Origin of the sequence: Aliiroseovarius crassostreae (assembly GCF_049803815.1) — a bacterium.
Classification (GTDB): Bacteria; Pseudomonadota; Alphaproteobacteria; order Rhodobacterales; family Rhodobacteraceae; genus Aliiroseovarius; species Aliiroseovarius crassostreae_A.
Map to the genome: position 1 here is coordinate 1 of NZ_JBNAGI010000005.1, position 55992 is coordinate 55992.

The window sequence follows — 55992 nt, forward strand, 5'->3', positions numbered from 1 at the left end:
AACCGGGGGTGCCGGGTTTTTTTCGAAATAAGGCGGGGGGCTGTCTGCCCCCCGCACCCCCCGAAGGTACTTTCAGCAAGAAAAAGCAGAGGCACGTATGGACCGCGCAGATATTGTGGATCGGGCGTTTCGCGACGCATTGGCAGATGGCCGGTTTCCCGAAGGAAAGCCCGCGGCCGGGCCGCTGAGGGACAGCGAGGCCGTGGAGATTTTCCGCGCGCAGGTGCTCAGCCGAAACCTCGACCGCCGGTCGCGCAAGATGCAGGCGGCGGGCGAAGGCTATTACACCATTGGCTCCTCGGGGCACGAAGGCATGGCGGCGGTGGCCGCGGCCCTGCGCCCCGATGACATGGCGTTCCTGCATTACCGCGACGGCGCGTTTCAAACGATGCGATCCGCGCAGGTGCCCGGCACCACGCCCGCCTGGGATATGTTGCTGAGTTTCGCCACATCGCGCGAGGATCCCTGTTCCGGCGGGCGGCATAAGGTGCTCGGGTCCAAGGCGTTGAATATCCCACCGCAAACCTCAACCATTGCCAGCCACCTGCCCAAGGCGGTGGGGGCGGCCTATTCGATTGGGCTGGGGCGGCGTCATAAATGTGAACACAAGGTGCTGGCGGATGACGCGATTGTCATGTGTTCCTTTGGCGATGCGTCGTCGAACCATTCCACCGCGCAGGGCGCGATCAACACCGCCTGCTGGACCTCGTACCAATCGGTGCCGCTGCCCTTGCTTTTTGTCTGCGAAGACAATGGGATCGGCATTTCCACCCGCACCCCGCGCGGTTGGGTGGGGGCGAATTTCAGCCAGAAACCGGGGCTGAAATATTTCCACGCGGACGGGTTGGACCTCTATGACACTTACCGCGTGGCGCGCGAGGCGGCGGACTATGTGCGCACCCGCAAGAAGCCCGCGTTTTTGCATCTGTCGCTGGTGCGGCTTTACGGCCATGCGGGGTCGGATTTGCAGCAGGCCTATCTAAAGAAAGACGTGTTTGAGGGGTGGGAGGCGGATGATCCGCTGTTGCATTCCGCACGGCTGCTTATTGAAAAGGGCGTCTTGTCGGCCGAGGAGGTTCTGGCGATTTATCAAGACAGCGAGGATCAATGTGCGCGGGTGGCCGACGCGGTGATCACGCGGCCGCGTCTGAAAACGGCTGACGATGTGATGGCCTCGCTGATCCCGCCGGCGCGGATTTGCGCCCCCACCAACGGGCCATCGCAAGAGGCGCGCGAGGCTGCATTTGGCAGCGATTTCAAAGCGCTGAATACGCCACAGCCGATGAACAAACTGCTCAACTGGGCGCTGACCGACCTGATGCTGGAGCATGGCGAGATTGTCATGATGGGCGAGGATGTGGGGCGCAAGGGCGGTGTCTATGGGGTGACGCAGAAATTGATCGATCGCTTTGGACCGGACCGGATGATTGACACGCTTCTGGACGAGCAAAGCATTCTGGGGCTGGCAATTGGCCTGGGCCATAACGGGTTTATCCCGATGCCCGAAATCCAGTTCCTGGCCTATCTGCACAATGCCGAGGACCAACTGCGCGGCGAGGCGGCGACGCTGCCGTTTTTCTCAAACGGGCAGTTCACCAATCCGATGGTGATGCGGATTGCCGGGCTGGGCTATCAGAAGGGCTTTGGCGGGCATTTCCACAATGACAATTCATTGGCCGTGTTGCGTGACATTCCCGGCGTGGTGATCGCCTGCCCGTCGCGCGGCGATGAGGCGGCGATGATGATGCGCGAATGTGTGCGGCTGGCGCGCGAAGAGGCGTGCGTGGTGGTGATGGTGGAACCGATTGCGCTGTACCCGATGCGGGATCTGATGGAACCGAAAGATGGCGGTTGGATGCGCCCCTACCCCGCGCCGGATCGGCGGATCGGGCTGGGGGAAGTGGGCGTACATGGCGACGGCCCGCTAGCGATCCTGACCTATGGCAATGGGCGGTATCTGTCGACGCAGGCGGCGGCGGATCTGGCGGCGGAGGGGATCGAGACGCGGATCATCGACCTGCGCTGGTTGGCGCCGTTGCCCACGGACGGGATCTTGCAAGCCCTTGAAGGTGCTCAGAAATGCCTGATTGTCGATGAGTGCCGCACCACCGGCAGCCAGTCCGAGGCGCTGATGGCGCTGCTGCACGAGAGGACCGATCTGCCGCACGCGCGCATCGCGGCAGACGACAGTTTCATCGCCACCGGCCCCGCCTATGCGGCCACCATGCCGTCGCGCGAGAGCATCGCGAACGCGGCGCGCAAATTGTGGAGCAACACATGACCCGCAAACAAACCGCCATTGTCGTCGCCCCCGGGCGCGGCACTTATAACCGGGACGAGCTCGGCTATTTTGCGCGTCATCACGCGGATAAATCCGATCTGATGGCCGGGTTCGATGCCTATCGGTTGAGCCAGGGACAAGAGGCCTTGTCGGCCCTTGATGGGGCCAAACGGTTTTCGGGGAGCGTTCATACGCGCGGCGACAATGCGTCTGGTCTGATCCATGCCTGTGCGGTGGCCGATTTCATGTCCATCAACCGCGAGAGGTTCGACATTCTGGGCGTGACCGGCAATTCGATGGGCTGGTATGTGGCGCTGGCCTGCGCGGGAGCGCTGGATGCGATCGGCGGGCTGGAGGTGGTGAACACCATGGGCACCTTGATGCAGGAGCACATGATCGGCGGGCAGCTGATTTATCCTTTCATGGATGAGACCTGGGTGGAAATTCCCGGTGAACGCGCGCGGATCGAGGCCAAATTGGCCGAGATTGACGCGCGGGCGGGGCATATTTTGGCTCTGTCGATTGATCTGGGCGGGATGCTTGTGATCGCGGGAAATGCCGAGGGGCTGGCCGCGTTTGAAGCGGAGATGCCGGTGGTGCAGACCCGGTTTCCGATGCGTCTGCCGGGGCACGCGGGGTTTCACACGACGATGCAGGAACCGGTTGCCGCCGAGGGGCGTGCGCGGTTGCGGGCCGAGCTGTTCGCCCAGCCCAGACTGCCCCTGATCGATGGGCGTGGCGGGATCTGGCGGCCCAAATCCTCGGACCTGGCGGCGTTGCGGGCCTATACGTTGGGGCATCAGGTGGTGGAACCCTATGATTTCACGGCCGCCATCCGGGTGGCGGCACGCGAATTCATGCCGGACGTGTTCATCGTGTTGGGGCCGGGCAATACGCTGGGCGGGGCGGTGGCGCAAAGCCTGATCCGCGCGGGTTGGGGCGCGTTCGCGGACAAACCCGCGTTTAAGGCGCAGCAGGCCCAGCGCCCGGTGATCCTGTCGATGGGACAGGAAGACCAGCGGCGGTTGGTCACCGGGTAAGCCCCTGCCCGTTTTCGGATCTAAGCGCGAAGCCGCGCCGATTGCCGGATCATGTCCGCCGCCTTTTCGGCGATCATGATGGTGGGCGCATTGGTGTTGCCCGAAGTGATGCGCGGCATGATGGACGCGTCGACCACGCGCAGCCCGTCAACCCCGCGCACGCGCAGGGTTTCGTCCACCACCGCCCCGTCATCTGTGCCCATGCGCGCGGTGCAGGTGGGGTGGAAAATGGTCGAGGCAATCTGCCCGGCCCCCTCCACAAGTTCGGCATCCGTCTGGTATTGCGACCCGGGTTTGAACTCTTCCGGTGCAAATTGCGCCAGCGGCGATTGTTCCATGATTTTGCGGGTGAGCCGGATCGCGCGGGCCGCCACCTGCCGGTCGCCTTCGGTGGAGAGGTAATTGGGCTGGATTTCCGGATGCGCCATCGGGTCGGGTGAGGTGATCTGCACATGACCCCGGCTTTCCGGGCGCAAATGGCAGACGCTGGCGGTAATGGCCGGGAAATCATGCGGCGCCTGCCCGAAAGCCTCCAGCGAGACAGGTTGCACGTGATATTCCAAATCCGGGCTGGCCACATCCGGCGAGGAATAGGCGAAGGCCCCCAATTGGCTGGGCGCCATCGACATTGGCCCCGACCGGGTCAGCGCATATTCCAGCGCGATCTTGGCCTGTCCCCACAGGCTGTTGGCCATGGTGTTCAAGGTCTTGACCCCATGCACCTTATAGGCGCAGCGGATCTGCAGATGGTCTTGCAGGTTGCTGCCCACATCCGCACGATCCACCCGCACGTCAATGCCGTGGTTTTGCAAAAGCGCGCCGGGGCCAATGCCGGAAAGTTGCAGGATCTGCGGTGACCCGATCGCGCCTGCAGAGAGGATCACCTCGCGTCGGGCCGTGGCGCGGGCGGGCTGGCCTTTGATGCGCAGGCTGAGGCCAGAGGCGCGGGGGCCATCAAATTCCAGCTTTTCGGCCTGGGCATGGGTCACAACCGTCAGGTTCGCACGCGAACGCGCCGGGCGCAGAAAGGCCTTGGCGGCGCTCCACCGCCAGCCTTTCTTCTGGTTCACCTTGAAATACCCCACCCCGTGATTGTCACCGCGGTTGAAATCATCCGTTTCCGGCAGGCCCGCCGCCACGGCGGCCTCTTTCCAGGCGTCCAGAATGTCCCAATGCAGGCGCTGTTCCTCAACCCGAAATTCACCGCCCACCCCATGATCTGCGTCTTCGCCGCCATAGTAATCTTCGGATTTTCGGAAATAGGGCAGCACATCATCCCACCCCCAACCGGTCAGCCCCATCTGCCGCCAGCCGTCATAATCCGCTGCCTGTCCGCGCAGATACAGCATCCCGTTGATCGAAGAACACCCGCCGATGACCCGACCGCGCGGGTAAAGAAGCGACCGGCCGTTCACCCCGTCACAGGGGGTGGTCTTGAACCCCCAGTCGGTGCGCGGATTGCCGATGCAATAGAGATAGCCAACCGGGATGTGGATCCAGTGGTAATTGTCGCTGCCCCCTGCTTCGAGCAGCAGCACCCGGGTGTCCGGATCTTCGCTGAGGCGGTTGGCCAGAACACAGCCGGCGCTGCCCGCGCCCACAATCACATAATCAAAGGCTCCTAGATCCCGCATCACGTCCCCTGCCCCGTTTGTCCCGTTGGTGGTGATAAAAGTCATGGCAAGTCTGGGCTGGTGCTGTGGTTCGATAAAGTCACAAAAACGCACAGTGATTGATTGTTTTCGTTCAACCGGATCTGCTCTATGGTTCGGATTAAAGGGGATCTGATGGCACAGAAACTGGATTGGAATGACCTGCGGTTCTTTCTGGAAGTGGCCCGTGTCGGGCGGCTCAGCCGGGCCGCGCGCCGGCTTGGGGTCAGCCACACCACGGTCGCGCGCCATATCACGCGGCTGGAAGATCTGCTGCGCAATCGGTTGTTTGAAACCGGCGAGGATGGGTTGATTCCAACCGAAGCGGGGGCGGCGCTGATCCCCCTGGCTGAGGGGATGGAACATCGCGCGCAGGAAGCCATGGATCGATTGCAATTGCCGGGGACCCTGACGGGCCGTGTGCGGATCGGGGCGCCCGACGGGTTTGGCAACGCAGTTTTGTCACGCTGGTTGCCTGACATTTTGAAACTTGAACCGCAGCTGGAGATCGAACTGGTTCCCGTTCCCTCAGCCCACAAGCTGTGGAACCGGGATGTAGATATTGCGATCAGCCTGGACCGGCCGCAATCCGGCCGTCTGGTGGTGCGCAAATTGATCGACTATGACCTGCGCCTGTATGCGGTGCCCGGGTTTTTCGACAGTGCGGGGATCCCGGCGACCCCGTCCGACCTGGCCGGAACACAGGCCGTGGGGTATATTGACGAGCTGCTCTACGCCGATGCATTGGATTTTGAGCGACAAATCCATCCTGATCTGCGCACCCGCTATCGCGCGGCCACCGTTCAGGCGCAGTTGGATGCGATACGGGCCGGGGCGGGTGTGGGGGTTTTGCCCTGCTACATGGCGCGTGCGACCGATTTGCAACCGATCTTGCCAGATCAGATCCGCTTCAAGCGCGCCTATTGGCTGCTTTATGGCGAGGATAGCCGCAACCTGACCCGCATCCGTCGGGTGGCTGATTTCCTGTATCAAGTGACGCGCAAACATGCGGATCAGTTTGCTTTCGATCCCCCGTCCGGCCTGGTGTCGTGAACGCCTGGAGCTTTGGGAAACCTTGCCCGGCCAGCCGCGACCGATCCCATTGCATCAATACTGCGTTTCGAGACAACTAAGAAACACATGTTTATCCCTAAACGCTTTCAGTACGCGGCGGGGAACCTACGGCATTGGTGGATCTGCCACCTTAGGGCGCGGGTCTATCCTTGGGGATCTCTCCCCAGTTCGTACCCAACCCGTTTGTCTCCCCCCCCTGTTCCTGCAGACCAGATCCTTGGTCGCCCGCCTGTTGATCAACATCAATCCAGACACGATCCTCGGCCGCTTCATCCATCACGAACCGCCCCATGGCCGTGGTCAGGCGCGAGGCGTCTCCGGCAAGGTTTTGGCACGCGGCAGTGGTTTCTTCGAACATTGCGGCGTTTTTCTGGGTCACGAGATCGAGCTGGGCAATGGCGCTGCTGATTTCGCTGATCCCGGTGGATTGGGACTTGGCAGAACATGCGATGTCCGAAACATGGTCGGCAATTTTTTCCACTTCCGAGATGAATTGGTTCAATTCCTGTCCGGCCCGATCAACCAGGTCAACCCCGCGATTGACCTGCTCTGTCGAGTTGGCAATCAAGCCGGAAATCTGCTGCGCGGCATCGGATGATCGTTGCGCCAGTGCGCGCACTTCGGAGGCCACAACGGCAAATCCACGACCTGTTTCCCCGGCCCGCGCGGCTTCGACCCCGGCATTGAGCGCCAGAAGATTGGTTTGGAAGGATATGTCATCAATGACCGAGGTGATATTTGAAATCTGCCGAGAGCTTTCCTCGATCTCTTCCATCGCGGCGACCGCTTGCCGTACCACGGCGCCGCTGCGTTCTGCAGTGTTGCGGGTCGAGGCAACCAGCCCATCCACCCGCGACGCCCCATCAGCCGCCGATTGCACCGATGAGGTCAGATCCGTCAGCGTGGCCGAGGTCTGGCCCAAAGAGGCGGCTGACATTTCACTGCGTTTTGACAAGTCGAGCGATGCGTCGCTGATGTCACCAGAGTTATTGTCGATGCTTTGCGCCGTCTGTGAAATGGACTGCATCATGTCAGACAGGTTTGTCACCGCCCGATTAAAGTCTGTCCGCAGATCCTCGTACCGATCGGCAAAAGGTTCGTGAATGCGCACCAGAAGATTGCCATCCGCAAGCAATTGCAGGCTTTTCGCAAGAATTGACACCACCTGATCCTGCTGTTCGGTCAGGGCCTGGCGTTCCGCTTCTGCGGCCTGCCGGATGGTATCACGTTGTTTTCGCTCCGCTTCTTGACGCGCCCGCTCCTGTGCCTGGTGCTTGGCCTCCTGATTTCTGATCGCCGCCTCGCGCGCGCGTTCTTTGCGACGCGCTCTTTCATCCGCCTGCTGCCTGGCGTGCGCCGCGTCGGCCTGTTCTTGCTCCATCCGGATCTTATCCACCAGATTGGTTCGGAACACGGTCAGGGCCCGTGTCAGTTGCCCCAGTTCACTGCGTTGATGGGACAACCCGATCAGTTCGCGCACGTCCCCTTGTGCCAGTCGCACAGTGGCGTCCGTGGCTTTTCGCAAGGGCCGCACGATGATGAAGTAAGTCAACGACAAAGCGGCCAGAAACAACGCAATGCTGGCCCCGCCGATCGATTTCATCAAGGCGCTGGCCGACACGACATTGCGGTTCAGATGCGCCGCAGCCTCGGAAATGCGCTTCATTGCACCACGCCCCAACTCGGTGGCTTTTGCAGAAATGGCCAGCACCTGCTTGGTGGCGGCCGCAGAGTTGGCACCAACATCCTTTCGCGCCGCCAAGAAGCTGATCCGCGCCGACACCATCCCCGTCTCGGGATCCGCGATCCCCATCAGCCCGTCGACCAATTCGGTGAGTTGCCCCCCTTTGTCGCTGGCTTTCAGTTGCAAATCCAACATCTGCATCGCCAGGTCATCGCGCAGGGTTTGGGCGCGTGTGACATCCGGCGTGGCCGCCCCTTGCAGCCCGGTGATGAAGAAGTTTTGCAGCGCCACATCCATTTGATTTAATTCGACCAGCTCAACCAGCTGCCATTCGATCAAAAGCCTGATGGCCGAGGCATTGGTGCTGCCGGCCTGTTCGGCCCGCGTGGTCAATCCCGCAACGGCATTGACGATCATGTCATCCCATATCTCTTGCGCGCGGATGCTGGTCGACACCAGTTCATTGCGCTGTGGGAGGGTCATGGTTGATGGGGTTTGCTCGGTCCGGTCATATATCGTAAGCAGGTCTTGCAACGCCGCCCTGTGATCATCAGCTTGATCCTCAGCCCCCGTCTGCAGCGCCATGTCGGGCAGCAATGACGCCAGCCCCTGCCGCGCGGCCTGCCCCTTTGAGCGCAACTGCCGTATCAACGCGGCATCCTGCGTTTGTGCAAGCGCCAGCGCCACACCGGACAGATCATTGACCTGTGATTGCACCGTCAACGCGTGTTCCAGCGCGGCCACATCACGCTCAACGAGTTCCCGCAGGGTTTCATCCACTTTTCCAACCGTGTCGCGCCCGGCCTCAACCAACTGGCCGCGGGCCTCTTCGGTCAGCTGGGCCAGAAGCGCAGCCACCTCTGCGCCTTTTTTGCTCATCTCCTTGCGGGCATCTTCAATAGACAACTGGGCTGACAGCTCTGCTACCCGGGTTTCGATCAGCGCGTCCAGCGCGGATTTCGTGGCGTCCAGCATTGGTGCGAGTTCGGCCTGAGTGGCCGTATCCAACTGCGCGATGCTGTCATTGGCCGCCGCCACCGCCGCCGCCACGGCCTTGCCTTTTTTGCGCAGCAGGCGTTTGGCGGATTTCTTGGGGGGCACCAGCAGAATGGCTGACAATTCGTCGCGCAAGACACCGGTCAGCGAGACAAGTTCCTCGACCCGCGCGAGATCCGGCAAATGGGTTTCCGTCAGCGGGGCGGTTTCCTTTGCAATGTCGTCAAACACCGTGTTGCCCACATATACCGCCGCACCGGTCATGCCCCCCATGGCCAGGAACACAATCAGGAACCGGCCGGTCACCCCCGTCAGGATCTGAAGAAACGCATTCATATAAACTCTCGCAACCTGTGTCTGCACGTCTTGCAAACGGGCATGGTTGGCGGATCCGTCAGAACGGATATCCGCCTGTGTCTGGGTTTTGACGAGTATTGCTACAAATTCCCTAAAGATGTGTTTCTTGCGAAAAGCAGGTAAATGCCGCAGCGGAAGCAAGCCGGCAAAAGTCGGCTATGGCATTGAGAAATTGAGGACTTCTCTCACATCAGAACGCGGTTGAGCTCCGCTTTTCTCTGGCACTGGCCGTTCAGAGCCGCCTCAGACGGTCTTAATCGCGCGCCAGAAGGGTCAGGATTTCAGAGCAATTTTCCACATGCCCGCCACAGCAATCGGACAGCATGAACACCACAAGATCATTCATCCGTTCCAAATTGGCGGCATAGTGAATTTCACGCGATTTACGCGTTGCGATCAGCAATCCGGCCCGTTTCAGAATGGCCAGATGCCCGGAGAGGGTGGACGGCACAATCTCCAACCGGCGCGCGATGTCGCTGGCGATCAACCCATCGGGCCCGATAGTCACCAACAGTCGGTAAATCGACAGGCGGGAAGGCTGGGCAAGGGCGGCAAAGGTGTCTACGGCGTCATCCTGGGTCATATTTCGGCAATAGCCGAAGGATCAAATCTTGACAAGACCGGGGCGCTTTCCGTAATGAGCCCTTACTTCGGTAATTGCCGAAGTATCACCCAGTGCCCCGTAAATTCGCCCCGCAAAATCGCCCTGAAAAACCGCCCTAAAAAACCGAGTATCTGCCATGACCGAGATTTCCGCCGACGACAACAGCATGGGGGTCTTTGAACGCTACCTGACGGTCTGGATCGCGCTCGCCATGATTGCGGGCATTTCCATCGGGTCTTTTGCGCCGGGGCTGGTTCAAGCGGTGGCGGCGGCTGAGGTCGCGTCGATCAACCTGGTGGTGGCGGTGCTGATCTGGGCGATGGTTTATCCGATGATGGTCGGGGTCGATTTCGGGGCCGTGGCCGGGGTGGCGCGCCAACCCAAAGGGTTGATTGTCACGCTGGTGGTGAACTGGCTGATCAAACCGTTCACCATGGCGCTGATGGCGGTGCTGTTCTTTGACTATGTGTTCGCGCCGTGGATATCCCCCGAGGACGCCATGCAATATACTGCGGGCCTGATCCTGCTGGGCGCCGCCCCCTGCACGGCGATGGTGTTTGTCTGGTCACAGCTGACGCGGGGCGACGCGACCTATACGCTGGTGCAGGTTTCGGTGAATGACCTGATCATGGTGGTGGCCTTTGCGCCGATTGTGGCCTTCCTTCTGGGCGTGACCGAGATTGCCGTGCCGTGGGAAACGCTGGTCTTGGCGACCGTGCTTTACGTGGTGCTGCCGCTGGTGGCCGGGCTGATCACGCGGCGGGTGCTTGGGTCGCAACAGGCGATCGACGCCTTCACCGCGCGGGTGAAACCCTGGTCGGTGATCGGATTGATTGCCACCGTGGTGATCCTGTTCGGGTTGCAGGGCGAGGTCATCCTTGATCGCCCATTGGTGATCGCGCTGATTGCCGTGCCGATCCTGATCCAGAGCTATGGGATCTTCGCCCTGGCTTACGGCGCGGCCTATGCGTTGAAAGTGCCTCATAAAATCGCCGCCCCCTGCGCGATGATCGGCACGTCAAACTTCTTTGAACTGGCCGTGGCGGTGGCGATCAGCCTGTTTGGCCTGCAATCCGGCGCTGCGCTTGCCACTGTGGTGGGCGTGCTGGTGGAGGTGCCGGTGATGCTGTCGCTGGTGGGGTTTGCCAACCGAACCCGCGCCCATTTTGACGCGCCCTGACGGCCGGGCGCGCGCGCCTGCCGATCCTGCCGTTTCTGCCGTTTCTGCCTGCCTCAGCTGGCAAAAATCACAAACATCACGGCAAGAACCGCAAGGGCCAGCGCACCGAAACTAATATGTCTCCCGCTGATGCGCGGCCGGGCAGAGGTGCCTCTTTTGAACCGGGGATCCAGCAATCTTGTGTCCGCCAGAAACGCGCCGATGCCCTGGTCTTTCCCAAGCTCCAGTAGCTTCAGCCCACGCCCTGAGGACGGGTTGAGCGCATCTTCAAAACACTGAAGGCGGAGCTGATTTGGCGACAAACCTGGCAAACCAGAAGACATGCGGAGGCTGCTTTGTTCCAGTACCTCAATGGATTTTACAATCCACGCAGGAAGCATTCAGCACTGGGATACAAAAGCCCCTTGGCATTCGAAAGAAAGGCCGCGTAAATGAGCACAAGGATCGGAACTCAAACGTGGCAAGTCCAGATGGGTGGGAGTGTCCCATTGGGCTATCAGCCAGATGGTCGAACATTGAAAATCGACGAGACTGAAGCCGAGACGATCAGGACGCTTTACGACCTCTATCAGAAACTTGGCACCCTGCGGGACGTAAAAGAACGGGCAGAGGAACTTGATCTCAGATCCCGGCTTCGCGAACGTACCGGTGGCCGGATCTCAGGTGGTACTCACATCGACCAAGGTCACCTTCAGCACATTCTGAGCAACCCGGTCTATGCTGGGCGAATCCGACACAAGAAACAGGTCTACTAGGGAAAGCATCCAGCCATCATTGAGCCGGCGGTTTGGGACATGGTTCAGGGCATGCTTCAGGCTGGCGCAGCGGTTGCTCGTGGCTCCAGACAAAAGGCAACCAGATCCCCTCTGGAGGGTAAGCTCTTTGATGAAACCGGCGATCGCCTGACGCCCAGCCACAGCCGAAAGAACGGTAAAAGACTTCGCTACTATATCTCCCGCAGACTGATCAAAGATCGCAGCCGGAAACATTCGGATGCCTGGCGGTTGCCTGCAGAGCAGGTGGAGAGCTTGCTCGCTGAACTGGTGGGATGGCAAACTCTCAGCGTCTGAAAACAGGAAAGTGGTTGGCTGTGCGGACAGTTTCCAGCTATCCAGTCTCCCTCCAATTTCCCTGAAAACAGGGAAATTTACAGGGAATACGCACCGCTTTGGTGGTTTTGGGCATCTGAGGCTCCGAAATAGATAGTTAGGTCAATGCCTTGCGGGAGAATTCCCTAAATCAACTAACAGGGAAAACCTAATGACCTTTCAGTGAAAATCCAATGGCTTTCAGGGAATGGCAATTTCGCTCAGGTTTCTGTCCCGATGATTTCGTCAGCCGTTGTCAGCATTCGAACAAGTGCGGTCCGGAGACATGTAAGATCCAAAGAAATAGCAACTTCGCTTCGGCCACATAGGGCCAGGACTGTTTCGGCGACTTCATCCGAATGCCGCATGAGTTCGATCAGGTGTTCACCTGCGGGTCCGTGCGCGCCGGCCAGCCAGTTTTTCGCAGTTCGTTCGGAGACTCCTGTCCAGTTCATGGAAGCCTTTATGGCCTGATGGGATCCTCCAAATTCTCGCCTCAGCGCAGCCGCAATTTCCAGTCGGTAGTCTAATTTGTTCATGTGCCATTGTCCTGAATTGGAAAAATGTTGCCCATCTTCGGAAACACTTTTCCGAAAGCCGGCGTTTAAGCTTTGACACACAGGAATCACGGCCATTCCCAAAGATGTCGAATTCAACGGATGGAGGTGCTTAGCACTTGAGCTGGCGCGACGATCATGACGGGAGCCCAGATGCTCCAAAATCCCGTCGCGCTATCCGCGGGGCGCAATACGTGCGCATGTCGACCGAGCATCAGCGTTATTCGACTGAGAACCAGTCTGATGCCATAGCGCAATATGCGAAACAGCGAGGCATCAACATTGTGCGGACCTACTCTGATGAAGGTAAAAGTGGCCTGCGCATTCAGGGGCGCGATGGCCTGAAACAGCTTATCGACGATATTCAGTCCGGACGTGCCGATTTCGAAATTGTGCTCGTCTACGACATCAGTCGGTGGGGCCGGTTTCAGGATGCCGACGAGAGCGCTTATTACGAATACATCTGCAAGCGCGCCGGAATTTCAGTTGTCTATTGCGCCGAGCAATTCGAAAACGACGGCAGCCCGGTCTCGACAATTGTCAAAGGCGTCAAGCGCGCCATGGCCGGCGAGTACAGTCGAGAGCTGTCCCAAAAGGTCTTCACCGGGCAATGTCGCCTGATCGAGCGCGGATACCGACAGGGCGGGCCACCCGGGTTCGGCCTGAGGCGCATGCTGATCGACGAACAGGGTCACCCCAAAGGCATTCTTGAGCGGGGGCAACACAAGAGCATTCAAACCGACAGGGTTACGCTGGTCCCTGGCCCTGATGAAGAAATTGCCATAATCCTCGAGATATTCCGTACTTTCGTTGAGGATCGAAAATCGGAAGCGGACATTGCTGCAAACCTGAATTCCCGTGGAGTTCTGACTGATCTGGGGCGTGCCTGGACCCGCGGCACCGTGCATCAGATCCTCATCAACGAGAAATACATCGGGAACAATGTCTGGAACCGAAGTTCCTTCAAGCTGAAGAAACACCGAGTACAAAACGATCCGGATATCTGGGTCAGAGCTGAAGGTGCGTTCGAGGCGATTGTCGATCCCGAGCTCTTTGGCGCAGCCGGCGCCATCATAGGCGCGAGGTCAGCAAGGCTGACCGACGATGAGATGCTGGCGGCCCTCAGGGATATTCTCCAAGCCCAGGGATATCTGTCAGGCCTGATCATTGATGAAGCAGATGCGCTTCCTTCGAGCGGCTCTTATCGCACGCGTTTCGGGAGCCTGCTTCGCGCGTATCAGCTTGTTGGCTTCAAACCGGATCGCGATTACAGGTATGTCGAAATCAACCGGCGTTTGCGGGACCTGCACCCGGATATTGTGGATCAAACAATCGACGGGATTGCGGCCGCTGGCGGAAGTGTGGAACGGGACCCGAATACGGATCTTCTGACAATCAACAATGAGTTTTCTGCCTCTCTCGTGATTGTTCGATGTCATGAAACCAGCGCCGGCTCCCTCCGCTGGAATATCCGTTTCGACACGAGTCTGAATCCAGATATCACTGTTGCCGTCCGGATGGATCGCCCCAATCGGAAACCGCTCGATTACTACCTGCTCCCAGGCATCGATATGACTCTGCCACGCCTCCGGCTCGCCGAAAGTAACGGCTTGTCACTCGACGCCTACCGTTTCGATACTCTGTCCCCGCTTTTTGAAATGGCCATTCAGGTATCAATTCCGGAGGTCGCCTGATGACTGATCAATCTTCCCAAATTGCTGAAATGATCCCCATTGATCTGATTACTGTCATCAATCCCCGCATTCGAAACCGCAAAGCGTTTGATGCAATGGTCGACAGCATTGCTGAACTGGGTCTGAAGCGCCCAATTACGGTGGCAAAAAGGAAAGGCGGGGATGGCCCCTGCTATGACCTGGTTTGCGGCCAGGGACGGCTCGAGGCCTTTCGGGAACTGGGGCAGACCGAAATCCCCGCCATCGTGATCTCGGCGAGCAGCGAAGATTGCCTCGTCATGAGCCTTGTTGAGAACCTGGCTCGTCGCCAGCACAGGGCCCTGGATCTGCTGCGCGACATCAAGGGTTTGAAAGACAGAGGATACTCTGAGACGCAAATCGCGCGGAAAACCAACCTGTCGATGAAATATGTGCGTGGTGTTCTTCGGCTTCTCGAGAGTGGTGAACACCGGCTGCTCAGGGCGGTCGAAAGCGGGAGAATTCCGGTGAGTGTTGCCGTCGATATCGCCGATGCCGAAGATGCGAAAGTCCAGGATGTCCTGCGCCAGGCTTACGAGAACAATCTTCTGAGGGGTGGCAAGCTTCTGGCCGCGAAGCGCCTGGTAGAGGCTCGGCAGAAACACGGCAAAGGGCAACTTGGGTCTGACAAAAAGCAAAAACGGACGCTGTCTGTCGAAAGCCTGCTGCGCACCTATCAGAATGACGTTGAAAGGAAGCAGATATTGCTTCGAAAGGCGACTGCAACCCGTAAAGAGTTGATGTTCATCACGGAAGCTCTCCGGTCATTGCTGAATGACGAAAATTTCGTGACGCTGCTGCGGGCGGAATGCCTTGCGACAATACCGAAAAACCTGATGGACAGGCTTTCATCGAGGGCGGGAGAGGTGAAATGACGAGAAAGAAGCGTTCGAAATCGGTTGACCTTGCTTTCAAACGGGAACTTGTCCGCGTTGCGCTGGAATGCATCTGTCCGCTCTATGCGGTCCAGAAAGATACAAAAGAGACCGTCAAATACGCACAGGTTGCTGCTTCCGTTAGGGAAGTTGGTCTGGTCGAGCCTTTGGTCGTTACGCCGGACAAATCCGATCCTGACAATTACATGCTGCTCGATGGACATCTACGCCACGCAATCCTGCTGGACATGGGGGAGAAAGTTGCCCTTTGTCAGATTTCCACTGATGACGAAGCCTTCACCTACAACAAGCGCATCAGTCGTCTTGCAACCATCCAGGAACACAAAATGATCCTGATGGCTTTGAAGCGCGGCGTTCCGGAAGAGCGATTGGCACGTGCTCTGAACATCAACATCAAGACACTTCAGGAAAAGAGGCGATTGCTGGACGGTATCTGCTCTGAGGCGGCTGAGTTGCTTAAGGACAAGCAGGTCACTCTGACAAGTTTTCGAATTCTTCGGAAGATGAAGCCGTTGCGCCAGATCGAAGCTGCAGAACTGATGGTCACTATGAACAAATACACGGTGAACTACGCGCGGTCACTCTTGGCAGCCACGCCCGAAAGCCAGCTTGTTAATCCAGAGAAACCTAAGGCTGCAAAGGGTGTTTCCCGCCACCAACTGGAACTGATGGAGCGCGAGTCCGCCAATCTGGAGCGGGAGCTACGGCTGGTCGAAGACACCTACGGCACCAATCATCTCGATCTGGTTTTGGCACGTGGATACGTTTCAAAACTCATCAGCAATGCACGGATCACGCGATACATAGAGATGCATCACGCTGAGTTTCTGCCTGAGTTCGAAAAGATAACGGAGACGGAGGCTCTGACTTCCTGATCTGATTGGTTCCGGTCAATTAGGACCGGATCACAACCGGGGACCCGGACCCATAGAAGCGCGGGGACCGCAGGAGACGCCGCTCGGTGGGGCGGATCAAGTGTGGGGTGGGGATGGCGGCGACCCCGCACGGGGCCCACCAAGCCGGGATTATCCACCCGGCTGAATTGTGAGTATTGCTCACGACAAGGCAGCGCGACGTTTTTTTTCCGCCGCGCCGCGTAAGCGCCATTATGTTAAATGTGGTTCGGGTCCCCCGGGAAGCCCGGACGAGTGAGCAGTTCTTTCAAACTGCAGTCAGGCTATTCTGCTTTGGGATAGTGTTTCGAGTTCTTCGGCCAAAAGGTTCCACGGTTTCCTGCGGCGGATACTTCCCAGAAATAGACCTGATAGTGCTTTTTCTTCGGGCTCTCCGGGAATGGTGCCGTGCGCCGGGTGACAACCTTCTCTGGAAATTCAAAGTCCTGCATCGTGGCAAAAATCCTTCTCAGAACCGGTATTCTGGATTGCACCGTCGGAACCAGAGGTGTGGAATGAATAACATTGTTATCTGTTCGCAACAAAGGCTTGCGGTGAGCTGCAGAGTTCGCATCTGAGAACTCTTTCCGTTCAAAGACCGTTTCGAGGCGTTCCCGTTTTCCGGCAAGAAGGAAAAAGCAGCGTGCGTTTTCCTCATGCGCGATTAGCTCGAGCCGGATAAGATCCCATAGGATGTCCTGGGTTTTGGGAAGTGTACGCCCGGCCCACTTGGTTTCAACAGCGATCAGAAGTTTGTCGTTTTGGTCGGTTACTACGAAATCGACCTCCGGGCGTCTTCCCCGACCTTCCTTTTTTTCAGCCAAAGTTGGATGCCGCCATTCCGAAATCGTACGATTTCCACTGCGCGCACTCAGTATCTGACCAACCGGGGCTGTCAGGTATTTCTCATTGAACAAACCACTTCGATCACAGGCAGATTCGTAGTTGAGCCAGCTGCCAACGCCGTAGGACAGGATCTTTGCTATGTCCAATACCAATCCCCTTTGTGTCTGCCTGAAAGAACCCTGCAGACAGGTTTCTACTATGAGGACTACGCTGGAATGGCGTCAGCGCATCTCTTCATGAAGTCATCAGTTTCGGCGTCTGTCATCGCTTCAAAAACCACGCCGCCTCCAAGCATGTTAAGAGCCTTCATGAAGCCCCTGAAGCTCGTTTCTGTCGCAAGAACGCGAGGGTCAGAATCCATTATCCGGAAAACCCCCGATGCCAGTTTTCGCCGGCCAGAGAGCCAGATACGCTCTACCATATTGCTTCTGACGTCGGCACTGGTGTGCAGGAGTTCGAGAGCTCTGTCCGGGTTATCCGGATAGCAGTGTCTCGCGATGAAACCGTTCCACCAGAGGCGGGAAATCGCATGATCATCTCTGATGCCCGTCTGTGTTCTGGCGAAGAAGTGGATCCCCGTGAGCTTTGTTGCTTTTTCCGAATCGTCGGTTCGTTTCAGCCAGCGATCTCTGGAGTAGGTGAATGCTTCAATGTGAGACAAACGGGCCCAGATGCGCTCTTCATTGGCGAGTGTCGGAGAGAGATTCCCCAATGCCCGCAAAACAACCCTCGAGTTCTTCAGATCGGTCTCCGAGCGATTGTCCGGACCATCGAGCTCTTCAAGAACTTCAAGGTCTACGTCTGCCTCAAGCTCGATTGCCCATCCGGGTTCAGGTTTCAGATCAGCGAAGCCATCCCCCAGATACCGGTCAAGATTGTCCGGAATGTCATCACGCAGTTGTTCAAGGAGGTTTTCAGAAAGGTGCAAAAGCCTAGCCATCAGTCAAACATCCTTTCTTTTTCTTCATCGATACGGGCAAAGGGGATGTTCAGAAGTCGCTGTGCATCCTGAAGCGGGGCGCTGTCAGAGGGGTCAATTCCCAAGGACGCACATTTGGCTTCAAAGATCCTGAACCATGCTTTGTGCTCATATCGGTGAAGACCAGGCGGGCGAAGGACGGCCTGACATCCGTCCCGGAAATCTGGAATCGCGGACTGTGATCGCTGTACAGCGGCGACAATCTGCAAGGGATCACCGCTCCGTTCTGATCGAGCAGTTCGATAGTGCAACCAGCGGGATCGATGGACGGTGCAGGTCGCCAGACCAGCACATCGACCCTGACCTCAAATTGGCCGGGGGCTTGCTCTGCCAGCTCTTCCAGCGGCAAATCGTCATCGAGTTCAGGTTCGTCGATTTCTGCGGGCTCGATCGTGTGCTCTTCATCCAGAATTCCGGCTAGATCGAGGGCCTGGATGATAGTGTCCGGCGGCAGTCGTCGATATAGGCAGACCTCTTCGTTCTCACCAACATAGTTTTCTCGACCGAGTGCGGCGAGCGTGCAGTTGGCGCTGCCAAGCAGAACGTGATCGGCATTTTGGGTTTGTGCGATGATGGTTTTCGCGTGGATGAAGCGTCCTTCCCGAAACCCGTTGCGGCGGTACAACTTCATGTTGGGTAGTGCACTTGCGGCGTCCTGCGGGAACTGAACAACCGCAGGGTCGATCACCACAGAAACTTCTTCCGGTGATAACCGCTCGTTCAGATATGACAGTGCCGCAAGGCCCATGTCCCAATACGGACTCACGACAATCAGCCGTGTGACCGGCCCGTCGATCAGATCGGCGAAGCGCTGGCCAATGCCGGTCTCTTCTCCTGTTGTCAGAAATGCGGCTTCGGTCTGGTCCGCGAGGCCCATCTTCTCGGACGAGGCGACCGCGTGCCGAAGCCATGGCGCCCTTGCCAGCATCCAGTCTTGCTGGCCGCGCAGTGCTTCCTGATCATAACTGACAAAGCGTGTCAGATACTGCCATGCCGCCGCGACAATGCGCTGTTCCGCGGAATCTTCTTCACCGCAGCTGATTGTGCCGACCAGTTCGAGATTGCCCGCAAGGCCTGACGAAGTGATGTTCGCGGAGCCGACGATGATGCGACCGCCCTTGCGTCCGATTTGCAGGAATAGTTTCGGGTGAAACACCCGGCGGGCGGTCGCACCCGTGACCGTGTAGAGCTTGCCCGCATGGTCCGGCAGCGTCGATGCACCGGTGAGGGCGTGGGTCAGCATTCTGGCGTCGGGAATGACGATGTTGTTGCGACAGCCCGCACCGCGCAGGCGCGGCAGTACGATGTTCTCGTAGGCGTCGAAATCGATCCCGAATGTCGTCAGGATGCTGGTGTGATAGCCCTTATCGGCAAAGCGCTCGTAGAGTTTCATGCGGCACCTGCCGCTTCTGCGCCGAGATCGGTCAGACCCTGACCTCCGACCAGATGGATGTCTTTGAGGAAGGTGATCGCGGGGCCGAGACGCGGGTTCGTGAAGACCGGCCCGTCCTTTTCGCGCAGCCTGATGCGTCCTTCATCCATCTCGATGAGAAAGGTATAATCCCGCTGGTAGCGGAATTTGCGCAGCGCTACCCACATGTGGCGGCGTATGACCCGTTCCTCGATGATGTTTGCAATGATATCGGCAAACGGCTCCTTCAGGTTTCGGTCGAGGAAACGGGTTTCGCTCAGCAGCGAGCGGAAAGCGTCAGGATTGAAGTGGCCGAGCTCGGCAGCAATGTCGCGCTCGCCTAACTGACTGCGCTTGTGGATGATCGCCAGCAGTTTGACGGCCTTCCACGCAAGTTCGGGTGAGCAGAATTTCTCGTCATTGCGCCCCGCTCCGCGCACGATGTCGCGCGAGAGCAACCACTCGGAATGCGGATCGTCCGCAGCGTAGGCATTGGCGGCAGGACTCAGTTCTTCGAGGAAACTTTCCCAGTCTTCTGGCCACGCGTCGGCAGCATCACGGATTTGATCGACGCAAAGGCCGATGAGGCGTTCCAGCGTGATTCCTGCGGGAAAATTACCCAGCTGATCGAGCGCGAATTTGAGCAGTGTCTCCATCGCGATGTGGCAAAGGTCGTTGGCATGATAGACCCACCAGCGCTGACGCTGCGCTTCCAAAGAAGGGGATGCCAGATCGAGTGGGCGGCCTTCGCTTTCGTATCCCGCGTATAGAATCCATCTGATTTCATCCGGCTTGGGTTCACGGCCCAAAAGCCCCGCGACCTTCAGAATGAGCAGCACGCTCAGCCGTCGTGATAGTGCGGAGGCATCTTCTCTTTCGGGCTCTTTGAGCAAAATGTCCTGATAGCGTGCGCGTTCCTCGCTTGCTGGATCGATCTCGGAGGGTGCGAGCGCGGAAAAGCCATCGAGCTCGGATATGCTAACAGAGCCGCGCTGGATAACTTCGAAGAAGCGGCTGGCGAGCGGTCCCATCGCATCATCGAACACAGCCGCAAGCGGCTCGCCGATCTCTTCGGTGAGCACCGGTATGGGATGTCCTACGGTGGTGAGGATACCAATCTCGGAAACCTGACTGCCATAGACAGCGCCATAGGCCCCCCACGCTTGCTGGAGATAATGTGTTTCGCTGCCGGGTTCGGCGTCCTGCGCGAATTCGATGGTATCGCTGGTCGCGTTGTTCAGTTTCTTCGTGGCCCAGTCGATTCCGGCAACACCGGTTTCGCCGCCATGCCGGTAGGCGACCAGGGCGTAGAGCGCTTCGGTGCGGCGAATGTAGCGCTTCCATGTCTCGGGATTGGTGTCGCCGATATTCTGGCCGTAGGCCCAGTTGAGCCATGCGTAGAGGCCGTAATAACGCATGCGCAGCGTCACGTTGCTGATGCCGGGCAGGAACGTCTGATAGAGATTGATGCTGCTATTCTGCATGCCAAGCGGATCGAGCCCGTTCTTGTTCTGGTACTCTGTCCACTCGGGGAAATTCACGTGCTCGTTTTCTGCGCCATCCATAGACTTGTACTCTTAGTAATCGACTGATGAGAAATCATACTCGGTGAGCACGAACCCAAAATTAAACTGCTTTTGCGCAGCCCGCAAAACCCGAAGCCCCTCTGGAACTATCTCTTAGCCAATGCCATCGCCCCGGGATAGTTGCGATTTTCCAACGGTTTTGGAACACTTCGGTGACCCATTGAAGTATGCGTGGCTCAGACAATTTCGCACACCGTACCTATTCGAACGCAAGGAAAGACTGTCTGTTTGTTGGCTATCGATTCTGCGGCCCAATCCGGACCTTCAACCGATCTCCTGAATGCTGCGGTGCGGCCCGTCAGAACGGCCATTCATTGCAAGTGCACGACTAGGAATGAAGCGAACTCACAAATCGCGGACAAAACGGTCATTCAGAGGTCATTTCTCAATGTCCGCTTTCCCTTTCGTTTGCGAGCGATGGGCGAAGCGTTTCTGCGTAGGCAATTGAGAGGGGATGGGACGCGTCCTGGGTGAAGCGGTTCATCGGGATGTCCTCGACGATCCGAGCCTTATCCAGCACCGTGATCCGGTCGGCCAGGTGGCACAGCGGGGCGAGGTCGTGGCTGACGATTAGCATGGTAAGGTCACGTTCTGCATGGACTCGGCGCAACAGGCGAATGGTGTGGACTTGGGTCGCCAGATCAAGCGAGGACAGGGGTTCATCGAGGATCAGCACCTTGGGTTCGGCGGCCAGGGCCCGGGCGAGCGCCACGCGCTGGTTTTGTCCGCCAGACAGCGCATGTGGGCGGCGTTCGTGCATTGACTGGGGAATGCCAAGCGCGGTCAGAAGATCCGTGGCTTGGGTATCTCTTGCCTGTGCAGCCCCTACACCAAACCCCGTTAAGGTTTCCAACACCGCGCCCTTGGCGGTGAGGTAGGGGCTGAGTGATTGGGGCGGGTCTTGCCACAGATACTGGATGTGCTGACGCGCTGATCCCTTACCGGGTGCGATCCGCGCGCCGTTTAATTCGACATCTCCCCGCTCGGCCCGTTCCAGCCCCACAAGACAGCGCGCGAGGGTTGATTTTCCTGCGCCGGAATGGCCGATCAATCCGACAACCTCTCCTGCCTGTATCGTCAGGTTGATGTCGCGCAGCACGTCCCGCCCATGGAACTGTTTTGAGAGACCGCGAACCGTCAGCATGCGGCTTGCAACGCGTCGGCTGCCTCTGCAAGTTTGCGCGCGGCGGGTGCCGTGGACTGCGCCAGCGTGGCGATCGGGGCATCCTCGACGAGCTGCCCGTTTTCCATGACAAGCGTGCGGCTGGCCACCTCGGCCACTGCGCGCAGATCGTGGCTGATGAACAGAAGGGCAGCGCCAGTTTCATCCGCCATGGTGTTAAGGGCCGCAAGGACGTCACGCTCGGTCAGGACATCAAGCCCGGTCGTCGGTTCGTCCGCGATCAGGATGCGTGGGCGCAGGATCAGCGCCATGGCGATCAGCACCCGTTGTTTCATGCCACCGGACAATTGATAGGGGAACAACCCGGCCACATGCGGGGCGAGCGACACGGTTTCGAGTGCACGCGCCACGGCGATGTCCGAAGCAGTACCAGCGATCTTTGCCGCCTCAGCAAGTTGTGCCCCAATGCGACGTGTCGGGGTTAGTGCGGTTCCAGGGCTTTGAAAAATCTGGAAGATGCCGCGCCCGCGCAGCGCGCGCCATATGCGTGGGGAGGCATTGCCCACGTCTTGGCCGTCGATCCGGATCGTGCCGCCCGTCCGCATAAGAGGGGGGCGCAACAGCCCGGTAAGCGTCGCAGCCGTCAGGGACTTGCCGCAGCCGCTTGGCCCAACAAGACCAACACGTTCCCCTGTGCGGATCGAGAACTCCACCCCGTTCAGCAGTGGCGCGGAACCGGGGATGGAAACCGCAAGGCCGCTGACCTGCAACGCATCTACCATCGGTATGGCTCCCTTTTATCAAGCAGTGATTGCAGGCCTTCTCCGACCAGATTGAAGGCCAGAACGGCGAGGGTCACCGCCAGCCCCGGCGCAATCAGCATATGTGGTGCCTGAGCGAAGAAAGGGCGCGCTTCGTTCAGCATTGCACCCCATTCAGGAGTCGGGGGCTGGGCCCCAATGCCCAGAAAGCTAAGTGATGACAGGGCCAGCAGCACGGATGCAGTTTCGAGCGAGATGATCACGGCCAGCGGCGGAAGGATTTGGGGCAGAACATGGCGCAGCACCACACGCAGCCGCGAGGCACCGGACAGATAAGCCGCCCGAACGAAATCTCGGTGGCTTGCGGACAGGACCAGCGCCCGCACCAGACGCGCATTCGACGGCCACCAGGCCGCGGCCACCCCAAGGATCGAGGCCTCAAGCGACGCGCCCATGAAGCCGATGATGGCCAGCGCCAGAACCAGCATAGGAAAGGCCATGATGATGTCGGCAAGACGCATCATGACCGCATCGGTCCGCCCACCCGCCAAGGCGGCAATGACTCCCCACGGCAGAGAAATCGCCAAGATTGCCGCCATGGCAGACAGCGCTGCCCCAAGCGACACAGGCACCGCGCCAATCAGACGGGCAAGCACGTCCCGCCCCAAATGATCCGTACCCAATGGATGGGCGGTAGAGGGGCCGGACAGTCGGGCCAGCAGGTCCATATGCTCGGGCGATGGCAGATCCAGCATCGCGGGCAACAGCCCGAGTAAGGCGAAGCCCACAAGTAAGATGATCCCAAGGGTAAGGCCGATCGGATGGCGGCCAGTCCGGTTCAACCACGTCAGTCGCGGCAATATCCGCAAGGCCGGGATGCGTAAGGTTTGGTCACTCATCCGAGAACCTTCTACGCAGCTGCGGGTCCGACAGGATCACAGCAAGATCGGCGATCAGGCTGGTGACAAAAAAGATCAGCCCCATGAAGACAAGGTAGGCTTGGATCACTGGGAAATCCCGTTGTGCAATGGCCTCGAGTATGAGTTGCCCCAATCCGGGCCAGCCGAAAATGCTTTCAACAATGACCGTTCCGCCCAAAAGGCCACCAAACGCGTTGGCCCATGCTGTCGACAGAGGTCCCGCGATGCGCGGTGCAATATGGCCGATCAGGATCTGCATCGGGCCAAGGCCTTTGGCGATGGCAAGCCGGACATAGTCTTCGCTCATCTCGGACCGAATGCGTTCATAGACCATGCGCCCAAGCGCAGCGCCCACCGCGAGGCTCAGGGTCACGGCTGGTAAGATGAGATCGGACAGGGAGCCGTCCCCAACCAGCCGTGCCCAGCCAAGCCTAAGTACGAAGATGTAGATCAGCAGCAGGGCAAGCCAGAACGATGGCACCGAGACGAGCAAGACCGTCACCCCGCGCAGCCCGGCACCTGCGAACGGTCCGGCCATTGCAGCAAAGCTGCCCAGTGTCAGCGAAATGACGATGGCGCCCAGAAGCGCGCTGATCGCAAGCGCCAGCGTTGCGGGCAGGTGGATCATGATCTCGGCCATCACGGTGCGGCCAGTGGCAACCGAGGTGCCAAAGTCGAACCGAACCGCGCGACCAAGCCAGTCGACATAGCGGGCGAAAAAGGGCTTATCGAGCCCATATTCCGCCTGAATCGCAGCGATGTCTTCCGGCTTGGGCACGATGCCCATGGCGCGCAGTTCCATCATCACCGGATCCCCCGGCGCGAGGGCCACGATGGCGAAGGCCACGAAGGACATACCCAGCAAAGTGGGCAATGCAGCGGTAAGGCGGACTATGATGAAACGCAGCATAAGAGCATCCGAGTAGCAGAGCCCCAAGGGGCCCTGCCTTTCTCAATAGACCAGCTTAGTTGGTGAAGGTCGTGTGACCATATTCGATCCAGTCCGCGTATTCCGACATCTTCACGTCGATACCGGGACGCGACAGGACGAAATTGGGCACGGTCAGAACCGGGATGGTCGAGACATGCTCGTCGATCACTGCGCGATAGGCCTGACGCACAAGCTCGATCACTTCGTCGCGGCTTTTCGCAACGCGCGAGGCGGCGGCCAGCTCATCGACATTTCCGCCCGGCGATGTCACCGCATAGCCCCACGGGCTCATCGTGGTGAACACGTTGTACAGCAAATAGGTCGGGTCGGTGTTGTTGTTCGACGCGTATTCCAGATAGATGTCCGCTTCACCGGTCTTGAAGTAGTTGTCGTAGTAGACGCCGCTATCTTCGATCTCGATATTTTCGATGTCGACGCCAATGGCCGCGAACATCTGGTCGAGCATCTCCGGCATCGGTTTCACGGTCGAGACATTCGGATAGGCCGACACCATGCGCAGCGCCAGTTTGCGCCCATCTCTTTCGCGCACACCATCTGCACCCATGGTCCAGCCAGCCTCGTCCAGAAGCGCATTGGCATGCGAAAGGTCGTACGAGAACCCTTCGGCATGGTCGTCCCCCATATTGAACATCCAGCCGGGTAGAATGGTCTTGGCAGGCTTTCCGCGTCCATCCCACAGCACTTGGGCCAGGGTTGCTCGGTCAATAGCATGGGCGAGTGCCTTGCGGACCCGCACGTCGCTGGCGATGTCGAATGGCGCCTTGCCCTGCATGTTGAACATCAAAGCCGCATAGCGGATCGGGCGGCTTTCGTGCAGTACGACCGAGCCATCCTTGGGCATCGACAGCATCATCTGTGGGGTCACCTCACCGATCACGTCGACCTCGCCGTTTTGCAGCGCCAGCATGCGCACATTATCGTCGCCGATAAAGCGGAAGGTCATGCGGTCCACATTGGGCGCCTCGCCCCAGTAATCCGGGTTGCGCACCACGGTGATCTGCTGCTTGGGCTCATAACTTTCCAGCAGATACGGGCCGGTGCCGATCGGGTTTTCTGCCATATCCTCGCTTGGCAGGAACAGCGATGTGCCACGGTGGGTCATGTTTTCGATCACCAAGGCCGAGTCCACTTCGGACCGGAACGATATCTGGTGGTCACCCAGCTTGGTGAAGCTTTCCTGATCAAGCTGCAGGAATTCCGACTTGTTCTTGTCATACTGTTTGAACGACGCAATAGCAGTATCAGCATTCCAAGGGGTGCCATCCGAGAAGGTCACACCATCTTGCAGGGTGACGGTATAGACGCCCTCGGCGTAGTCCCAGTCGCTGAACAAAAGCGGGCTTGGGTTGAAGTCTGCATCGGGGCGCACTGCGGGTTCTGCGATCTGTGCAGCCGGGCGGCGGGTGGTGAAGGTGAACTTGTCCGATTTCACGCTATAGCGGTCGGATTTCACGGCGATGGTCAGCGACGTTTCAGCAAAGGCCGGGGCGAAAGCCAGCGGCATGGCAAGCGAAGCGGCCAGGGTAAACCGTGCGGCCTTGGTCAGGAGTTTCATGAACGTAGTCCTTGTGAGTTGAATTCGTATTGGGGCGAAGTCAGCTCAGGACCGGAGGGGCACGTGGTGTGTTGGAGGTTTTGGTGGTCTGCGCGATGTGCAGATGGATCGCCGATATGGACACAAGGCGGGTGACCTCGGCGTCCGTGGGGGCAATGGTGGGGGCGCCAGACAGAAGCGCACCGATTTGTGCCGCAAAGAAATCACACCCAAGATCGACTTCATGCTGCGTCTCGCCGTCAAGCGCGATGGTCACGGTGTCCATTTCACCGCCGGTACAGATCGTGTAGGTGATCGTATCGCCGTCCATCACCAGCATCGTGCCGGGTGGTCGCAGGAACACACTGACGAGAATCGTCAGAGCCAGCACAGCTCGTATGACATTCCTGCGGTTCATGGGTTCCCCTACAACGCTTGGCGGATAATAGCTTCCGACAATCTGCGCTACCATGACCATTGTGTCGCAGGTTTCAAGCAATAACTATGGCCAGCATGAAGAATGCGCTGCCCCACCCGATCTATCGCCATTTGCTATACACGCAAATACTCTTGGCCCCTGGGTCCGGACTGACCAAAATCGCGCTTGGGTTATGGCACCCATTCAATGCGGAGAACCAAAGTCACGCAGATCTACAAGAAGACAGGCAACCTGCGCACTGTTCAGCTCCTTCTCGGTCACACCAAGATGGACAGTACGGTCAGATACCTCGGCGTCGAACTTGAGGATGCCCTTGCCATCGCCGAAGCAATTGAAATCTAGCAACTTCGGGTCGTTTTCACGGGCGGCCCTAAGCCGTCATCCGACTACTAACCCAGATACTGCGGTGCGGCCCGACAAACCTTACATTCGCTGCGCAAGAAAAAAGCAATACAAGCGAAATCCCGCTACGTTGACAACGCCACAAGACATGAGACTATCGCAACATAGTGAACGTCCCAACTTCATTTGGACATATTACTAAGCTAAATCTTTTAAGGGAATTTCTGATGACTTCTGAAGCAATTGACCTAAATGTCGCAACCAAAGTGAAACTATGGGCGACACGCTACTATCTCTACGAAGCTCAATCTGCATTCGGTGCGGGATCAGTCGCCATTAAGGACATGCAAGGCAACGTGATTGGGCCAAGCCTAAAGTCGAAAGATTGGTGCCTGGCAACAATTGAAGGATCAGTTCGTGTTGATGGCAGGACTTTCAACTATGCAGGAACCACAGGCTTGCCCCAAGCAAGATGCTCCGCAAAGAAAGCGAACGCAAGGATGCGTTGGCAGGAAACCGAACATGAATACGGGCTTGGGAATAAAAGCAATCCGCTGATTCCCTTTAAGACCATCGCGTGTGACCAAGGTACAGTTGCCAACTCAAGACCTTGGTTGAACGGTGGCTTTGCCAGATTTGGTCAACGCTTCTTTATCCCTGCAGCAAAGGGAACAAAGTTACCCGACGGTTCATTGCATGACGGTATTTTCGTCTGCGGTGACGTTGGTAGCGCGATCACTGGTAACCATATCGATGTCTTTATCGGAGGAGCTAAAGGTTGGAGAGACGCCGCCAAAAAGGATCCATTCAGCTTTATCCGAAGCAACGCCAGTGCCAGCTTTGTTGCCTACGCACTGCCGTAAATCTCCTGAGCGGCAAACTTGGGAGTTCACCTAAATGGAAATTCCGACTACATGATACTTTTTGAACTTGAACCATCTGATATTTCAGACCTCAACGACGCTGATTTGCGCGAATTGGTAGGACGGTTGTGTGAGGCAGAGGCTGTCGCGCAGGGTCTGCCCACTTCAAAAGTGAACTGGGGTGGTGCACAGGAAGCACCAGATGGTGGGCTTGACGTGTCCGTGTTTGAACTTGGAAAGTTGTCATCTCCCAATTTCTTACCGCATCCAGACACAGGCTTTCAGGTCAAAAAACACTCGATGAGTCGTGCCAATTGCAAGAAAGAGATGCTTGAGAAAGGGAGCGTGCGCCCAATCATTCAAGAACTCGCAAAGCGAGGCGGCAGCTATATCATTGTTAGTGGCAAAGATGATTGCTCAAAGGACATGCTTGACCGCCGCATTGCCGGAATGAACGAAGCCGTTTCATCCTTGAAGAACCGCAAAAAGTTACATCTCGATTTCTACGGTAGAGACCGTCTTGCGGCATGGTTACGCCGGCACCCTGGCGTTTCTCTATGGACGCGGAATAAGCTTGGAAAACCTCTTTCAGGTTGGACGACATTTGGTAGATGGGCGGCCACACCGGAAGCTTTAGAAGATGACTATCTGGCTGATGACCATCCATGTGTTCAATTTTCATCTGGGTCCAACCGCGAACTAATACCCCTCATTGAGGCATTCAATGAGACGAGGAAGCGGGTCCAGCCTTTTGGTAGCGCGACGAGAATTACGGGCCTCTCAGGCGTCGGCAAAACTCGATTTGTTCAAGCACTTTTCGAGGAAGCCGTCGGCGAAGATGCTCTTCCTTCTACTGCGACCATCTATGCAGACTTGGGAGAAGAGCTAGAGCCAACCGCCACAGGACTTGTCAGCTCATTGATTGCCAATGATGTCGCAGCCATCAGCGTCTGATGCAGGCTGTGGACGAAAAACGCATCGATCAGATTGTGGTCTACAAGATCGACAGGTTGACGCGTTCGCTGGCCGACTTTGCCAAGCTGGTTGACCGGCTGGACGCGGCGGAAACCTCCTTCGTATCGGTCACCCAAAGCTTTAATACCGCCACCAGCATGGGGCGCCTGACTTTGAACATGCTACTCAGCTTTGCCCAGTTCGAACGTGAGGTCACCGCCGAGCGTATCCGGGACAAGATCGCTGCTTCCAAACGGAAGGGCATGTGGATGGGTGGGAGTGTCCCATTGGGCTTTCAGCCAGATGGGCGAACACTGAAGATAGATGAGGCTGAAGCTGAAACGATCAGGACGCTCTATGACCTCTATCTGGAACATCGCACCTTGCGGGATGTGAAAGAACAAGCGGAGAATCTCGACCTCAGGTCCCGGTGCCGGGAACGAGCGGGCGGTCGGATGTCAGGTGGCACTCACTTCGACCGGGGCCACGTTCAGCATATTCTGAGCAACCCGGTCTATGCGGGCCGAATCCGGCACAAGAAACAGGTCTATGAGGGGCAGCATCCAGCCATCATTGATCCGGCGATATGGGAAAAAGTTCAGGACATGCTGCAGAGTGGCGCGGCGGTTGCTCGCGGTTCCAGACAAAAAGCGACCAGATCCCCTCTGGAGGGCAAGCTCTTTGATGAAACCGGCGATCGCCTGACGCCCAGCCACAGCCGAAAGGACGGCAAACGACTTCGCTATTACATCTCCCGCAGGTTGGTCAAAGATCGCAGCCGGAAGCATCCGGATGCCTGGCGGCTGCCTGCAGATCAGGTGGAGGGCTTGCTGGCTGAGCTGATTGGGCAGCATCTAGTCAGACCCGGCGTGGCGGTCGCAATGACCGAAGGTTTGACGGCGGCCGAACTTACAGATGTATCGAAAAGGTTTCAGGAACAGGGCAACGTGATAGAACGCCTAGCCTTGATAGAACGGGTTGATCTGCAACCGGGTTCCCTGACAGTACGGCTGGACAAGGCAGTGCTTGCTGACCGTCTTGGCTGCATACCGGAGCAGATCAATCCAGAGGAATTGACGGTCGAAGCTCCATTTCAGATGCGCCGGCGTGGCGTGGAACTGAAACTGCATCTGGGCGCGGCACCGGCAGAGATCGACAGAACGCTGGTGCAGAACATCATGAAGGGACGCAACTGGCTGGCAACGGTAATCGCGGGCAAAACCTTCTCCGAAATTGCCGACACCGAAGGTGTTTCGAAACGCCGTGTGCAGGACGTGACCAACCTGGCATTGCTCGCGCCGGACGTTCTTGACCGCATCACCACGGGTGAACAGCCGGACGGCCTTACCACAGACTATCTGATCAAGACCCGCTTCTCGGCTGTCTGGTCAGAGCAGCGCGAACAGTTCGCAAGACTCTGAGACACAACACCCTGAAATCTGCAAACTAGTACCGCCGGAATCGCAAACAGAGACTACGGCGTGAAATCGGCCCGGATCTTGCTCTGGATTGCGTCTCTGCCGAAACCCCAGTCTGCCAAGCACCCGAAAACACGCGACATTCGCGCGGTAAACTCTCAGCGTCTGAAAACAGGAAAGTTGCTGGCTGGGGTGGTAGGATTCGAACCTACGGTACACTGTACCAAAAACAGTTGCCTTACCACTTGGCTACACCCCAGCAGTGGGCGTGTAACTAACCAATGCTCGATTGTGGTGCAACCCCAAAAATCACGAAATTCTGCGAAAAAGAGGGTTCTTTTTATAGTCGGTTATTTGGCATCGCCCCTCACCGTCAGACGCGGCCTGCCGATCTTTAACCACCTGAAATCATAAAGGCATTTTGCCACAGGGGCAAATTCACCTCGACTTTGCGGGGGTCCGTTCAGAAACTGTCTTTCGACGCGATTTCCGCCAAGCGGCGCGTTTGTGAGATGACCGTCACGTGATCACGTTTATCTGACTTGGGATTCGCCAAACCCCGCGGGCGCGGGCGTCATGGTCGCAGCGGCTGCGCCTTCGCCAATTTGTCAAACGCCGCCAGAGAACTGATCAGCGCAGGCATGTCCTCCAGCGCAATCATGTTGGGACCATCAGACGGGGCAGTGTCCGGGTCAGGATGGGTTTCAATGAACACGCCCGCAATGCCCAAGGCCACGGCCGCACGGGCCAGCACCGGGGCAAATTCTCGTTGTCCGCCGCTGGCCTCCCCCTGCCCGCCCGGCATCTGCACCGCATGGGTGGCATCCATGATCACCGGCCATCCACTGCGCGCCATGGTGGGCAGGCTGCGCATATCAGCCACCAGGGTGTTATAACCAAATGAGGTGCCCCGCTCGGTCAGCAAGATCTTGTCGCCCCCGGCGCCTGTCAGCTTGGCCACCACATGTTCCATGTCCCAAGGCGCCAGGAACTGGCCTTTCTTCACATTCACCGCGCGGCCGGTTTGCGCCGCGGCGACAAGAAGATCGGTCTGGCGGCAGAGAAAGGCGGGAATTTGCAAGATATCCGCCACCTCGGCCACCGCGCCACATTGTGCGGGGTCATGCACATCAGTCAGGATCGGAACACCCAGGCGCGCCTTCACCTGGGCCAGGATGTCCAACCCTGCTGCCAGGCCTGGCCCGCGCGGACCAGACAGCGAGGTGCGATTGGCTTTGTCGAACGAGGCTTTGAACACATATCCGAGACCATGTTCGGCACAGGCCGCCGCCATCGCCTCTGCAATTCCCAGCGCGTGTTCCAGCCCCTCCAACTGGCAAGGCCCCGCGATCACGGTCAGCGGCAGGTCGTTGCCGATGGCCACCGACCCCGCCGTGATCACGCGCGCACGCGCGGCCATATCAGGCCGAGACCTGTTCACGCAGCACCGACGCCGTCAGCGACAACACCAGGTAGATCCCGGCAAAAACCAGGAAAGACAACAGCGTGTTTTCAAACTTGCGCGGATAGGTGGGTTCGTCCGGGGCAACAGGTTGCACGCCAAGCTCCAGATAGCGGGTTTGCTTGTTCGCTTCGATCCGGGCGGTCTCCAATTGTTGCAAGGATTGCTGCATCAGCATGATCCGGGTTTCCAGATTTGTCTGGGCGGTCTGGAACTGCGCATTCACCGACGCCAATGACCCATGCGCCCCGCTTTCGGTCAGCCGCCCGCGCAGATCTGCAATCAGTGCCTCGAGCCGTTTGATATCGCCGCGCGCGCCCTCTACACGGGCTTTATTGGGGCGCGGGTTATCCAGAAGCTGTTGCAACGTCAGGGTTTTTTCTTGCAGCTGGGTTTCGAACCCGGATATCTGCCCCATCAGGGCGGTGGCATCCGAGGTGGCGTCAAACACGCCCAGTTCCTGTTGCAGACGCAACACTTCTTCCTGGGCGGCCAGCATGTCCCGTTCCGCCTCTTCATAGGTCTCGCGTGCGCCTTTCATCTGGTCATTGCGCAGGCGTTGTGACAGGTTATCGACCCGTTCTTCCGCATAGTCGATCAGCGCCTGGGAATACTGCTGGCTCAGCTCGGAAGACGGGGCAATCACCTCCATCTTCACAATCCCTTCGGAGGGGTCATAGCCGATTTTCACGTTCTTCTTATAGATTTTATAGGCGTCTTCATTGCTGGCATCCGGGGCCAGGCGTTGGATTGCATCCAGATCTTCGGCGCTGAAGGCGGATTTGAACCCGATATCCTGATCCAGGCGCAACATGGCGTCGCGTGAGGTCAGATAGCTTTGTACGGTGACCGAATCCTGCGAGGTCGCAAAACCGGACCCGGCGAACAATCCGCCCAGCCCCCCGCTGCCCGCCCCTTCGGCCTGCTGGATCACAAATTCGGTCTTGGTGGCATACATCGGGCTGGCGATTTTGTAGAAATAGAACCCGGCCAGAAGCGTTGGCAGGAAAACAAAAAACGCCAGACGCGTGATCAGCATCACCAGCTTGCGACGGCGGCGGCGGGCAATGTCCATCTGGATGTCCATGATCGCCTTGGCGCGATCCGCCGCATCCAGAATTTGCGGTCCGGGCAGTTTGGGCTTGTCCACGGTTTGCGGAAGGTTGGTCGGTTTGTCCCCTTCCGGCGACACCAGGTCCAGCATTGCGGCGCGTTGGAACGGGTCGATCCCCGCCTTGCGCAACTGGCGAACCGCATCGAAATCGGACACGGCATTGATGCCATGTTTCTGTGCCACGCGGCGCGCCATGCGCAATTGGCGCCCGGTCAGCCCCTCTTCCCGGATCCGGGCAATTTCGGCCTCGGCCGCCAGATCGGTTGCGCTGTCCACCTCGCCATTCACCGCATCTCCCTTGGCGGTGGCAAACTTGCGATCGGGAAACCCGTCTTCCTGATCGCCCAAGGCCGCCTCTTCCATCGGGTTCAGCTTGCGTGGTGTCACGGGACGTGCCGCCCCGGTGGGCGCAGCAGCGGGGCGCGTCTGCGCGTCATCCTGTTCCAAACGAGCCGCGGTGGCCGCGCTGCGGCGGATGCGAAACTTCTTAGCCTTGGGTTTCGTAGTCATAAAGTTGCTTCGCCTCTTCCAAGGTATCAAACATGTAGAACTGCCCATCCCGCAGGACCGCAGCCGAACGGCAGAATTTCTCGATCGTTTTGGCCTGGTGCGACACCACGATCACGGTTGAGTTTTGCAGCCGCTCATGCAGCACATCGCCAGCCTTGCGGTTAAACTCGGCGTCGGTGGTTTGCGGCATGCCTTCATCAATCAGGTAGATGTCGAAATCCAGTGCCAAAAGCAGCGAGAAGGTGAACCGCGACCGCATCCCCTGGCTGTAGGTGCCCAGCGGGAAATCGTAATATTCCTCCAGTCCGCAGAGCCAACGGGTGAAGGCTTCGATATAGTCGGGGTCCAGCCCGTAAAGCTGCGCCACATAGCGCGCGTTTTCCTTGGCTGACAGCTTGCCAATCACACCGCCCATGAACCCCAGCGGGAAGGACACGCGGCAATTGCGCCGCACCTCGCCTTCATCGGGTTTTTCCAGCCCGGCCATCATATTGATCAGGGTGGTTTTGCCGGTGCCGTTTTTTGCAAGGATGCCCAGGGAATTGCCAAGCTCGACCTGAAAAGACGCATTGTCTAAGATGACCTTGCGCCTTTCGCCCGTCCAGAAGGACTTGCTGACATTCACGAACTCGAGCATGCACACGCTCCGACACTGCTGCTTTGCCTCTGGTCCGGATCACCAAATGGTCCCGACCGGCCTTTTCACGCTTATAGCACATGCGTGGTTAACGAGGCTTTTAGCCCCCCAATTGGGCAACATTATGTCGGATCACCCTATGAAAACACAATGCCCAAAGCGGAACCCAAACCTGAATTGCACCAGGTTTGGGCTGATTTTCTCAAAAACGTGCGCGATATTCCCTGTGGATCTGGAAACAATCAGTGTGAATCCACCACTCCGTCGCCATTTTGTTTCTGAACGCGCAACACTTTTCCGGCGATGAAAGATAAGAACACGGCCGAGAAACTAAAGAGCGCGCCCATTTTGGCAGCATCCTGCACCGCCCCGGACGGGAAGGCCACGGACGCCACGAAAAGCGAGACGGTAAAGCCGATCGCCGCCACAAATCCGATCACGATCAGATCCAGCGTGCGCATCCCAGCCGGCAGGCCCAGTTTCATCGGATAGGCGGCGAACCAGCCAAAGAGCAGGATGCCGATGGGTTTGCCAATGATCAGCCCTGCCAGCACCAGCCACGTGGCGGCAGAGATCGCATTGAACTCGACCCCGGCATTCAACAGCCCGAAGAAGAACAGTGTGATTTCCACCGGCATCGCCAGCGCGTGTTCCATCTGATTGAGCGTGTCCTTGAGGTATTTTTCCGCCTCGGAGAAGATCCCGAATGCGCGGTCGGCATGGGGGATGGCCGGGATCACCGGCAGCAGGCCAAGCGCCGGGTGAATGCCCGCCTGCGCAAAGCCATACCAACTGAGGCACCCGGCCAGGGCATAGGGCGTCCACCCCAGTTTTTTGCGCACAAAGGTCGAACGGCGGCGCAGCTGATCCCCCATATCCATCTTGCGCGGCAGCCAGTTGAACAGAGCAAAGGCCCCGAAAGACGCAAAGACCGACAGAAGCAACCATTCCGGGGCCAGCGCCTTGGAGGGATAGAAGATCGCCAGGATGATCAGACCCGCAGCGTCATCGGCAATCGCCAAAAGCAGCAAAAACCGCACCGCCGGGTGGCCTGCCCCAAAGACAAGCCGGCCAACCAGGTAGGAAAAGGCAATGTCGGTGGCGGTGGGAATGGCCCAACCACGCGCCACCGCATCAAAAGTGGACGAGCCCAGAAGCGCGGCAATCCCGAGGTAAACCGCAATCGGCCCAAACATCCCACCCGCCGTGGCAAACAACGGTGTGGCGGCTTTCTTGCCGCGCAGTGACCCGTTTTTCAAGATCACCGCCTCCCACACCTCTTTGCCCGCAATGGCAAAGAACAGCGCCATCAGCATGTCGTTGATCAGGTAGTGGAAGGTCAGCACCTTCTCAATATCGCCATATTCGAAGTGATGGGACGCCTCGCCATAGGCCTTTTCCCAATAGCCGATGTCGATGCCGATCCAGCTGTTGAACCACAGCGGGTATTCGACCACATGGTGATAGGAATGCGCGTCGATATTGGCCCAGATCAACGCAATAACGGCACCGCTGATCAGCAGCACCGAGTAGGTGGTGATGAAATTCCACACACGATACATGATTTACCCCGTTCTTATTGGAACAGACCGGCCCCCGTTTGCCGGGTGACCAGTCTGCCTATTATCTTCCTTGTCTTCCGAAATAGTACACCGGGGCGCGTTCGACAATGGCATCGACCCTTGCGTCACCTTGAGGTCGATGGCGGGGCCGACAGCTTGGTCAGATCGGCGCCACCATGCTCCAGCCAATTCCGGCCAGAACTGCGCCGACCACGGCCAGGCCCAGATAGGCGCCAAAGACGCGGGGTTTCACCAAGGCCCAGACCGCCACCGCCGCAGGGATACAGCTGACGCCGCCTGCGATGACAAAGGACATGGCAGCGCCCTGGCTCATGCCCTGGGCCAAAAGCGCCTCGACCATGGGCACGGCGGCAAACCCGTTCAGATAGGCCGGCGCACCGACAATGGCCCCCAAGAAGATGGGCTGAAGACCCTCTCCGCCCAGCACCTGCGCCACCCACTCCGCCGGAATATATTCCAGCATCAGGGCTTCGATCAAATAGGCCAGCAGCAGCCATTTCCCGAGAAAAACTGCGTTCTCCCAAGCGGTTGCGCGGAAGGTTTCGCGCCGTTCTGCCTCTTGCCAGAAACGCCAGTTCACCTGACCAGACATCGGCGAGACCTCATCCCCTGTTCCGCAGCTGGACGAACAACAGCTTTTCACCGGGGCGTTTTTCAAAGGATCCGCAAACAGGGCCGATGAGGCCAGCGCCTTCACCACAAATCCGCCGAAAAGCCCGATGGAAATCGCCGCAATCCCTTTGGCCAAGGCAAAATCCACGCCCAGCGTGCCTGCGGTGATGGCAAACATCGCCGGATCCATCAGGGGCGAGGCCAGCCAGAACGCCATGACCGCCGACAAGGGCGCGCCCACGGCCAGCATGGCGGCGATAAAGGGGATCACTTCACATGAACAGAACGGCGACAAACCGCCAAACAGGGCGGCCAGCACAATCATCCGCACCTCTCGCCCCTCAAACGCCTTTGCCAACAGGCTCTCGGCATTGGTGGCCTTCAGATAGCCCACCGCGAGGATCGCAAACAGGATAAAAGGCGCGGTGTTCGCCAGCGCGGTCAGGGCGAAGGTGATCGTTGGCCAGACTTGCTCGGGCGCAAAGATCGCAAGGATCACAGGGATCAGCGCGGACGCCACCCAGGCCCCGTCCAGTTTGAATTTTCGCCGCGTGGGCGCAGTGATATCGGTCATGGGTCAGTCTTTCTTATGTGCCGTGTGGGCCTTATGGGCGCAATCCGCGCTGTCGGCGCAACATTCAGACAGCAGGAAATTGGACAGGGCGTGCATCACGTCATAATCCGCCGCAGCGCAAATGATCGATCGGCCCTGCTTTTCCTGGGTCACCAGCCCGGCCGCGGCGAGGATCTTCATATGATGGGTCAGGGTGGAGCCGGTCACGCCAGAGCGTTCCCCCAGCGCCCCGATGGTCAGCCCCTCTTCCCCGGCGCGCACAAGGACACGCAAAACAGCCAGACGCTGTTCTGATCCAAGGGCGGCGAATTGCGATGCGGCGACCGAGGTTTCAAGTGGCGCATCAAGGACGGTCGGGGGGTGGGGCGAATCTATTTTCATATTTCTAGAATTGTCGAAATATAGCGGTGGATCAAGCGATATTTCTAGAAATATGAAAATAATTCACGCCGGGGTTATCCCTCACATCTTGGTGTTGGCCCGAAAGCCCCTTACGCTGTGCCCATGACTTCTGCTCCCAAGACGCCACTGACAGACGAAATCCGCGCCTGCCGGATCTGCGCCGACCGTTTCGCCGCCACCCATACGGGTCATGCACCGCGCCCGGTGGCCTGGTTCAGGCCCGGTGTGAAAATCCGCATCATCGGACAGGCGCCGGGGATGCGGGTGCACCAATCCGGCGTGCCGTTTGACGACCCGTCCGGCGACCGGCTGCGCGACTGGATGGGGTTTGACCGAGAGATGTTCTATGACCAGACCCGCGTCGCAATCACCCCCATGGGGTTCTGCTTTCCCGGCTACAACGCAAATGGATCTGACCTGCCGCCCCCGCCGATCTGCGCCAAGATCTGGGCCGACAAGGTGGATCAGGACCTGGGGGATGTGCCGCTGACCCTGCTGGTCGGTGGCTATGCGCAGAAATGGCATCTGAGGGTGAAAACCGGCGTGACCGACACCGTCGCAGACTGGCGCGCCCATGCGCCGCGCCTCTTTCCCTTGCCACATCCGTCCTGGCGCAATACGGGTTGGCTGAAGAAACATCCATGGTTCGAGGCCGAGCTTCTGCCCGCCCTGCGCGCCCGGATCACCGACGTAATGACCGACACCTGACAGGCTGCCCTGATGACCGAACCCAATTTGCCCCTCGAAACCCCGCTCGACCACGCCCATGCCGCCATGCAGGCGGATCTGGAAAACGACGCGGCCCGTCTGCGGTTTTATGAACGGCTGGCTGATGGCGAGATGTTCCTGCTGTTGGCCAAGGAGGCGACGGGGCAGGATGAAGAGATCGAGCCGGAGCTGTTTGAGGTTGACAATGACAAGTATTTACTCGTGTTTGACAAGGAAGAGCGGCTGAGCGGTTTTGTCGGTCACCCCGCCCCCTACGCCGCCCTGCCCGGGCGGGTGATCGCGGGTATGCTCGCAGGGCAAGGCATCGGGCTGGGCGTGAACCTGTCGGTGGCCCCGTCTTCGATCCTGATCCCGGCGGAAGCGATGGAATGGCTGTCTGCGACGTTGGACACCGGCCCGGAAGAGGTTGAGGCCCGGGTGGCGGAAATCCACCCCCCCTCTGCCCCCGATGCGCTGATCACGGCGCTGGACGCCAAACTGGCCTCAGCCGGTGGATTGGCGGCTGCAGCCTGTCTGGCCGCGGTGACTTATTCTGACGGGCGCAAGGGCCATGTGCTGGGCTTCATTGACGCCGTCAAGGGGGCTGAAAACGCCCTGGCCGGGGCCGCCCATGAGGCACTGACCTTTTCCGGCATCGAGGCGGGGCAAATGGATGTGGGGTTCTTTTCCGGTGAAGATGTGATGGCGCGCAAATTGGCCGCTCACGGGCTGCGCTTTGATCTGCCTGTGCCGGAGAAACCCGAACCACTAAAGCCGATTGCCCCGGGATCAGACCCTGAAAAGCCGCCGATCCTGAAATGATCTCTGCGAGTTGTGGCGGTTGAAGCCAAGGGCACCCGCCGCGTCGCTTCGGGTGCGCTGTCGGTGGCCTCGCTCCGCTCGGCAAGGGGCGCTGCCCCTCGCCGCATGCGCGGCTCACCCCGGGATATTTCTGACAAGAAAAAAGAGAGGGGAGCGCCCTCTCTTTTCAAAGCATAGTGCTTTTCCTTGTACGGCCATCGGCGTCCCCGCCTGTACCGTATGGTCAGGTTGGAACAATTAGGTTAACAAACCGTTGCTGCTTTTTCTTGTTGAAAATATCCCCGCCGGAGGCATCCGACATCGCAAAAGGTTGGTGTCGCCTGCGGTCAATCAGCTTATTTGCCTTCGAGCGCCTCGATGCGGGCCTTCAGCGCTTCGTTTTCTTCGCGGGCTTTCTGGGCCATCGCGCGCACGGCGTCGAACTCTTCGCGGGTAACAAAATCGCGATCCGCCAGCCAGCGGTCCATCCAGGATTTCATCGCGGTTTCCGCTTCGTCTTTGGCCCCTTGCGCCACGCCCAGCGCGTTGGTCATGATCTGGGACAGGTCGTCGAACATCTTGTTGCGGGTTTGCATGGGGCTCTCCTGTGCGGTCGGTACGTCTGGGGCTGAATTTCCTGTTATATGGGGGCTTTTTGTCCGCGCGACAAGGCGCAGCATTGGTAATGCGGGGGAAATTGCCCCCTCTGCCTTGCGCCCATTGACACCCGCAAGTGTCCCGGTCAGGAATGCCCCCATGTCTACGATCCTTCTGGCCATCCCGTTTCCCGCCCTTTCGCCCGAGATCTTCACGGTCGAGCTTGGCCCCATCAGCTTTGCCCTGCGCTGGTATGCGCTTGGCTATCTTGTCGGCATTGGCATTGGTTGGTGGATCATTGCGCAGGCCCTGAAACGCCCGGCCCTGTGGCGAGGGGACGCCCCGATGACCCGCGCGCAGCTGGAGGATCTGGCGACCTGGATTGTGGTGGGTATTATTGCCGGCGGGCGGCTGGGCTTCGTCTTTTTCTACCAGCCCGGCTATTATCTGGCCAACCCGCTGGAGATCCTGAAGGTTTGGGAAGGCGGCATGTCGTTCCATGGCGGGTTCCTTGGCGTGATTGCCGCGGTGTTTCTCTGGTCCAAACGTCACAAACTGCCGGTCGCCTCGGTCGCCGACTGCCTTGCCATTGCGGCCCCGATTGGCATCGGGCTGGTGCGGATCGCCAATTTCATCAATGCCGAACTGTGGGGCCGTCCGACCGATCTGCCCTGGGGGGTGATCTTTCCCGGCGAGGCGGCGCAATCCTGTGCCAACCTGGCCAGCGGGGCCTGTGCCCGGCATCCCAGCCAGCTGTATGAAGCGGTGCTTGAGGGTGCGGTTCTGGCCGCCGTGCTGCTGCATCTTGCGTTCCGGTCCGGCTGGCTGAAACGCCCCGGCGCGCTGACCGGCGGGTTTTTCCTGGGGTATGGGCTGGCCCGCTTCATGGCGGAGTTCTTCCGGCTGGCCGATGCGCAGTTCATCACCCCTGACAACCCTTGGGGCCATGTGATCCGGGTCGGAGACTATGGCATCACCATGGGCCAGACCCTGACCCTGCCAATGATTGCGATTGGGGTCGCCACGCTGATCTGGGCGTTCCGCCGCTCGCAGGGCGGTCCGGAAAAAAGCACCGCATGACCACGCCGCGCTCCACCCCGCTGGAAGACCTGCTGATCCGCCGCATCTGCAAGACCGGGCCAATCCTGCTATCGGACTATATGGGCGAATGCCTGATGCATCCGGAGCATGGCTATTACGCCACGCGCGACCCCTTTGGGCAGGCGGGCGATTTCATCACCGCGCCGGAAATCAGCCAGATGTTTGGCGAAATGCTGGGGCTGTGTCTGGCGCAGGCGTGGCTGGATCTGGGCCGCCCAGCGCCTTTCACCCTGGCCGAGCTTGGCCCCGGGCGTGGCACCTTGATGGCGGATATCCTGCGCGCCACGGCCCGCGTGCCGGGGTTTCATGCGGCGGCGGAGATCCATCTGGTCGAGGCCTCGACCGTGTTGCGCCAGATCCAGGCCGAGCGGCTTGCCCCGCGCGCGGTCACCCATCATGACGCGGTGCAGACCCTGCCCGACCAACCGCTTTTTCTGGTGGCCAACGAGTTTTTCGACGCGCTGCCCATTCGCCAGTTCATCCGCGATACTGATGGCTGGCGGGAACATCAGGTGGGGGAAGTGGAGGGCAAGCTGGCCTTTGGCCTGACCGCCCCCCTGCCCCAAGCCCTGCTGGATCACCGCCTTGAAGACACGCGCGATGGCGATCTGGTCGAGATCTGCCCGGCCCTTGGCCCGATCACCGAAGAGATTGCCAGCCGCATCACCGCCCATGGCGGGGCGGCGTTGATCATCGACTATGGCGACTGGCGGTCACTGGGCGACACGCTGCAGGCGCTGTCGGCGCATCAGATCACCGGACCGCTGGACCACCCCGGTATGGCGGACCTGACGGCGCATGTGGATTTTGAACGGATCGCCCATTTTGCCGCGCCGCTGGCCCATTCGCTTTTGACCCCGCAGGGGGTGTTTCTGGAACGCCTTGGCATCACGGACCGCGCACAGGCCTTGGCCGCGAAATTGGAAGGTGACGCGCTTACCGCGCATATCACCGCACATCGCCGCTTGACCCACCCCGACGAAATGGGGACGCTCTTCAAAGTGCTGGGGCTGACTCGTCCCGGTGCTCCGGCGCTGCCGGGGCTCGAGATCGCCCCACCCCGCGCCTGAGTGTTCCTTCGCCCACCAACCACCCAAAGGTGAGACCATGATGCTGGAAATGCTGACGTCTGAGGCGCTGAGCGCAACATCCTCCACCTTGCGACATGGGTTCTTCACCCGCAAAGGCGGGGCCTCATCCGGTGTGTATTCGGGGCTGAACTGCGGGACCGGCAGCCAGGATCAGGCGGAGCTGGTGTCAATCAACCGGGGCCGCGTGGCTGCGGTGATGGAGGTGGCGCCCGAAGCGCTATGTTCTGTCTACCAGGTGCATTCGCCGGATGTGGTGACCGTGGATGGCCCGATGGAAGGGGAAAAGCCCAAGGCCGACGCAATTGTCACCAGCACACCGGGGCTTGCCCTGACCATCCTGACCGCCGATTGCCAACCGGTCCTCTTTGCCGACTCAGAGGCCGGCGTGATCGGGGCCGCCCATGCCGGGTGGAAAGGGGCGCTCGACGGCGTTTTGGAAAACACGGTCGAGGCGATGCTGGCCCTTGGCGCCACCCGCGACGGCATTCACGCCGTCATTGGCCCCTGTATCAGCCAGCGCAATTACGAGGTCGGGCCGGAGTTTTTCGACATGTTCATGACGCAAAACCCGGACCACGGCCGGTTTTTTGCGGGGGGGCATGAAGACCGGATGATGTTTGACCTCCCATCCTTTGGCCTGCATCGTCTGCGCGACACGGGCGTGGGGCGCGCGGAATGGGTCGGGCATTGCACCTATTCGGATGAGGAAAAGTTCTATTCCTATCGCCGATCGTGCCACCGGAAAGAGGCCGATTATGGCCGGTTGATCTCGGCCATCCGCCTGTAAGGGCTCTGTTGCCCTCCCCGCCTGAAATGCGGCACATCGCGCCCCTTTTCGGCCCCATTTGCACGAAACAATCCCCGCTCCTGGTGCAGATTACATAGGGTGCCTGGCACAATCCCCTTGTTTCTCTGGGCATTCCTCTGCGGCGCGCAGATTGTTGCCGATCTGGCAAAAATGCCCCAGAGCTGCCCAATGCCTGCCCGAATCCCCGCGTAGAACTGATTTCAACAAGAGATCACGCCCCGCAGAGGGTTGAGGCAAAGAGGCACAATATGAGCAAGCAGGTCAAAAATCGCCCCCAGACGCGGCCCCAAAGTCGGCCCCAAAATCGGCGCTGGATGAAATGGATTGTCGAGGCGGAGACCGACACAAGCGCGCTCCCCTTCACCCGCGAAAACCGCCGAGCGAAGAAGGACCAGAAAGCAGCGTGAAGTAGAGTGCACCTGCAACAGAGCTTTCAGCCTCAGTGGAACCGTTTCTTCGCTGCCGTTCGCGACGCTCAAACGCGAAAAACGGTGCATGAATGGTTTTGCGAAACTGAAAGCGCCCTGACAAAAGCCGCCTCCCTCCCGGGTGGCTTTTGTTGGTTTCAGACTGTGAGACCTAAAGCGTTTCCAGAAAGAACCGCCTCACTGGTTTTGCCCGAAACGCGCGGATCTTGTTGATGTAGCGGGTGTTTCGAAACGTTTCAGCAAAAATTCTTCGAAGAATTTTGCCCGGAATTTTGCAAAATTCCGGTTCCCCCGGGCGCTCCGAAGGTCAGGGCGTTTCCGCCATCCGCGCTTCCAGCACGTCAAACGGCACGCCCGGATCATCCTTGGCCCCGCGAATGACCAGTGATGTCTTCACCGAGCCCACATTGGGGGTGGTCAGCAGGTCTTCGGTCAGGAAGCTTTGGAAGGTCGACAGGTCGGGGGCGACGCATTTCAGGATGAAATCCACCTCACCGTTCAGCATGTGACACTCACGCACCAAAGACCATTCGCGGCACTTTTCTTCAAATGCGGTCAGGTCTGCTTCGGCCTGTGACACAAGCCCCACCATGGCAAAGACCTGCACCTCGAACCCCAGCGCGCGGGCGTCCACATCCGCATGATAGCCTTTGATCAGCCCCATTTCCTCCAACGTGCGCACGCGACGCAGGCAGGGCGGCGCGGAAATGCCCACCCGTTTGGCCAGCTCGACATTGGTCATCCGCCCATCCGCCTGCAATTCAGCCAGAATCATGCGGTCGATCGGGTCTAGTTTATGTCCGGCCATGCGGGTTCCTTCTGGCACCAAAGGGGTGAAATTGCGCAAACATTAGCCGCCCTTGATTGCATGCGCAACAATCTTTCGCGAAAACGCAACTTTCTTTCAGAACCGACCTTTGCCTTCACAAAGGCGGCATCAAAACCACGCCAATCTGCTAGGGGGTTTCCACCGGGGCCGCGCGCCCCTATATCCAGTAGCGTTGAAAATTCAAAGCAGGATTGCCCAGATGTCCGAGACCCGCCACACCAAAACCCTCATCATCGGTTCCGGCCCGGCAGGCTATACCGCAGGTGTCTATGCTGCGCGCGCGATGCTGAACCCCATTCTGGTGCAGGGGATTGAACCCGGCGGGCAGCTGACCACCACAACCGAGGTGGAAAACTACCCGTCCTTCATCGACATTCAGGGGCCTGAACTGATGATGAAGATGGAAGAACATGCCCGCGCCATGGGCACCGAGGTGATCGGTGATATTATCGTCGATCTCGACCTGTCGGAACGCCCGTTCAAGGCCAAGGGTGACAGCGGTACGATTTATACCGCCGACGCGGTGATCCTGGCGACCGGCGCGCGCGCCAAATGGCTGGGCCTGCCGTCGGAAGAAAAGTTCAAGGGCTTTGGCGTTTCGGCCTGTGCCACCTGTGACGGGTTCTTCTATCGCGGCGAGGAAATTGTTGTGGTGGGTGGCGGCAACACCGCCGTGGAAGAAGCGCTGTTCCTGACCAAATTTGCCTCCAAGGTCACGCTGATCCACCGCCGGGACGAGCTGCGCGCGGAAAAGATCCTGATTGATCGTTTGATGAAAAACGAAAAGATCGAACCGCTGTGGGATCACGTGCTGGAAGAGGTGGTCGGCGACGAAAACCCGCTGGGTGTGACCGGCGTGCGCGCCAAACATGTGAAAACCGGCGAGATCACCGAAATCCCGGCCAAAGGTGTGTTCATCGCCATTGGTCACGCACCCGCCAACGAGCTGGTCAAGGACACGCTGGAAACCCATATGGGCGGCTATGTGGTCACCCAACCGGACAGCACCGCGACCTCAATCCCCGGTGTGTTTGCCGCGGGCGACCTGACCGACCACAAATACCGGCAGGCGGTGACTTCGGCGGGCATGGGCTGCATGGCTGCGCTGGAAGCAGAACATTTCCTGGCCGAGCAGGAGTAAGCCTGTCATGGGGGCGACAGATAAGATCGCACGCCCCTTTAACAAACATGTCACGGAATTGACCGGGCGCTTTTGGCGCTCGGTCTTTTTTGGTCAGGAGGAACATCTTCTGACCCCGGCCCGTGCCCCGCAGGGACGGTGGCACCATTCAGACCAACCGGCGCTGTATCTGTCCGGCACGCCCGAAGGGTGCCGCGTGGCCCTGAAAGCCTATCAAACCCCGGATGATCCACCTCGCGGGATCTTTCCCATTGATGTGCACGACGCGCGGGTGATTGACCTGCGCGCGGCCGCCACGCGAGAGGCGCTCGATATGCCCCTGGAGGACATCCATGTGTTCTGGGCGACGTTGCACAAGGCGGGAAACACTGTGCCCACATGGCAGATCAGCGACCGCCTGCGCGGGGCCGGTGTTGACGGGATCCTCACCCCCTCCCGCTCCCGCCCGGAGCTGACCCATCTGACGCTGTTTCGGTGGAACCGATTGGGTGGGGCGAAGGTCACGCAAACCGGAGCACCGCTCCCTTTCTAACGTCTTGTGTCGACGAAACGTGAGTTTTGACATGGGCTGGCCCTGGGCACCCCCAATCCAAAGCTGTTCCGTCAGGCCAGCACATTGCAGAACACTGTTCCCCAACGCCCACATCTGGCACCAAATCCGCCGTTTTTCACAAATTTACCATAGTTATTCCTTTGCGCGGCCGGCTTTCCATGCAATGCGTTCATCCGTGAACACACTTTGAGTCGCCCTAACCCAGTCGCCCAAACCGAGTCGAAAGACCAACCGCCATGCATGCCACCTCGGCCAACACCACCCCCGCTGAGGAAGATCTGATCTTCCTGCTTCTGCGTCAGCTTGACAGCGCGCCAGAGGCGTCGCAGCGCGCGACCGCGCAGGCGGTGGGGATCTCGCTGGGGCGGTTGAACGCGCTGTTGCGCGACGCGGTGGACCGGGGGCTGATCCGGATCAGCGACCGCGCCGGGCCTGACAAACGCCAGCGGTTTACCTATGAGATCACCGCGCAGGGCGCGGCCGAGAAAAACCGGCTCAGAGATCAATTCCTCACCCGCAAATTTGCCGAGTATGACGCGCTGCATGCCGAACTGACCGGGCATTCCAGCGGGTTTACCCCTTTGAAACACAGGACACATCCGATGCAAGACAACCTGACCCCGATCCCCGAGCTTTATGTCTCTTACGACAGCGCACAGAAGCTGAAGGTCGACGCCGCTGACCTGACCAGCCACGACCTGTCACCGCGCCAGATCTGCGATCTGGAACTGCTGATGAACGGTGGCTTCAACCCGCTGAAGGGGTTTCTGAGCGAAGAAGACTATAACGGCGTGGTGGAAAACATGCGCCTGGCGGATGGCACTCTGTGGCCGATGCCGATCACCCTGGACGTGTCAGAGGAATTCGCCCAGTCGATCGAACTGGGGCAGGACATTGCGCTGCGCGACCAAGAGGGCGTGATCCTCGCCACCATGACCGTGACCGACCGTTGGGAACCCAACAAAAACAACGAAGCCGAGAAGGTGTTTGGCGCCAATGACGACGCCCACCCGGCGGTGAACTATTTGCACAATCAGGCGGGCAAGATCTATCTCGGCGGGCCGATTGTGGGCATCCAGCAACCGGTGCATTACGATTTCCGCGCCCGTCGCGACACCCCGAATGAACTGCGCGCCTATTTCCGCAAGCTGGGCTGGCGTCGCGTGGTGGCGTTCCAAACCCGCAACCCGCTGCACCGTGCGCACCAGGAACTGACCTTCCGCGCCGCACGTGAAGCCCAGGCCAACCTGCTCATCCACCCGGTGGTCGGCATGACCAAACCGGGCGATATCGACCACTTCACCCGCGTGCGTTGCTACGAGGCGGTGCTGGACCAATACCCGGCCGCCACCACCACCATGTCACTTTTGAACCTAGCGATGCGCATGGCGGGCCCGCGCGAAGCGGTCTGGCATGGCCTGATCCGTAAAAACCACGGCTGCACCCATTTCATCGTGGGGCGCGATCACGCGGGCCCCGGCAAGAACTCGGCCGGCGAAGATTTCTATGGTCCTTATGACGCGCAGGATCTGTTCCGCGAATATGAAGCCGAGATCGGCGTGGAAATGGTCGACTTCAAGCACATGGTTTACGTGCAGGACCGCGCCCAATACGAACCCGCCGACGAGATCGACGACAAGGACAATGTGACCATCCTGAACATTTCGGGCACGGAACTGCGTCGCCGCCTGCAAGAGGGTCTTGAGATCCCGGAATGGTTCTCGTTCCCGGCTGTGGTGGAAGAGCTGCGCAAAACCAAACCGCCGCGCGCCGAACAGGGCTTTACCGTGTTTTTCACCGGCTTTTCGGGGTCGGGCAAATCAACCATCGCCAACGCGCTGATGGTGAAGCTGATGGAAATGGGCGGGCGCCCCGTGACCCTGCTGGACGGTGACATTGTGCGCAAAAACCTGTCGTCAGAGCTGGGCTTCTCGAAAGAGCACCGCGACCTGAACATCCGTCGCATCGGCTATGTGGCCAGCGAGATTACCAAAAACGGTGGCATCGCGATCTGTGCGCCGATTGCACCCTACGCCACCACCCGTCGCGCCGTGCGCGAGGATGTCGAACAGTTCGGGGCCTTCGTCGAGGTGCACGTGGCCACCAGCATCGAAGAATGCGAACGCCGTGACCGCAAAGGGCTCTACAAGCTCGCCCGCGAAGGCAAGATCAAGGAGTTCACCGGGATTTCCGACCCCTACGATGTCCCGGCTGATCCCGAGCTGCGCGTGGAAACCGAAAATGTCGAGGTGGACAACTGCGCCCATCAGGTGCTGCTGAAACTGGAAAGCATGGGCCTGATCAAAGGCTGATCACGACCTGAACTACGACGCAGAAAGGCCGGGGCAAATGCTCCGGCCTTTTCTTATTCGGTGTTGGACGTGCGTCCGGCTGATGTTCCGGTTACGGTTCCGGTCAATGTACGGTGACCGGCCGCAGATCATGCTGGCGCGCCAGGTCAAACGCCAACCGGCGACCATTGACCACGGCCAGGCATTCGCCATCTTCGGAATGGACCGAATGCAGCCGCTCCATCCCCTCAACCTGTGGGCGCACCTCTTCTGGCAGATCTTCCGCACGCACCGCACGAATATAGACAATGCGGCTTTCATCCTCGGGCAGGAATTCGAATTTGGCGTCCATAACGGATCTCCTTCCTCTTGAAACAGATATGGGGGTCGGCGCAGGCCAATGCCCGTCCGGTCACATCGATGTGAGAGTTGGTGTAATGACGGGGAAGTCAGCCTTTTTTGATCTGGCCTGTTCCCACCTGCCCTCTATTGATCTGAATGGTTTGCACCACCGTCTCAGGCTCGGCCCGTTCCAGATCAATATGCAACAGGCCGTTTTCGGTGGTGGCCCCCACCACTTCGACCCCTTCGGCCAGAACAAAGCTTTTCTGGAACTGGCGCGCCGCGATGCCGCGATGCAGGAAGACACGGGCTTCGTCCACATCCTTTTGGGCGCCGCGCACCACCAGTTTGGCATTTTCCACCGTGATCGACAGGTCGCTGTCCGCGAAGCCGGCCACAGCCAGCGAAATGCGATAGGCACGGTCGCTGACCTGTTCGATATTGAAGGGGGGATAGCCGTCTTTCGACTTGGCAGCCTGTTCCACCATGCGTTCAAGCTGTTCAAACCCCAGCAGGAACGGGTGTGCACCCAGGGTCATCTTGGTCATCTGCGGGTCCTTTTCTTGGCAAAGCGACACGGATCATGTGGGCCCCCGAAGGCAACCCGATGCAAGGAATATGGGGGGTGGTCCGGATCGGTGCAAGAGGGGGGCAGGATTGTGGCCACGGAAACATCCTTAACGGGAAAGAAAGGTCCGCTTTTCCTTGGCGTTCATATCTCCGGGCGATAAACTCCTATCATCACTTGGGAAACGACTCGCACTCATGAGCAATGCCAAAGAAATGAAAACCAACGACGTGCTCCGGGTGGAGCTTGAGGTTTTCAAAGCCGAACACCGCGATCTTGACGAAGCCATCCACGCGCTTGAGGAAAGCGGGCGGGCCGATCAGCTGCGCCTGCGGCGGCTGAAGAAGCAGAAACTGGCGCTGAAAGACAAGATTGCCCGGATCGAAGACAAGCTGACCCCGGATATTATCGCCTGAAACCGCCCCTGCGCCAGAATGCAAGATTGCATCAACGCGCACGCCCCCTATAAGGGGGGCCAAGTTTTCGTGCCGTAATGCTTGGGGGACCAGATGAGCGATGTGAAGGTTGGAATTATCATGGGCAGCCAGTCGGACTGGCCCACCATGAAAGAAGCCGCCAATGTGCTGGATGAATTGGGCGTGGCCTATGAAACCCGGATCGTCTCGGCCCACCGCACCCCGGATCGGTTGTGGGAGTATGGCAAAACCGCCGCCGAGCGCGGTCTGCATGTGATCATCGCAGGGGCCGGGGGCGCGGCCCACCTGCCCGGTATGATGGCATCAAAAACCCGCGTGCCCGTTGTCGGCGTGCCGGTGCAGACCCGCGCGCTCTCCGGCGTTGATAGCCTCTATTCCATTGTCCAGATGCCCAAGGGTTTTCCCGTGGCCACGATGGCCATCGGCGCTGCCGGGGCCGCCAATGCAGGCCTGATGGCCGCAGGTATCCTGGCCACGGCAGATGCCGATCTGGCCGAACGCCTGGACGCCTGGCGCGACGCCCTGGCCGCCTCGATCCCGGAGGTGCCGGTTGATGAGTGACGCACTGCAAACCGGGGCAACCATTGGCATTCTGGGCGGCGGCCAACTGGGGCGTATGCTCTCCGTGGCCGCCAGCCGTTTGGGGTTCAAAACCCACATCTTTGAACCGGGTGCCAACCCGCCCGCGGGTCAGGTGGCCGATCAGGTGACCACCGCCGGGTATGACGATGTCACCGCGCTTGAGGCTTTCGCCAAGTCCGTCGACGTGATCACTTATGAGTTTGAAAACATCCCGACCGAAGCTTTGGACGCACTCGAAGCCCTCGCTCCGATCCGCCCCGGTCGCGAAGCGCTGCGCGTGAGCCAGGATCGGATCGTGGAAAAGGACTTCCTGTCCGATCTCGGCCTGACCACCGCGCCTTATGCAAATGTGGAAAGCGTCGAAGACATGGTCGCGGCGGTTGCCTCGATCGGCGCGCCGTCGATCCTGAAAACCCGTCGCTTTGGCTATGACGGCAAGGGTCAGGCGCGCTTGAAAACCGCCGAAGACGCAGATGCGGCCTTCGCCGACATGCAGGGCGCGCCATCGGTGTTGGAAGGGTTTGTCGAGTTCAGCCACGAGGTCAGCGTGATCGCCGCCCGTGGCGTGACCGGCGAAGTGGCCTGCTATGACCCCGGCGAAAACGTGCACAAAGACGGTATCCTGGACACCACCACCGTGCCCGCCCGCCTGACCGGTGCTCAGCGCACAGACGCAATCCTGCTCGCGGGCCGGATCCTGAACGCGCTCGATTACGTCGGCGTGATGGGGGTGGAGCTGTTCGTGACGCCCAAGGGCCTGATCGTGAACGAGATCGCCCCGCGTGTGCACAACTCCGGCCATTGGACCCAACAGGGCTGCGTGGTCGACCAGTTCGAACAACACATCCGCGCCGTGGCCGGCTGGCCGTTGGGGGACGGGGCACGCTATGCCGATGTGGTGATGGAAAACCTGATTGGCAACGACATGGACCGCGTGGCCGAGATTGCCCGCGAAGCGAACGCCGCGCTGCATCTTTATGGCAAGGCCGATGTGAAACCGGGTCGCAAAATGGGACATGTGAACCGGATCGTGCCCGCCGCAAAGTAAACCCTAAAGCGTTTCGAGAGAAACTTGAGTCACAAGTTGATTTCGAAACGCCCGCAACATCAGTAGGTTCCGAGCGTTTCGCCTCATTATTGTGTCTCAACAATAAGTCGAAACGCTTTAACACGCAAAGTGGCCCTCTGCTTACGCATCGGGCCGCTTTCGGTGGCCTCGCTTCGCTCGGGGAGTTCTGGCCGCCGGCGGGGATATTTCGTGACCAAAGATGACTGCATGTTCTTCATCTTTGGTCGTCAAATATCCCTGGGTGAGGCCGAAGGCCGAGGGGCAGCGCCCCTTTTGCGATTATCTCATGCGAAACGGCGGAAGGGCATGGTTATCAGGCCCAGAACCAGCGAGACAAGCAGCCAGCCACCGACAAATCCGATCCCGGCGCAGATCAGCCCATCTGCGGTCACGGGCACCGCGGGGCGGAACTCGTCCCACGTGTCTTCGACCAGATCGGTATCGCGGAAATGCCAGAGCTTGGTCAACCGCATCAGCGGATCGGTCTGCTTGAGCGAGGTATAAGCCGCGTCCAGCCGGTCAAACCGGGCGAGGTTTCCGGCCATCTGGTCGCGCAGGTCGTTCTGAAACTCTGACCCGCCCATTTTATCCAGCGCCTCTTTGCGGGTATATCCGGCGGCCTGCGCGGTGAAATCGAACCCTTTGGCGATCACCATCAATTCGGTGCGCGCGCCGGACAGGCGTTGCAGGTATTGCTGTGAAAACTCGGGGAATTGCGACAGGCTCACGGCCCCTGCCAGCCCGCCTGCCATGGAGAGTGCTCGGATCATCACGTTGCCCTTTTCGGCTTTCCTGCTCGTGCGACCAGCATGACGGAACAGGGAGTGGCGGGTCAAGAGTGGGCGGGTTTGCGGGGGCCCGTCTGCCAAGATCCGCACAGCAAAAAGGGGGCGCGCGGCCCCCTTTTCTCATAGTCCTGAATGGCCCGGGTTACAATCCGCGCACGTGGTGCGGCTCGTAAATCTCGATGATCTTGGCCACGGCGGCCTCGGGCGTCATTTCTTCGCTTTCACCGGTGCGGCGCGAGGTCACCTCGACCACGCCGTTTTTCAACCCGCGCGGCCCGACGGTGATGCGCCAGGGCAGACCGATCAGGTCCATAGTGGCGAACTTGCCGCCCGCGCGTTCCTTGCGGTCATCGTAAAGCGGCTCCAGCCCGGCTTTGGTCAGCGCCTTGTAAAGCGCGTTGCACGCCGCATCCGCTTCGTCATCACCCTGTTTCAGGTTCACGATGCCCACGTGGAAGGGCGTGACCCCTTCGGGCCAGATGATGCCCTTGTCGTCATGCGAGGCTTCGATGATTGCACCCAGCAGGCGCGACACGCCGATCCCGTGCGATCCCATATGCACCGGCACGTGGTTTTGGTCGCTATCCACCACGGTGGCGCCCATGGCCTCGGAATATTTGGTACCGAAGTAGAAGATCTGCCCCACTTCGATGCCCCGCGCCACACGACGGCGCTCTTCCGGGATCTCGTTGAATTTCGCCTCGTCATGGGTTTCGTCGGTGCGGGCGTATTTCGAGGTGAACTCCTCCATCACCGCCTGACATTGAGCCACGTCGTCATAGTCGATATCGCGGTCACCAAAGGTCATGTCTGTCACGGCGCTGTCGTAGAACACTTCGCTTTCGCCAGTTTCAGCGAGCACCAGAAATTCATGGGTGTCGTCGCCGCCGATCGGGCCGCTGTCGGCGCGCATCGGGATCGCCTGCAGGCCCATGCGTTCATAGGTGCGCAGATAGCTGACCAGGTGGCGGTTATAGGCGTGCAGCGCGTCTTCCTTGGTCAGGTCGAAATTGTAGCCGTCTTTCATATAGAATTCGCGGCCCCGCATCACGCCGAAACGCGGGCGGATTTCGTCGCGGAATTTCCACTGGATCTGATAAAGGGTCAGCGGCAGGTCTTTGTAGCTGTTCACATGGCTGCGGAAGACATCGGTGATGACCTCTTCATTGGTCGGACCATAGAGCATATCGCGGCCATGGCGATCTTCGATGCGCAGCATCTCTTCGCCGTAATCTTCGTACCGTCCACTTTCGCGCCACAGATCGGCGGGTTGGATCGTCGCCATCTGCATCGGGATGTGCCCGGCGCGGATCTGTTCTTCGTGCACGATGTTTTCGATCTTGCGCAGCACTTTGAACCCCAGCGGCAACCAGGTGTAGATCCCGGCGGCTTGTTGTTTGATCATGCCCGCGCGCAACATATAGCGGTGCGAGACGATCTGGGCCTCTGCGGGGGTCTCTTTCAAAACCGGAAGAAAATAGCGGGAAAGACGCATGGTGTCCTCATAAATTCCAAGTTCCCAAGCGGTCTACGCGATCATGCGGACAAGGGCAATGGGGCGCGGGGGAGCGAGTGCAACGGCACGCTGATCCGTTTCCGACATGGCCGATGTCGGAAACGCGCTTGCGCCTCCATCCGAACATGTCAGGTTGCTTTGAGCGATCAGACGTCATCTGGGAGGGAGCCCTTGGCCCAAAGCATCGTTGAACCCGCCCGCGAAATCCCCGTGATCCATTCGACCGACGTCATGGTGGTGGGCTCCGGCCCCGGCGGGCTGGCCGCCGCATTGGCCGCGGCACGGGCCGGGGTCGAGGTTACCCTGTTGGATCGGTTTGGCTGTTTTGGCGGCAATATCACCACGGTGGGGGTAGAAGGATTTGCCTGGTATCGGCATGACAAAACCGTGGAAGCCGGGGGGATTGGCTGGGAGTTCGAAGCGCGCGCCAAGGCGATGGGGGCGGCTGTACCGGAAAGCCAGTCGCTGTCTTATGAGCTGGACAGCGAGGGGTTCAAACTGGTGGCGGATCGGCTGGTGGAAGAGGCCGGGATCCACCCGATGCTGCATCGCCAGTTTGTTGCACCGATCCGCGAAGGCAGCCGCATCACCGGGATCATCGTCGAAAGCAAGGCGGGGCGCGAGGCGATCCTGGCCAAACGCGTGATTGACGCCACAGGCGATGCGGACATCGCCCATATGATGGGCGCCCCCACGCAGAAAACCCCGGTCGAAGAGATGCAGGCGGCATCCGTGATGTTTCACATTGCGGGCGTCGACAAGGCGAAATTCATGGAGGGCGTGAAGGCCGACCCGCAGACCTATGCGGACTGGTCCACCGGCGAATGGGAGGTGGAGACCGACGGGAAAGAAGACGAAATGTTCTCGCCTTTTCTGGCCAAACCCTTTGCCCAGGCCATTCGTGACGGGCATATGCCCGCGCATCTTAACACCATTGGCGGCACATGGGGCGCGGTGCATGACAGCGGCGAGATGACCTATATGAACCTGGTGCATCTGGCCGGGATTGATGGCACCGATCCCGACAGTATGACCCGTGGCGAGATTGAGGGGCGCAAGCAGGCAATGGCCGCCATTGACGCGCTGCGCCGCTATACGCCGGGCTGCGAGGGCGCGCGGCTGAGAAACTTTGGAATGACCATCGGCATTCGCGATACGCGCAAAATTGATGCGGCCTATAACCTGACCGAAGATGACATGCGCCATCAGGGGCGGTTTGACGACACGATCGGGATTTATCCGGAGTTTATCGATGGGTATGGCATCCTGATCCTGCCGACCACCGGGCGCTACATGCAGGTGCCTTACCGGGCCATGCTGCCCAAAAGGGTCGAGAATTTGCTGGTCACGGGGCGGGCGATTGGCGGCGACAAGGTGGCCCATGCGGGCACGCGTAACATGGCGTGTTGCGCGGTTGCGGGTCAGGGCGCGGGCGTGGCCGCGGCGCTGTCGATCAAATCCGGCGTGGGGCTGGCCGCGGTCGACATTGCGGCGGTGCAAAGCGAGCTGATACGGCAGGGGGTGCGGATCCACTGATCCATGAACAGATCTGGAGCGTCGCAACGGCCCGGGTCAATCGTGTCGGGTCAGGTCAGGTCAGGTCAGGTCAGGTCAGGTCAGAACGACCCACCGATACTGACTTTCATGTCAACATCATTGGCAACAGAGCTTCCCTGCCCTTCGACATATTTCACGCCTGCCTTGGCTTCACCCGAAAAACTCACCCCCGGATCACGGGGTTCGTATTGATGGCCTTCACAGCCGGCCAGCACGGTCAGGGCAAGGATGGCGAACGGGGTCAGGATGGGATTACGCGTCACGGGGTTTGCCTTTCAATGGACTTCGCAGAAACCTGCCCTGTTTTTCCTCATAGCGAAAGACACAAAACCGTGGCCCGGTGAATTTCAGCCTGCTTTTGCGCAGAATTGCGGAGGCACTCCCCGATGCATTTCGACACTGGTCACACGGCCCCACTTGAAAAGCGGCAGGGCTTGGGCGACATAGAAGGAGATTTACGAGGATTTTCCATGCCCCTGCCCGTTCAAACCCAAGCCAAATACTGGACCATCGTCATTGCCCTTCTGGCGCTGGCGCTGTGGTACCTGGGCGATGTGATTTTACCCTTTGTGCTGGGCGGGGCCATTGCCTATTTCCTTGATCCCGTGGCGGATCGGCTGGAAGCGATGGGGCTGACGCGTGTCATGGCGACGGTGGTGATTTCGCTTTTTGCCGTTCTGGTCTTTGCCATTGGCATCCTGCTGGTCGTGCCGACCCTGGTCAGCCAGGCGCTGGCGCTGGTGGAAGTTGCGCCCAAGCTCTTTACCCAGCTGCATGATTTCATCACAACCCGCTTTCCAACCCTGCTCGAAGAAAACGGCACCCTGGCCCAATCGCTCAAAAGCCTGGGCCAGACCATTCAGTCGCGCGGTGGCGAACTGGTGGGCACGTTGGTGTCCTCTGCGATGAGCGTTTTGAACATCGTGATCCTTCTGGTGATCACCCCGGTGGTGGCCTTTTATCTGCTGCTGGATTGGGACCATATGGTGGCCAAGGTGAACGGCTTGTTGCCACTGGATCATGCCCCCGCCATTCGCCAGATCGCCCGTGACATCGACAAGACACTGGCCAGTTTCATTCGCGGTCAGGGGTCTGTCTGTCTGGTGCTGGGCACCTATTATGCCGTGGCGTTGATGATTGTCGGGCTGCAATTTGGCCTTGTGGTAGGCTTTATCGCCGGGCTGATCACCTTCATCCCCTATGTGGGCGCGCTGGTCGGCGGGGCCCTGGCCATCGGCCTGGGTCTGTTTCAGTTCTGGGGGGAATGGTGGAGCCTGGGGGCCGTGGCCGCGATCTTCTTCCTTGGTCAGTTCCTTGAGGGCAATATCCTGACACCGAAACTGGTGGGCAGCTCGGTCGGGCTGCACCCGGTCTGGCTGATGCTGGCGTTGTCGGTCTTTGGTTCGCTGTTTGGCTTTGTGGGTATGCTCGTCGCTGTACCGGTTGCAGCCAGCCTTGGCGTTGTGGCGCGCTTTTTCATCAAGCAATACACCACCGGGCGGCTCTATCAGGGGGTCACCGGACAACATGCCTCAGTTGAGAATAAAGAGGCAAAGGACCTGTGATGCAGGAACAGCTGACCTTTGACCTGCCCGTCGACGCGGCGCAGGGGGTGGCGGATTTTCTGATCACCCCGTCAAATCAGGCCGCTATGGCAATTGTCGACGGATGGGCGCTTTGGCCCAACCGCAAACTGGTGCTTGCAGGCGCAACCGGCACCGGCAAGACCCATCTGGCCCATGTCTGGGC

54 protein-coding genes, 1 tRNA gene and 2 pseudogenes (1 of these 57 only partly in view) are annotated in these 55992 nt (G+C 59.2%); 29 read left to right on the forward strand and 28 right to left on the reverse strand.

Features of this window, described 5'->3' with window-relative positions:
- Nucleotides 1-97 precede the first annotated feature (97 nt).
- Complete coding sequence (locus ACP15V_RS12995) at nucleotides 98-2281, forward strand: dehydrogenase E1 component subunit alpha/beta (RefSeq protein WP_424944142.1); 2184 nt, start codon at nucleotides 98-100, stop codon at nucleotides 2279-2281.
- On the forward strand, nucleotides 2278-3321 hold the full coding sequence (locus ACP15V_RS13000) for an ACP S-malonyltransferase (protein ID WP_424944143.1): 1044 nt from the start codon (nucleotides 2278-2280) through the stop codon (nucleotides 3319-3321). Before ACP15V_RS12995 ends, ACP15V_RS13000 begins: the two co-directional genes overlap by 4 nt.
- A 20-nt stretch (nucleotides 3322-3341) precedes the next feature.
- On the opposite strand, the gene ACP15V_RS13005 is transcribed toward ACP15V_RS13000, so the two are convergent.
- Nucleotides 3342-4955: a GMC family oxidoreductase gene (locus ACP15V_RS13005; protein WP_424944389.1), complete on the reverse strand. Its 1614-nt coding sequence runs from the start codon at nucleotides 4953-4955 to the stop codon at nucleotides 3342-3344.
- A 153-nt stretch (nucleotides 4956-5108) separates the two neighbouring features.
- Between ACP15V_RS13005 and ACP15V_RS13010 the strand changes: the two genes are divergently transcribed.
- Nucleotides 5109-6026 carry a LysR family transcriptional regulator gene (locus ACP15V_RS13010; protein ID WP_424944144.1) on the forward strand — a complete coding sequence of 306 codons (918 nt, stop codon included), beginning with the start codon at nucleotides 5109-5111 and terminating at the stop codon, nucleotides 6024-6026.
- Between the two features lie 151 nt (nucleotides 6027-6177).
- Here the strand turns inward: ACP15V_RS13010 and ACP15V_RS13015 are convergent, their stop codons facing one another.
- Together ACP15V_RS13015 and ACP15V_RS13020 are read right to left on the reverse strand one after the other, a co-directional pair.
- Nucleotides 6178-9063: a methyl-accepting chemotaxis protein gene (locus ACP15V_RS13015; protein WP_424944145.1), complete on the reverse strand. Its 2886-nt coding sequence runs from the start codon at nucleotides 9061-9063 to the stop codon at nucleotides 6178-6180.
- Between the two features lie 274 nt (nucleotides 9064-9337).
- On the reverse strand, nucleotides 9338-9667 hold the full coding sequence (locus ACP15V_RS13020; RefSeq protein WP_424944146.1) for an ArsR/SmtB family transcription factor: 330 nt from the start codon (nucleotides 9665-9667) through the stop codon (nucleotides 9338-9340).
- 187 nt (nucleotides 9668-9854) lie between these two features.
- Here ACP15V_RS13020 and arsB point away from each other — a divergent pair, with 187 nt between their 5' ends.
- From arsB to ACP15V_RS13040, 4 genes and pseudogenes are all read left to right on the forward strand, one after another.
- On the forward strand, nucleotides 9855-10868 hold the full coding sequence (gene arsB / locus ACP15V_RS13025) for an ACR3 family arsenite efflux transporter (protein ID WP_424944390.1): 1014 nt from the start codon (nucleotides 9855-9857) through the stop codon (nucleotides 10866-10868).
- Nucleotides 10869-11122: 254 nt separating this feature from the next.
- Nucleotides 11123-11299: pseudogene (locus ACP15V_RS13030) on the forward strand (IS3 family transposase); the annotation flags it as partial.
- A 39-nt stretch (nucleotides 11300-11338) separates the two neighbouring features.
- Nucleotides 11339-11623, forward strand: a complete 285-nt coding sequence (locus ACP15V_RS13035) for a recombinase family protein (RefSeq protein ID WP_424944391.1) — start codon at nucleotides 11339-11341, stop codon at nucleotides 11621-11623.
- A 39-nt stretch (nucleotides 11624-11662) separates the two neighbouring features.
- Complete coding sequence (locus tag ACP15V_RS13040) at nucleotides 11663-11938, forward strand: hypothetical protein (protein ID WP_424944147.1); 276 nt, start codon at nucleotides 11663-11665, stop codon at nucleotides 11936-11938.
- A gap of 239 nt (nucleotides 11939-12177) precedes the next feature.
- On the opposite strand, the gene ACP15V_RS13045 is transcribed toward ACP15V_RS13040, so the two are convergent.
- Nucleotides 12178-12495, reverse strand: coding sequence for an XRE family transcriptional regulator (locus tag ACP15V_RS13045; RefSeq protein ID WP_424944148.1), 318 nt, complete (start codon nucleotides 12493-12495; stop codon nucleotides 12178-12180).
- A 218-nt stretch (nucleotides 12496-12713) separates the two neighbouring features.
- Here ACP15V_RS13045 and ACP15V_RS13050 point away from each other — a divergent pair, with 218 nt between their 5' ends.
- From ACP15V_RS13050 to ACP15V_RS13060, 3 genes are read left to right on the forward strand one after another with little or no spacing between them, the layout of a single operon-like run.
- Nucleotides 12714-14207, forward strand: coding sequence for a recombinase family protein (locus ACP15V_RS13050; protein WP_424944392.1), 1494 nt, complete (start codon nucleotides 12714-12716; stop codon nucleotides 14205-14207).
- A complete protein-coding gene (locus ACP15V_RS13055) occupies nucleotides 14207-15100 on the forward strand; it encodes a plasmid partitioning protein RepB C-terminal domain-containing protein (protein WP_424944149.1) in 894 nt (297 codons plus the stop codon). Before ACP15V_RS13050 ends, ACP15V_RS13055 begins: the two co-directional genes overlap by 1 nt.
- Nucleotides 15097-15996 (forward strand): plasmid partitioning protein RepB C-terminal domain-containing protein, encoded by a 900-nt coding sequence (locus tag ACP15V_RS13060; protein ID WP_424944150.1) that lies wholly within the window; start codon nucleotides 15097-15099, stop codon nucleotides 15994-15996. The genes ACP15V_RS13055 and ACP15V_RS13060 overlap by 4 nt, the downstream gene beginning before the upstream one ends.
- Before the next feature lie 302 nt (nucleotides 15997-16298).
- On the opposite strand, the gene ACP15V_RS13065 is transcribed toward ACP15V_RS13060, so the two are convergent.
- From ACP15V_RS13065 to ACP15V_RS13110, 10 genes are all read right to left on the reverse strand, one after another.
- Entirely contained in the window at nucleotides 16299-17006 is a 708-nt protein-coding gene (locus ACP15V_RS13065) for a hypothetical protein (RefSeq protein ID WP_424944151.1), read from the reverse strand.
- A gap of 59 nt (nucleotides 17007-17065) precedes the next feature.
- On the reverse strand, nucleotides 17066-17800 hold the full coding sequence (locus ACP15V_RS13070; RefSeq protein WP_424944152.1) for a DUF6339 family protein: 735 nt from the start codon (nucleotides 17798-17800) through the stop codon (nucleotides 17066-17068).
- Between the two features lie 49 nt (nucleotides 17801-17849).
- Nucleotides 17850-19232 carry a hypothetical protein gene (locus tag ACP15V_RS13075; protein ID WP_424944153.1) on the reverse strand — a complete coding sequence of 461 codons (1383 nt, stop codon included), beginning with the start codon at nucleotides 19230-19232 and terminating at the stop codon, nucleotides 17850-17852.
- A complete protein-coding gene (locus ACP15V_RS13080; protein WP_424944154.1) occupies nucleotides 19229-20815 on the reverse strand; it encodes a hypothetical protein in 1587 nt (528 codons plus the stop codon). Before ACP15V_RS13080 ends, ACP15V_RS13075 begins: the two co-directional genes overlap by 4 nt.
- Nucleotides 20816-21221: 406 nt before the next feature.
- A complete protein-coding gene (locus ACP15V_RS13085; protein WP_424944155.1) occupies nucleotides 21222-21980 on the reverse strand; it encodes an ABC transporter ATP-binding protein in 759 nt (252 codons plus the stop codon).
- Complete coding sequence (locus tag ACP15V_RS13090) at nucleotides 21974-22741, reverse strand: ATP-binding cassette domain-containing protein (RefSeq protein ID WP_424944156.1); 768 nt, start codon at nucleotides 22739-22741, stop codon at nucleotides 21974-21976. Before ACP15V_RS13090 ends, ACP15V_RS13085 begins: the two co-directional genes overlap by 7 nt.
- Nucleotides 22735-23619 (reverse strand): ABC transporter permease, encoded by an 885-nt coding sequence (locus tag ACP15V_RS13095; RefSeq protein WP_424944157.1) that lies wholly within the window; start codon nucleotides 23617-23619, stop codon nucleotides 22735-22737. The genes ACP15V_RS13090 and ACP15V_RS13095 overlap by 7 nt, the downstream gene beginning before the upstream one ends.
- A complete protein-coding gene (locus ACP15V_RS13100) occupies nucleotides 23612-24550 on the reverse strand; it encodes an ABC transporter permease (protein ID WP_424944158.1) in 939 nt (312 codons plus the stop codon). The genes ACP15V_RS13095 and ACP15V_RS13100 overlap by 8 nt, the downstream gene beginning before the upstream one ends.
- 55 nt (nucleotides 24551-24605) lie before the next feature.
- On the reverse strand, nucleotides 24606-26147 hold the full coding sequence (locus ACP15V_RS13105; RefSeq protein WP_424944159.1) for an ABC transporter substrate-binding protein: 1542 nt from the start codon (nucleotides 26145-26147) through the stop codon (nucleotides 24606-24608).
- A gap of 40 nt (nucleotides 26148-26187) precedes the next feature.
- Entirely contained in the window at nucleotides 26188-26517 is a 330-nt protein-coding gene (locus tag ACP15V_RS13110) for a hypothetical protein (protein WP_424944160.1), read from the reverse strand.
- 219 nt (nucleotides 26518-26736) lie between these two features.
- Between ACP15V_RS13110 and ACP15V_RS13115 the strand changes: the two are divergent.
- The 4 genes and pseudogenes from ACP15V_RS13115 to ACP15V_RS13130 form a co-directional block, all read left to right on the forward strand.
- Nucleotides 26737-26907, forward strand: a pseudogene (locus ACP15V_RS13115) (integrase); the annotation flags it as partial.
- Nucleotides 26908-27134: 227 nt separating this feature from the next.
- Nucleotides 27135-27770 carry a 3D domain-containing protein gene (locus ACP15V_RS13120; protein WP_424944161.1) on the forward strand — a complete coding sequence of 212 codons (636 nt, stop codon included), beginning with the start codon at nucleotides 27135-27137 and terminating at the stop codon, nucleotides 27768-27770.
- 51 nt (nucleotides 27771-27821) lie between these two features.
- A complete protein-coding gene (locus ACP15V_RS13125; protein ID WP_424944162.1) occupies nucleotides 27822-28724 on the forward strand; it encodes a hypothetical protein in 903 nt (300 codons plus the stop codon).
- Entirely contained in the window at nucleotides 28724-30145 is a 1422-nt protein-coding gene (locus ACP15V_RS13130) for a recombinase family protein (RefSeq protein ID WP_424944163.1), read from the forward strand. The genes ACP15V_RS13125 and ACP15V_RS13130 overlap by 1 nt, the downstream gene beginning before the upstream one ends.
- Before the next feature lie 181 nt (nucleotides 30146-30326).
- Here the strand turns inward: ACP15V_RS13130 and ACP15V_RS13135 are convergent.
- From ACP15V_RS13135 to ACP15V_RS13165, 7 genes are all read right to left on the reverse strand, one after another.
- Nucleotides 30327-30401: transfer RNA gene (locus ACP15V_RS13135), tRNA-Gln, on the reverse strand.
- A 315-nt stretch (nucleotides 30402-30716) separates the two neighbouring features.
- Nucleotides 30717-31562: a 3-deoxy-8-phosphooctulonate synthase gene (kdsA, locus tag ACP15V_RS13140; protein ID WP_424944164.1), complete on the reverse strand. Its 846-nt coding sequence runs from the start codon at nucleotides 31560-31562 to the stop codon at nucleotides 30717-30719.
- A 1-nt stretch (nucleotide 31563) separates the two neighbouring features.
- Nucleotides 31564-33228, reverse strand: coding sequence for a capsule biosynthesis protein (locus ACP15V_RS13145; protein ID WP_424944165.1), 1665 nt, complete (start codon nucleotides 33226-33228; stop codon nucleotides 31564-31566).
- On the reverse strand, nucleotides 33206-33865 hold the full coding sequence (locus ACP15V_RS13150) for an ABC transporter ATP-binding protein (protein ID WP_424944166.1): 660 nt from the start codon (nucleotides 33863-33865) through the stop codon (nucleotides 33206-33208). The genes ACP15V_RS13145 and ACP15V_RS13150 overlap by 23 nt, the downstream gene beginning before the upstream one ends.
- A 242-nt stretch (nucleotides 33866-34107) precedes the next feature.
- Nucleotides 34108-35427, reverse strand: a complete 1320-nt coding sequence (locus ACP15V_RS13155; protein WP_424944167.1) for a Na+/H+ antiporter NhaA — start codon at nucleotides 35425-35427, stop codon at nucleotides 34108-34110.
- A 160-nt stretch (nucleotides 35428-35587) separates the two neighbouring features.
- A complete protein-coding gene (locus ACP15V_RS13160) occupies nucleotides 35588-36634 on the reverse strand; it encodes a permease (RefSeq protein ID WP_424944168.1) in 1047 nt (348 codons plus the stop codon).
- A gap of 3 nt (nucleotides 36635-36637) precedes the next feature.
- Entirely contained in the window at nucleotides 36638-37015 is a 378-nt protein-coding gene (locus tag ACP15V_RS13165) for an ArsR/SmtB family transcription factor (protein WP_424944169.1), read from the reverse strand.
- A gap of 123 nt (nucleotides 37016-37138) precedes the next feature.
- On the opposite strand from ACP15V_RS13165, the gene ACP15V_RS13170 reads away from it, so the two are divergent.
- Complete coding sequence (locus ACP15V_RS13170; protein WP_424944170.1) at nucleotides 37139-37744, forward strand: uracil-DNA glycosylase family protein; 606 nt, start codon at nucleotides 37139-37141, stop codon at nucleotides 37742-37744.
- Between the two features lie 12 nt (nucleotides 37745-37756).
- Nucleotides 37757-38566 carry an SseB family protein gene (locus ACP15V_RS13175; RefSeq protein WP_424944171.1) on the forward strand — a complete coding sequence of 270 codons (810 nt, stop codon included), beginning with the start codon at nucleotides 37757-37759 and terminating at the stop codon, nucleotides 38564-38566.
- A 335-nt stretch (nucleotides 38567-38901) separates the two neighbouring features.
- On the opposite strand, the gene ACP15V_RS13180 is transcribed toward ACP15V_RS13175, so the two are convergent.
- The gene (locus ACP15V_RS13180) at nucleotides 38902-39141 is read right to left on the reverse strand and encodes an accessory factor UbiK family protein (protein WP_424944172.1); all 240 of its coding nucleotides are present in this window, start codon (nucleotides 39139-39141) and stop codon (nucleotides 38902-38904) included.
- 169 nt (nucleotides 39142-39310) lie between these two features.
- Between ACP15V_RS13180 and lgt the strand changes: the two genes are divergently transcribed.
- The 4 genes from lgt (at nucleotide 39311) to ACP15V_RS13200 (ending at nucleotide 42549) form a co-directional block, all read left to right on the forward strand.
- On the forward strand, nucleotides 39311-40222 hold the full coding sequence (gene lgt, locus ACP15V_RS13185; RefSeq protein ID WP_424944393.1) for a prolipoprotein diacylglyceryl transferase: 912 nt from the start codon (nucleotides 39311-39313) through the stop codon (nucleotides 40220-40222).
- A complete protein-coding gene (locus ACP15V_RS13190) occupies nucleotides 40219-41313 on the forward strand; it encodes a class I SAM-dependent methyltransferase (protein ID WP_424944173.1) in 1095 nt (364 codons plus the stop codon). Before lgt ends, ACP15V_RS13190 begins: the two co-directional genes overlap by 4 nt.
- Nucleotides 41314-41350: 37 nt before the next feature.
- Complete coding sequence (pgeF, locus tag ACP15V_RS13195; protein ID WP_424944174.1) at nucleotides 41351-42121, forward strand: peptidoglycan editing factor PgeF; 771 nt, start codon at nucleotides 41351-41353, stop codon at nucleotides 42119-42121.
- Between the two features lie 269 nt (nucleotides 42122-42390).
- Complete coding sequence (locus ACP15V_RS13200) at nucleotides 42391-42549, forward strand: hypothetical protein (protein WP_424944175.1); 159 nt, start codon at nucleotides 42391-42393, stop codon at nucleotides 42547-42549.
- 328 nt (nucleotides 42550-42877) lie between these two features.
- On the opposite strand, the gene ACP15V_RS13205 is transcribed toward ACP15V_RS13200, so the two are convergent.
- On the reverse strand, nucleotides 42878-43378 hold the full coding sequence (locus ACP15V_RS13205; protein ID WP_424944176.1) for an Lrp/AsnC family transcriptional regulator: 501 nt from the start codon (nucleotides 43376-43378) through the stop codon (nucleotides 42878-42880).
- A gap of 220 nt (nucleotides 43379-43598) precedes the next feature.
- Between ACP15V_RS13205 and trxB the strand changes: the two genes are divergently transcribed.
- The 3 genes from trxB (at nucleotide 43599) to ACP15V_RS13220 (ending at nucleotide 47405) form a co-directional block, all read left to right on the forward strand.
- Nucleotides 43599-44540: a thioredoxin-disulfide reductase gene (gene trxB / locus ACP15V_RS13210; protein WP_424944177.1), complete on the forward strand. Its 942-nt coding sequence runs from the start codon at nucleotides 43599-43601 to the stop codon at nucleotides 44538-44540.
- A 7-nt stretch (nucleotides 44541-44547) separates the two neighbouring features.
- Entirely contained in the window at nucleotides 44548-45072 is a 525-nt protein-coding gene (locus ACP15V_RS13215; protein ID WP_424944178.1) for an RES family NAD+ phosphorylase, read from the forward strand.
- A 257-nt stretch (nucleotides 45073-45329) separates the two neighbouring features.
- On the forward strand, nucleotides 45330-47405 hold the full coding sequence (locus ACP15V_RS13220) for a bifunctional sulfate adenylyltransferase/adenylylsulfate kinase (protein ID WP_424944179.1): 2076 nt from the start codon (nucleotides 45330-45332) through the stop codon (nucleotides 47403-47405).
- Nucleotides 47406-47508: 103 nt separating this feature from the next.
- Here ACP15V_RS13220 and ACP15V_RS13225 read toward each other — a convergent pair whose 3' ends face one another.
- Both ACP15V_RS13225 and ACP15V_RS13230 read right to left on the reverse strand, forming a co-directional pair.
- A complete protein-coding gene (locus ACP15V_RS13225) occupies nucleotides 47509-47736 on the reverse strand; it encodes a DUF1150 family protein (protein WP_424944180.1) in 228 nt (75 codons plus the stop codon).
- 97 nt (nucleotides 47737-47833) lie between these two features.
- On the reverse strand, nucleotides 47834-48274 hold the full coding sequence (locus ACP15V_RS13230) for an Hsp20 family protein (protein ID WP_424944181.1): 441 nt from the start codon (nucleotides 48272-48274) through the stop codon (nucleotides 47834-47836).
- A 217-nt stretch (nucleotides 48275-48491) separates the two neighbouring features.
- On the opposite strand from ACP15V_RS13230, the gene ACP15V_RS13235 reads away from it, so the two are divergent.
- From ACP15V_RS13235 to ACP15V_RS13245, 3 genes are all read left to right on the forward strand, one after another.
- Entirely contained in the window at nucleotides 48492-48710 is a 219-nt protein-coding gene (locus tag ACP15V_RS13235; protein WP_173485416.1) for a YdcH family protein, read from the forward strand.
- 93 nt (nucleotides 48711-48803) lie between these two features.
- Complete coding sequence (gene purE / locus ACP15V_RS13240; protein ID WP_424944182.1) at nucleotides 48804-49292, forward strand: 5-(carboxyamino)imidazole ribonucleotide mutase; 489 nt, start codon at nucleotides 48804-48806, stop codon at nucleotides 49290-49292.
- Entirely contained in the window at nucleotides 49285-50361 is a 1077-nt protein-coding gene (locus ACP15V_RS13245) for a 5-(carboxyamino)imidazole ribonucleotide synthase (protein ID WP_424944183.1), read from the forward strand. Before purE ends, ACP15V_RS13245 begins: the two co-directional genes overlap by 8 nt.
- Before the next feature lie 305 nt (nucleotides 50362-50666).
- On the opposite strand, the gene ACP15V_RS13250 is transcribed toward ACP15V_RS13245, so the two are convergent.
- Together ACP15V_RS13250 and proS are read right to left on the reverse strand one after the other, a co-directional pair.
- A complete protein-coding gene (locus ACP15V_RS13250) occupies nucleotides 50667-51152 on the reverse strand; it encodes a DUF2937 family protein (RefSeq protein ID WP_424944184.1) in 486 nt (161 codons plus the stop codon).
- A 160-nt stretch (nucleotides 51153-51312) separates the two neighbouring features.
- A complete protein-coding gene (gene proS, locus ACP15V_RS13255) occupies nucleotides 51313-52665 on the reverse strand; it encodes a proline--tRNA ligase (protein WP_424944185.1) in 1353 nt (450 codons plus the stop codon).
- 192 nt (nucleotides 52666-52857) lie between these two features.
- Here proS and ACP15V_RS13260 point away from each other — a divergent pair, with 192 nt between their 5' ends.
- The gene (locus ACP15V_RS13260) at nucleotides 52858-54222 is read left to right on the forward strand and encodes an FAD-dependent oxidoreductase (RefSeq protein WP_424944186.1); all 1365 of its coding nucleotides are present in this window, start codon (nucleotides 52858-52860) and stop codon (nucleotides 54220-54222) included.
- A gap of 80 nt (nucleotides 54223-54302) precedes the next feature.
- Here ACP15V_RS13260 and ACP15V_RS13265 read toward each other — a convergent pair whose 3' ends face one another.
- On the reverse strand, nucleotides 54303-54506 hold the full coding sequence (locus ACP15V_RS13265) for a hypothetical protein (protein ID WP_424944187.1): 204 nt from the start codon (nucleotides 54504-54506) through the stop codon (nucleotides 54303-54305).
- Nucleotides 54507-54713: 207 nt separating this feature from the next.
- Here ACP15V_RS13265 and ACP15V_RS13270 point away from each other — a divergent pair, with 207 nt between their 5' ends.
- Together ACP15V_RS13270 and ACP15V_RS13275 are read left to right on the forward strand one after the other, a co-directional pair.
- Nucleotides 54714-55808 (forward strand): AI-2E family transporter, encoded by a 1095-nt coding sequence (locus ACP15V_RS13270; protein WP_424944188.1) that lies wholly within the window; start codon nucleotides 54714-54716, stop codon nucleotides 55806-55808.
- A protein-coding gene (locus ACP15V_RS13275) for an HdaA/DnaA family protein (protein WP_424944189.1) crosses the window boundary here: on the forward strand, nucleotides 55808-55992 show its 5' portion. Its footprint extends 484 nt past the window's final position; 185 of the gene's 669 nt are visible here — the first part of the coding sequence; it begins with the start codon at nucleotides 55808-55810; the stop codon falls past the right edge of the window. Before ACP15V_RS13270 ends, ACP15V_RS13275 begins: the two co-directional genes overlap by 1 nt.

What these genes read in the sequence shown, in the direction of transcription:
- ACP15V_RS13125 (WP_424944162.1), top strand. Translation starts at nt 27,822, where the DNA reads ATGATACTTTTTGAACTTGAACCATCTGATATTTCAGACCTCAACGAC.
- ACP15V_RS13145 (WP_424944165.1), bottom strand. Translation starts at nt 33,228, where the DNA reads ATGACTACGAAACCCAAGGCTAAGAAGTTTCGCATCCGCCGCAGCGCG.
- ACP15V_RS13035 (WP_424944391.1), top strand. Translation starts at nt 11,339, where the DNA reads ATGGGTGGGAGTGTCCCATTGGGCTATCAGCCAGATGGTCGAACATTG.
- ACP15V_RS13000 (WP_424944143.1), top strand. Translation starts at nt 2,278, where the DNA reads ATGACCCGCAAACAAACCGCCATTGTCGTCGCCCCCGGGCGCGGCACT.
- ACP15V_RS13270 (WP_424944188.1), top strand. Translation starts at nt 54,714, where the DNA reads ATGCCCCTGCCCGTTCAAACCCAAGCCAAATACTGGACCATCGTCATT.
- ACP15V_RS13245 (WP_424944183.1), top strand. Translation starts at nt 49,285, where the DNA reads ATGAGTGACGCACTGCAAACCGGGGCAACCATTGGCATTCTGGGCGGC.
- ACP15V_RS13050 (WP_424944392.1), top strand. Translation starts at nt 12,714, where the DNA reads ATGTCGACCGAGCATCAGCGTTATTCGACTGAGAACCAGTCTGATGCC.
- ACP15V_RS13220 (WP_424944179.1), top strand. Translation starts at nt 45,330, where the DNA reads ATGCATGCCACCTCGGCCAACACCACCCCCGCTGAGGAAGATCTGATC.
- ACP15V_RS13075 (WP_424944153.1), bottom strand. Translation starts at nt 19,232, where the DNA reads ATGAAACTCTACGAGCGCTTTGCCGATAAGGGCTATCACACCAGCATC.
- ACP15V_RS13175 (WP_424944171.1), top strand. Translation starts at nt 37,757, where the DNA reads ATGACCGAACCCAATTTGCCCCTCGAAACCCCGCTCGACCACGCCCAT.
- ACP15V_RS13020 (WP_424944146.1), bottom strand. Translation starts at nt 9,667, where the DNA reads ATGACCCAGGATGACGCCGTAGACACCTTTGCCGCCCTTGCCCAGCCT.
- ACP15V_RS13200 (WP_424944175.1), top strand. Translation starts at nt 42,391, where the DNA reads ATGAGCAAGCAGGTCAAAAATCGCCCCCAGACGCGGCCCCAAAGTCGG.
- ACP15V_RS13160 (WP_424944168.1), bottom strand. Translation starts at nt 36,634, where the DNA reads ATGACCGATATCACTGCGCCCACGCGGCGAAAATTCAAACTGGACGGG.
- kdsA (WP_424944164.1), bottom strand. Translation starts at nt 31,562, where the DNA reads ATGGCCGCGCGTGCGCGCGTGATCACGGCGGGGTCGGTGGCCATCGGC.
- ACP15V_RS13055 (WP_424944149.1), top strand. Translation starts at nt 14,207, where the DNA reads ATGACTGATCAATCTTCCCAAATTGCTGAAATGATCCCCATTGATCTG.
- ACP15V_RS13015 (WP_424944145.1), bottom strand. Translation starts at nt 9,063, where the DNA reads ATGAATGCGTTTCTTCAGATCCTGACGGGGGTGACCGGCCGGTTCCTG.
- ACP15V_RS13070 (WP_424944152.1), bottom strand. Translation starts at nt 17,800, where the DNA reads ATGGCTAGGCTTTTGCACCTTTCTGAAAACCTCCTTGAACAACTGCGT.
- ACP15V_RS13120 (WP_424944161.1), top strand. Translation starts at nt 27,135, where the DNA reads ATGACTTCTGAAGCAATTGACCTAAATGTCGCAACCAAAGTGAAACTA.
- ACP15V_RS13005 (WP_424944389.1), bottom strand. Translation starts at nt 4,955, where the DNA reads ATGCGGGATCTAGGAGCCTTTGATTATGTGATTGTGGGCGCGGGCAGC.
- ACP15V_RS13235 (WP_173485416.1), top strand. Translation starts at nt 48,492, where the DNA reads ATGAGCAATGCCAAAGAAATGAAAACCAACGACGTGCTCCGGGTGGAG.
- ACP15V_RS13190 (WP_424944173.1), top strand. Translation starts at nt 40,219, where the DNA reads ATGACCACGCCGCGCTCCACCCCGCTGGAAGACCTGCTGATCCGCCGC.
- ACP15V_RS13010 (WP_424944144.1), top strand. Translation starts at nt 5,109, where the DNA reads ATGGCACAGAAACTGGATTGGAATGACCTGCGGTTCTTTCTGGAAGTG.
- ACP15V_RS13060 (WP_424944150.1), top strand. Translation starts at nt 15,097, where the DNA reads ATGACGAGAAAGAAGCGTTCGAAATCGGTTGACCTTGCTTTCAAACGG.
- arsB (WP_424944390.1), top strand. Translation starts at nt 9,855, where the DNA reads ATGGGGGTCTTTGAACGCTACCTGACGGTCTGGATCGCGCTCGCCATG.
- ACP15V_RS13080 (WP_424944154.1), bottom strand. Translation starts at nt 20,815, where the DNA reads ATGGATGGCGCAGAAAACGAGCACGTGAATTTCCCCGAGTGGACAGAG.
- ACP15V_RS13130 (WP_424944163.1), top strand. Translation starts at nt 28,724, where the DNA reads ATGCAGGCTGTGGACGAAAAACGCATCGATCAGATTGTGGTCTACAAG.
- purE (WP_424944182.1), top strand. Translation starts at nt 48,804, where the DNA reads ATGAGCGATGTGAAGGTTGGAATTATCATGGGCAGCCAGTCGGACTGG.
- ACP15V_RS13155 (WP_424944167.1), bottom strand. Translation starts at nt 35,427, where the DNA reads ATGTATCGTGTGTGGAATTTCATCACCACCTACTCGGTGCTGCTGATC.
- ACP15V_RS13180 (WP_424944172.1), bottom strand. Translation starts at nt 39,141, where the DNA reads ATGCAAACCCGCAACAAGATGTTCGACGACCTGTCCCAGATCATGACC.
- ACP15V_RS13170 (WP_424944170.1), top strand. Translation starts at nt 37,139, where the DNA reads ATGACTTCTGCTCCCAAGACGCCACTGACAGACGAAATCCGCGCCTGC.
- ACP15V_RS12995 (WP_424944142.1), top strand. Translation starts at nt 98, where the DNA reads ATGGACCGCGCAGATATTGTGGATCGGGCGTTTCGCGACGCATTGGCA.
- trxB (WP_424944177.1), top strand. Translation starts at nt 43,599, where the DNA reads ATGTCCGAGACCCGCCACACCAAAACCCTCATCATCGGTTCCGGCCCG.
- ACP15V_RS13105 (WP_424944159.1), bottom strand. Translation starts at nt 26,147, where the DNA reads ATGAAACTCCTGACCAAGGCCGCACGGTTTACCCTGGCCGCTTCGCTT.
- ACP15V_RS13090 (WP_424944156.1), bottom strand. Translation starts at nt 22,741, where the DNA reads ATGGTAGATGCGTTGCAGGTCAGCGGCCTTGCGGTTTCCATCCCCGGT.
- ACP15V_RS13250 (WP_424944184.1), bottom strand. Translation starts at nt 51,152, where the DNA reads ATGATCCGAGCACTCTCCATGGCAGGCGGGCTGGCAGGGGCCGTGAGC.
- proS (WP_424944185.1), bottom strand. Translation starts at nt 52,665, where the DNA reads ATGCGTCTTTCCCGCTATTTTCTTCCGGTTTTGAAAGAGACCCCCGCA.
- ACP15V_RS13230 (WP_424944181.1), bottom strand. Translation starts at nt 48,274, where the DNA reads ATGACCAAGATGACCCTGGGTGCACACCCGTTCCTGCTGGGGTTTGAA.
- ACP15V_RS13045 (WP_424944148.1), bottom strand. Translation starts at nt 12,495, where the DNA reads ATGAACAAATTAGACTACCGACTGGAAATTGCGGCTGCGCTGAGGCGA.
- ACP15V_RS13150 (WP_424944166.1), bottom strand. Translation starts at nt 33,865, where the DNA reads ATGCTCGAGTTCGTGAATGTCAGCAAGTCCTTCTGGACGGGCGAAAGG.
- ACP15V_RS13225 (WP_424944180.1), bottom strand. Translation starts at nt 47,736, where the DNA reads ATGGACGCCAAATTCGAATTCCTGCCCGAGGATGAAAGCCGCATTGTC.
- ACP15V_RS13205 (WP_424944176.1), bottom strand. Translation starts at nt 43,378, where the DNA reads ATGGCCGGACATAAACTAGACCCGATCGACCGCATGATTCTGGCTGAA.
- ACP15V_RS13040 (WP_424944147.1), top strand. Translation starts at nt 11,663, where the DNA reads ATGGTTCAGGGCATGCTTCAGGCTGGCGCAGCGGTTGCTCGTGGCTCC.
- ACP15V_RS13215 (WP_424944178.1), top strand. Translation starts at nt 44,548, where the DNA reads ATGGGGGCGACAGATAAGATCGCACGCCCCTTTAACAAACATGTCACG.
- ACP15V_RS13085 (WP_424944155.1), bottom strand. Translation starts at nt 21,980, where the DNA reads ATGCTGACGGTTCGCGGTCTCTCAAAACAGTTCCATGGGCGGGACGTG.
- ACP15V_RS13095 (WP_424944157.1), bottom strand. Translation starts at nt 23,619, where the DNA reads ATGAGTGACCAAACCTTACGCATCCCGGCCTTGCGGATATTGCCGCGA.
- ACP15V_RS13100 (WP_424944158.1), bottom strand. Translation starts at nt 24,550, where the DNA reads ATGCTGCGTTTCATCATAGTCCGCCTTACCGCTGCATTGCCCACTTTG.
- ACP15V_RS13165 (WP_424944169.1), bottom strand. Translation starts at nt 37,015, where the DNA reads ATGAAAATAGATTCGCCCCACCCCCCGACCGTCCTTGATGCGCCACTT.
- pgeF (WP_424944174.1), top strand. Translation starts at nt 41,351, where the DNA reads ATGATGCTGGAAATGCTGACGTCTGAGGCGCTGAGCGCAACATCCTCC.